The organism is Brevundimonas diminuta (genome assembly GCF_039673845.1).
Lineage (GTDB): Bacteria > Pseudomonadota > Alphaproteobacteria > Caulobacterales > Caulobacteraceae > Brevundimonas > Brevundimonas diminuta_E.
This window is the reverse complement of record NZ_JBDJMK010000001.1, coordinates 1-57,671: the sequence shown is the minus strand read 5'-3', so window position 1 is coordinate 57,671 and position 57,671 is coordinate 1. Positions and strand designations below refer to the sequence as shown.

Below are 57,671 nucleotides of genomic sequence, written 5' to 3'. Positions count from 1 at the left end.
GATCTGGGCGGATCTTCCAGAAGGCATGGTTCTTCTGGATCAGGCCCACCAGCCCCATCGGGTTCGGGAAGGTGTTGTTGCGCAGGGTCAGCACCGCGCCCTTGGGCCCGATGTCGATCTTCTCGATCATCGCCGTGCGGCAGTTGGCCTTGATGCCGACGATCCGCAGAAGCTGCTGCGCCTCATCTGGCAGTGGGCCGAACCGGTCGATCAGTTCGGCCGCCATGGCCTCGCGGTCCTCCATCTTTTCGGCGTCGGACAGGCGACGATACAGGTTCAGACGGACATTCAGGTCCGGAACATATTCCTCTGGAATCAATACAGCCGCGCCGACGTTGATCGACGGCGACCAGCCGCGATCCGGGGCCGCCTCGCCCTGCTCACGCAGTTCGGCGACGGCGTCCTCCAGCATCTGCTGATACAGTTCGACGCCGACCTCGCGGATGTGACCCGACTGTTCGTCGCCCAACAGGTTGCCGCCGCCGCGCTGGTCCAGATCGTGGCTGGCCAACTGGAAACCCGCGCCCAGATTGTCCAGGGACTGCAGCACCTGCAGACGCCGCTCCGCCGACAGGCTCAGCGGCTTGGTCGGGTCGGTCGTCAGATAGGCGAAGGCCCGCGCCTTCGACCGACCGATGCGGCCTCTGATCTGGTGCAACTGGGCCAGGCCGAACATATCTGCGCGATGCACGACAAGGGTGTTGGCCGTCGGAATGTCGATGCCGCTTTCGACGATGGTGGTCGAGACCAGAACGTCATATTCACCATCATAGAAAGCGCTCATGACGGCTTCCAACTGGGTCGGGCTCATCTGGCCGTGGCCGACGACGAACTTCACCTCGGGAACCTGTTCGCGCAGGAACCGCTCGATGTCGGGCAGGTCCTTCAGGCGCGGCGCGACGTAGTAGGCTTGGCCGCCGCGATATTTCTCGCGCAGCAGGGCCTCGCGCACCAGCACCGGATCCCACGGCGTGACATAGGTCCGCACCGCCAGACGATCGACCGGCGGGGTGGCGATGATCGACATCTCGCGGATGCCCGACAGGGCCATCTGTAGCGTGCGCGGAATGGGCGTGGCCGTCAGGGTCAGCAGGTGAACATCGGCCCGCAGGGACTTCAGCTTCTCCTTGTGCTTGACGCCGAAATGCTGCTCCTCGTCGACGATGACGAGGCCCAGATCCTTGAAGCCGACCTGATCGGCCAGCACCGCATGGGTGCCGACCACGATCTCGAAACTGCCGTCCTTCAGGCCTGCGCGCGTCTCGTTCGCGTCCTTGGCCGTGACCATGCGCGACAGGTGGCGCACCTTGATCGGCCAGCCGGCGAAGCGTTCGCTGAAGGTCTTGAAGTGCTGACGCGCCAGCAGGGTCGTCGGGCAGACGATGGCGACCTGTTGGCCGGTCATGGCCACCACGAAGGCGGCGCGCAGAGCCACTTCAGTCTTGCCGAAGCCGACGTCGCCGCAGATCAGACGATCCATCGGCGTGCCCTTGCCCAGATCTTCCAGCACGTCGCCGATGGCGTTCAGCTGATCGTCCGTTTCCTCATAAGGGAAGCGGGCGCAGAACTCGTCGAACAGGCCGGCGGGCGGCACAATGGCGTCGGACACCCTCAGCGCCCGCTTGGCGGCCAGTGCGATCAGCCCCTCGGCCATGGCGCGCAGGCGCTCCTTGGCCTTGGCCTTACGCGCCTGCCAGCCCGCGCCGCCCAGACGGTCGAGTTGAACTCCCTCGGCGTCCGTGCCGTAGCGGGTCAGAAGATCAATGTTTTCAACCGGCAGGTAGAGCTTGCTCTCACCGGCATAGAGGAGTTCGAGGCAGTCGTGCGGCGCTTCCTGGATCTCCAGCGTCCGCAGGCCCTCATAACGGCCGATACCATGATCCAGATGGACGACCAGATCACCCGCCGTCAGGGCCGACGCTTCCGCCAGGAAGTTGGACGCACGCCGCTTTCGCTTGGGCCGCGCCAGACGGTCGCCCAGAATGTCTGTCTCGGAAATGACGGCCAGATCGTCGGTGGCGAAGCCATGCTCGACCGGCAGCACCGCGCGCAGATAGATCCCGTCCGGCGCGCCTTGCACATCGTCCCAGTCGCGCACCGCCACGACGTGCGTCAGGCCGTGATCGCCCAGCATGGCGGCAAGACGTTCCGCCGAACCTTCGGACCATGAGGCGAACAGGACGCGCTTGCCCTGCGCCTTCAGCGCCTCGGCGTGCTGGGCCACAGCGGCGAACAGGTTGACGCTGTCCTGCGAGCGTTCGGCGGCGAAGCTGCGCCCCAGTCGACCGCCCGCATCCTCGCCCGAACCAGCGGCCAGCGGCGACAGGCGACGCACGGCGCGACCGGCCAAGGCGCTGTTCCAGTCGCCGTCATCCAGATAGAGCCGTGCTGGCGGCAGGGCGCGATAGGCCGCTCCGCCCTTGCCGCGCGCCGCCTCCTTGCGCGCCTCATAGGCATCGACGGTCAGGCTCCAGCGCTCTGCGCGCGCCTGCTCCGTCTGACTGTCGAGAAAGACCGGCGCCGCATCCGGCAGATAGTCGAACAGCGTATCCAGCCGGTCGTAGAACAGCGGCAGCCAGTGCTCGACGCCCTGACGGCGCGCGCCCTCGCTGACGGCGGCGTACATCGGCTCGTCGCCCGGCGCGCCGAACAGGTTCAGATAGCCGCTGCGGAACCGCGAAATGGCGTCCGCGTCCAGCAGGACTTCCGACACTGGCGACAGCGAAACCGCCTTCAGTTGGCGCGTCGAGCGCTGTGTCTCGGGATCGAAGGCGCGGATCGATTCCAGTTCAGACCCGAACATGTCCAGGCGCACCGGCTCATCAAACCCCGGCGGGAAGACGTCGATCACCCCGCCGCGAATGGCGTATTCGCCGCGCTCCGACACGGTGGAAGCGCGCACATAGCCGTTGGCTGTGACGTAGCGTTCCAGAGCCGCCGTATCGAGATCGGCGCCGACCTTGGCCGCGAACCCGGCGCCGGTCACGGCGCTGCGCGGCGGCGTGCGCTGGGCGGCGGCGGCCACGGTGGCGACCACCAACAAGGGCGTCCTGTCCGCCGGATCACGCGTCGCCAGTCGCGTCAGGGTCGCCATGCGCTGCGCCGCGACCGAAGCCGTCGGGCTCAGCCGATCATAGGGCAGGCAGTCCCACGATGGATATTCAAGAACTTCAACATCCTTGGCGAAGAAGCGGAACGCCTGAATGAAATTGCCAGAGCGCTGATAATCGCGCGCCACGAACAGGGCGACGCCGCCCTGCGCCTTGATGCGATCGGCGACGATCAGGGCGTCCAGCCCCTCCGGCGCGCCGCCCAGCTCCATGTCGGTCCGCGCCAGCGCTCCGTCCATCAGCCGATGCCCTTGGCCACTTCGGCGGCGACATGGGCGCGCATGAAGGCGCGGATGCGGGCCATCATCGGGCCTTCAAACTCGGGCGGGGTCGGTTCGCGCTCGATGATCCAGGCGTAGAGATACTGGTCCTCTTCATCCAGCAGGCGCTCGAACTCGGTCAGTTCAGCATCGTCCAGCGTCGGCGCGACCTGATCGGCGAACGGCCCCAGCACCATGTCGGCCTCGCGAAAGCCACGGCGCCAGGCGCGAAAGGCGATGCGCCCCAGGCGCGTCTTGCGGTCGTCAGGGTTCTGGGCGTCCTCGGGACGTGCGTCGATATCGGCCACGCTGTTTCCTTGCCTGTCCGTTCACTTCGGTAAGAGGCGGATCAGATAGCGTTCCAGACGCCGCTGCGCCAGCTATGCTGCATCATCATGAGGCCCGAGATTCTCTTTCCCCTGTTCGCGGACATCACCACGCTGAAAGGCGTGGGACCGCGCAGCGCGCCGCTGGTGCAGAAGGTGGCGGGTCCGCTGGTGCGCGACGTGCTGTTCCTGTCGCCCAGCGGCGTGATCCAGCGGCGCCGCACCACAGCGATGGAGGCCGTCGACGGCGAGATCGGCGTCTTCGATGTGACGATCGACCGCCTGATTCCGCCGCACAAGCATGGCGCGCCGATCAAGGTGCGCGCCATCGACGAGACGGGCTTCATCCACCTGATCTGGTTCGCCGGATCGCCGCGCCATATCGAGAGTCTGGCTCCGCGCGGGTCGCGGCGGCTGGTGACCGGCAAGGTCGAACGCTTCAACAGCGAAGTCCAGATCGCCCACCCCGACTACATCCTGCCGGTCGAAAAGGCGGATGAGATTCCGCTGTCGGAACCCGTCTATCCGGCGACGCAGGGGCTGACCTCACGCCAGATCCGCAAGCTGGCGCAGGGTGCGCTGGCCCTCGCGCCCGAGTTGCCGGAGTGGCAGGAACCGAACTGGCTGACGGCGCGGCGCTGGGTCGGCTGGCGCGCGGCGCTGGAGGTCCTGCACGCACCGACGAACGAGGCCGAGCTGATGCCGGACGCCCCGGTGCGCCAGCGTCTGGCCTATGACGAACTGTTCGCGCACCAGCTGGCCTTGGCGCGCCGTCGCCGCGCCCGCCAGATCACGCCCGCCGCCCGCATTGCGCCGGGCGAGGCGTCCGCCCGCCTGCTGGCCGCCCTGCCATTCGCCCTGACCGGCGCGCAGGAACAGGCCGTCGCCGAAATCCGCGCCGATCTGGCTTCCGGCGAGCAGATGGGGCGGCTGCTGCAGGGCGATGTGGGATCAGGCAAGACAGCCGTCGCGGCTCTGGCTCTGGCCGATGCCGCCAGCAGCGGCTTTCAGGCCGCCCTGATGGCGCCGACCGAGATTCTGGCGCGCCAGCACCATGACAAGCTGTCGCCGATGCTGGATCAGGCGGGCGTGTCCAGCCTGCTGCTGACCGGGCGCGACACGGCGGCGGAACGGCGCGGCAAGCTGGCGGCTCTGGCGTCGGGCGAGGCGCAGGTCGCCATCGGCACCCACGCCCTGTTCCAGGACGCCGTGCATTTCCATCGACTGGCGCTGGCCGTCATCGACGAGCAGCATCGGTTCGGCGTGCGCGAGCGTCAGCGTTTGCAGGCCAAGGGCGATCCGGCCCTGGGCGGCGTTCACCTGCTGACCATGTCGGCGACGCCGATCCCGCGCACGCTGGAACTGACGCAATATGGCGAACTGGAAGTCAGCCGCCTGATGGAAAAGCCGCCGGGCCGCACGCCCGTCACGACGGCCGTCCTGCCGCTGGCGCGCATCGGCGAGGTGGCCAAACGGCTGAAGGCAGCCGTCGAGGCGGGCGCCCAGGCCTATTGGATCTGTCCTCTGGTCGCCGAATCTGAAGCCATCGACCTGGCCGCCGCCGAGGATCGGGCCGAAGATCTGCGCAAACTGCTGGGAACTGAGGTCGGTCTCGCCCACGGCCAGATGCCGGGCGCCGAGCGCGAGGCGGTGATGGCCGAGTTTGCGGCCGGTCGCCTGCCCGTTCTGGTCGCCACGACCGTGGTCGAAGTCGGTGTGGACGTGCCGAACGCCTCCATCATGGTGATCGAACACGCCGACCGCTTCGGTCTGGCTCAGCTTCACCAGTTGCGCGGGCGCGTGGGACGCGGCGCCAAGGCCAGTTCCTGCATCCTGCTGTATGGCGGCGAGGACGGCGCCTTGGGCGAAACGGCGAAAGAACGGCTGGAAACCCTGCGTCGCACCGAGGACGGCTTCGTCATCGCCGAAGAGGACTTCCGTCTGCGCGGCGGCGGCGACCCGCTGGGCCTGAAGCAGAGCGGCTTCCCGGCCTATCGCTTCGCCGACCCGATCCGGCATCGGTCGCTGCTGCTGGCGGCGGCGGACGATGCGCGTCTGCTGCTGGGCCGCGACCCCGATCTGACCAGCGAGCGCGGTCAGGCCGTGCGCCTGCTGGAAGCCCTGTTCGACTGGAAAAACGAACGCCCCTCAGCGGACTGAGGGGCGTTGTAAAATTCTGCGAAGTTTTAAGCGATCAGCCTGCGTTGCGGGCGATGCGTTCGACTTCCTTGCGAACCTGGGCCTCAACGATGGCGGGCAGGTTGGCGTCCAGCCAGTCCTTCAGCATCGGACGCAGCATTTCGCGGACCATGGCCTCGACCGTGTTGCCGCTCATGAAGTTCATATCGGCGGCCGAAGCGACCGGCGCAGGCTCGGGCTTCTGGAAGCTGGCGGCCAGTCCGGCGAAGGCCGAGGCGGCGCTGGCGGCGGCGCTTTCGCCAACCAGAGCGTCCGTCACAGGCGCGGCGGCGACAGGCTGGGGCTCCGGCTCGGGTGCGGCTTCCGTCGGGAAGGGCGCGGCGTCCGCCACGTCCAGATCGCCGATAGCTTCGGCCGCAGGTGCCTCATAAGGCTCAGTTAATTCAAGCACTTCTTCTTCGACCGGGGCCGGTGCAGGCTCCGGCTCAGAGGCGACCGGCTCAGGCGCCGCCTCGGCTGCCGGGGCCGTTTCGGCCGGGGCGTCGTCTTCAGAGATGATCCGGCGAATCGACGCCAGAATCTCTTCCATCGTCGGTTCCTGGGCGGCTTGTTCGGTCATGTCGGGGCCTCAACCTGGGCGCTTGGTCGAAAAAGGTCGCACGCCGATACGGACAAGGCGGACGACTCCGGGGGGCGCGGGTACAAGACTCGCCTCCCCCTTTCCCTACTGTCGTCGCATCAACGCCCGCCGGAATCAACGGACGTTTTGCGCCCGGCCTGTCAGCCGCGCGGCGCAGTGCGGACGACTTCGCCCTTCAGCTGGCGGTCGACCGGCGCATCCTCGACATCGGTCGCGGGCGTCGTGGCCGGGGCGGCGACGCGGTCGATCGCCTCGATCACGCCATCCCACGGCAGGGCGCCGCGGTTGCGCACGGCGCGATAGTTCTCGGCCGGGTCATAGGCGTCGATCGCCGGGTCGAGGTTCGGCCCGCCCAGACGCCCCATGGCCGCCAGAAGCTGGGCCTGAGCCACATATTCATTGCGACGGGCGCTGGTCAGGGAGACCTCGGCGTTCCGCAGTTCCAGTTCCTGGTTCAGCACGTCCAGCGTGGTGCGCAGGCCCACCTGGGCTTCCTGACGCACGCCCTCTGCGGCGACCGACGCGGCGCGCACAGCCTGTTCGCCCGCCTGGACGCTGGAGCGGGCCGAGGTGCTTTGCGCATAGGCCGAGCTAACCGATTGCAGAACCGTGCGGCGCTGTCCCTCGACGTTGATCTGGGCGGCGTTGGCGCGCTCCAGCGCCTGAGCGACACGCGAACGGTTCAGACCGCCCGTGAACAGCGGCACGGAAACGGTGGCGCCCGCCGTGAAGCTGGTGCGGTCGCCAAGGTCCAGACCCGACAGGTCATTGGACGTGCCGCCGTAAGAGGCGCTCAGACGCGCAGAAGGCAGATATTCCGCCCGCGCCGCCGCCACATTGGCCTCAGCCGCGCGGTGGGCGTGAACAGCCGACAGCACGCCGGGGTTCTCAGCCAGGCCGACATCCATGGCGCTGTCGAAATCACCCGGCAGCCCCGGCAGAACCGGCATGGCCTGCAGGTTGGACGGCGCCTGGCCGACCACGGCGGCATAGGTCGCACGCGACACCGACAGTTGCGCCTGCGCGCCCGCCAGATCGGATTCGGACTGGGCCAGACGGGATTCGGACTGGGCGACGTCGGTGCGGGTGATCTCGCCCACTTCAAAGCGAGCATTCGATTCGTCCAGCTGGCGGCGCAGGACGGCCAGATTTTCCTGACGGATGCGCAGGATCTCCAGATCGCGCGTCACATCGGCATAGGCCTGAATGACCGAGGCCATCACCTGCTGTTCGACCTGACGCAGGTTCTCGCGCCCCGCCATCACATTGGCTTCGGCCGCAGAGATGCCGTGCGTCACCCGCCCGGCGGTCCAGATGTTCTGGCTCAGGCTGATGCTGGCGGTGGCGTTGTCGGTCTCGTCCTTTCCGCCCGTGACGGTGGTGCGGGCCGGCAGAACGCCTGTCGCATCCGGCACGCCGTCGCCATTGGTGTCGATGGGGAAGCTCTGCGCCGGGGTGGTCGTGGTCACGCGATCCGTGCGGGTATGGCTGTAGTTGACGCCCGCCGAGGCGTTCACCGTCGGCCGCAGACCGGCGCGGGCCTGAACGATGCTTTCATCCAGCGCCCGCTGATTCGCCCGTTGCGCCAGCAGCGTCGGGTTGGTGCGATAGGCCAGCGCGATGGCTTCCTGCAGCGACTCGGCCAGAACCGGCGTCGCCCCCATCGTCAATGCGACCAGTGCGACCGAAGCGAGCGCGCGCGAGCGTTTCAACATGAACCTGTCCCTGCCTGACGCCCCCATCCGGCGCGCCTGTAGTGCCTTGTACCGGCGTAGTTGGGGGCTATGAACGCCCGACGCCAGTTAAGTTTTTTTCACGCGGCGCGACACCCCTTCCGTCGCGCCGCCACACGCCTTTTTTAAAGCGCGAACGTCAGTCTCAAAGTGCGAACGCCGGGGCCGGAACCATTTCCGACAGCAGGTCCGGGGCGGCGTCGAACAGTTCACGGCGCGACACGCCCTCACGGCCGCGCACATACAGCACCGCTGCGCCGCTGGCGCCGTCGCGCTCCACCACGGCCAGACGGCCGCCCGGGCGCAGGGCGGCGATCCAGGCGTCAGGCCGCTCGACCACACCGCCCTCGCTGACGATCAGATCATAGCCTTCGCCCTGCGGCTGGCTCAGGGGCGCCGTTACGGTTTCAACACCGGCCTCCGCCAGTGCGGCGCCGACCACCTCGAACACGGCCGCGTCCGATTCCTGTGCCGTCACGCTCAGGCCCATGTGCGCCAGAACCGCAGCCGCATAGGGCGCTGCGATCGCCAGCGCCTTCTCGCCCGTGCGGGCGTCCAGCCCCTGCAACAGCTTGGCCACATCGCGCGGCAGCATCAAACGGCGGTCGCCCGCGATTTCGGGCTCGACATCGGCATAGGCCGAGAAGGTCCGGTCGGCGGCGCAGAATCGCTCGCGCTGCACAGCGCCGATGGCGGCGTGCAGTTGGCGGTCGGTGACGTCGTTCACGCGGACCTGCGAGTCCAGCATCACCTTGCGGGCGGCGGCGAAATCCATAATCCGAAGTCCTTACAGGTCGGCTCAGGCCAAGAAATGTGACGCGCTTATAGGTCCGTGCGTTGCAGCGGACAATCCGATCTGATAGCTGACGGCCCTCGCGATGGCGGGGCCCCTGAAAAATGGGGTCACGGCCTGATGGCGGAGTGGTGACGCAGAGGACTGCAAATCCTTGCACCCGGGTTCGATTCCCGGTCAGGCCTCCATCGCGATGAACATCGGCAAAGCCGCCCTTCGGGGCGGCTTTCCTGTTTCCGGCCCTATCTTTGATCCGCCGTCGACAGATGGTGCAGGGCCACGGCGCTGGTCGCCGCCACGTTCAGCGAATCAAAGCCGCCCACCATACGGATGCCGACAGGACGACAGCGCGCGATGATCTCGCGCGGCAGCCCCGGCCCTTCGCTGCCCAACAGCAGCGCCGTGCGCCTGCCCGGCCTGAACGCCGCCAGCGCCTGTTCCGCCGAGGGCGTCAGCGCCAAAACCTCGAACCCCCTGCCCTGCAGCAGATCGATCATGGCGCCCGCCTCCAGCGCGGTCGCCATCGGCGTCCTCAGAACCGCCCCCACAGAAACGCGGATCGCCTTACGGTAAAAAGGATCACAGCAGGTCTGATCCAACAGCACCGCGCCGGCGCCGAACGCCGACGCATTGCGGAACAGGCCGCCCATATTGTCGTGATTGCCGATTCCGCACGCCACGACGACGACAGCCTGCTCCGGCAAACTGTCCAGCAAGTCGCCCGGCTCTACCGGCTGCGGCTTACGGCCCAGCGCCAATATGCCCCGGTGCAGGTCAAAACCCGCCACGGCGTTCAGCACCGACTGGGACGCCACATAAAGCGGCGCATCGCCCGGCAGGCGCTCCAGCACCTCCCCCAGCGCCTCCAGCCGCTTTTCAGCGATCAGAACCGCCACAGGCGCGCACCGTGACGCTTCGGACGCGAGAACGCGCAGCACGACCTCTCCCTCGGCGATGAACAGGCCCTGCCGACCTGTCAGATCGCGTTCCTTCACATCGCGAAAGGCGGCGATGCGCGGGTCATCCGGGTCGTTCACAGGGATTGGCGTCATGCGGAGCCTTGTAGCGCAGGGCTTTACGAAAAAATTTGGCGATTTCTGCCTTTTACCCGTTGCATGAATCGAAAAGGCGCTGCTATACGCCGGCCTCCCCCGAGGGGATGTTCCGCGGTAGCTCAGTGGTAGAGCAGCCGACTGTTAATCGGCTGGTCGTAGGTTCGAATCCTACCCGCGGAGCCATTTCTCATTTTCGGGCAAATCGCCCGTTTCCCCCTTCTTTGGGAGGGTGGCTTGGGCGATGGTTTCCGACAACAAATCAAACGGTTGACGGAACTTTGCCGTAAGCTCTCCATGGGCCCACGAGCAGTTCGAAAGTACGAGATTCAGCACCCTTCGCTTCTCTGAAGCGGAGGCCCGCTCGAAGAGATCGTGTGCTTCCCGTCCGAGACGGATCAGCGCAATCCCGTTATCGATATACTCGTCATCAGTGCTATGGTGCCGCTCAATGTCCTTCAGGCAACGATCCCGCTCCTCGCGCCATACGATTTGCATCCGGCGATAGAAGTCGTCGGAGATCACCCCGTCGAGTTTGTCTTCGTACATTCGCTCGATGCGAGCCTGTAGCCGATCGGCCTCGCCGCGGAGCCGCTCAATCGCCGCCCTACGCTCGCGGGTTTCATCCTGGAGACTTTCGCGCAAGGCGCGTTGGATCAGTTCAAAAGCAGCATCATCGAATCGCAGTTGCCGCAACAGTCCGGCGAATCGCTGCTCCAGCACCTCCTCGCGGACATACGGCTCGCCGCATTTTCCTTTGAAGCCCGTGCAGTGGTAATAAATGTATCGCTGCTTTTTGATCTCAGCGACCATCGCGCAACCACAATGACCGCACGTCATCATGCCGGTGAACGGAAAGTCGTTTACGCTGGCGCGAATGTTGGCCGCCTTGCGCCCATCTAGGACATCCTGGACCGCGCCCCAAAGGTCCTCGGAAACCAACGGCGCGTGGGAGCCCTGATAGACCTTGTCCAGCCATTCGAAGGCGCCGGTATAAATTCGGTTCCGCAGGATCGTATGGACCGTGCTTACGCCTATGGGAGCGCCACTCTTCCGGTAGGTCAGGCCAGCCTGCCGAGCCTTCTTGGAAACGTCCTTTAGCGAGTATTGGCCCGTAGAATACCACTCATATAGGCGCTGAACGAGCGGACCGAGCGCCGGATCGATGGTGATGATCTTCTTACCGTTCGGACCTTCGACGTTCAGGTAGCCGATCGGTGCGACTGTCGGCCACAGGCCCTGTTCGGCCTTCTCCAACATGCCCTTTCGGGTTTCTTCCGACAGATTGTCGATATAGTTTTTCGCCATCAGCACCTTGATGCCGTGCATGAACTTTTCTGAAGAGCGGGAGTCCTGCGAGAGGACGACGCCCTCTTTTACGAAATGAATTTCGATGTCGAGGTCGTCGACCGTCACCCAATCCTTGAGATTGCGATAGAGTCGGTCGGTCTTTTCGACCAGAAGCGTCCGAACTGTAGGGTGCCGGCGAACGTATTGCAGCATTTCGTTGAAGCTGGTGCGCCCGCTCTTCTTGGCGGTTTCAACGTCGACAAATTCCCGCGCCACCTGAATATCGTTGGCATCGGCGTAGTCTTTCATCAGCTTGGTTTGAGCCGGGATGGAAAATCCTTCCCGATCCTGCTCCTTCGATGAAACACGAGCATACATAACAGCCCGTCTTATCTCGATAACTGGTGCAGAACGCGCGACTTTCCGACTGGCCATATCTGTCTCCCGCTAAGGTCGCCGAGCAAAGGCGATAACGGCGCGGCAACGGCTCAATCCAGAAAAGAGCATCAACAACGCCGGACGCAGAATCCTAGCGACCCAGCAGAACCAATCAAGCAAATAACTCGCAAACCTAAGAATGTTGCTATATATTTCAATTACATACGAAAATTTACTGCAACGCGACACCAGGGCGTGATCCGTCTCATCACTCCTTCTTGCGTGACTTTGGAATAGACCGTCCAGGCTTTGCTCTACGCTTCGAATCCCATTCGATCAGGATACGAAAGAAGTCCGTCAGATCGGCGAGCATCGCCCGCGCCTCGACTTCTGAAACTTCCCCTATCGACTGCTTCTGGAAGTGCGCTTGCGCGTCACGCGCGAGATCCGCGGAAAAGTGGCCGCCGCGCCGCGACGGACGAACGTCTTTCTTCGGGATGGGCGACACAGAGCGGCGGTCAGGGTTCATCGTCCCAATCCCGCATCCGGTGCTGGCGGCTCCAGACCAGCTCGGCGGTGGCGCCGTCCGGCGCTGGAAACAGGGTCGCACGCTTCGGCTCCGACCAGGGGTCGTTCAACCGAACGCGGAGATAGTCTCGCGGATTCTCTCCCCGCGACGTCGCTTTCCAGGCCTCGCCGACGCGCGACCAGCCGAGCATGACGACATAGTCCGGCGAGTTGTCGTTTCGACGGTCGTCGTTCGGAACGAACCTGATTTTCCGGTCGATGAGGAGGGTTTCGATGCGGCCTTCCCAGCCGCCCTGCTTGGTCGGCTTGAACTTTCCGATGACGCCCATCTCAGCCTCCCTTCGCCTTCAGCGCCTTGGCGAACTCCCTGTCGCCGGCGAGGAAGACTTCGAGCATCGCCGGGATAAGGTCCGCGGTTTCGGCTTTGTCGCCGTATGCCTCGCGATAAACGGCGGCGTAGTCGGCCAGCGACCGATGAAGGTCCGGCGTCACGGTGATGGTGAGCTTGATCGGCGTCCGATCAGGCAGTTTGCCGAGCTTCAGCATTGGGTCTCTCCTCTCAGCGGGCCCACGGACGCAGCACGAGATCCTTGTGGACGATCACGCGCAGTGGAAATCCGGGGCGGATGGTGATGGTGGGTTGGACGTCGAGATTCCGGGTGACGATCTGTTGCCCGGCCTGACTGCTGGACTGCTGGGTCGACTCGCGGATGGCCCGGACGAGGTCGCTCTCGCCGTCGATGGTCAGCTCCGTTCCGACCCCGAGCAGGGTGGAAAGCGCGACGCCCTTGAGGAGTCGCCATGTATGGAAATCCACCTTGTCGGCGAGCCCGGCGTAGCCCGCGGCATCCGTCGCAGGGAAGTTGTCGAGCTGAATCGAAGCGCCGTCAGGCAGGATGATGCGCTGCCAGACCAGAAGCGCCCGGCTCTGACCGAAGGCCACGACGCTGTCATAGGCGCCGATCAGCCGCGCGCCTTGTGGGATAAGCAGGATGCGGCCTGACGCGGTGTCATAGACGTTCTCCGTGACCTGGGCGGTGACGAAGCCAGGGAGATCGGAGCGCAGACCCGTGACAAGACTGGCCGCGATGACGCTGCCGGCCATGATCTGATAGGGCGAAGCCGGCTCCTGAATGCGATGCGGGTTGATCGTCGAGGACGGCCCTTGCGCCACGAAATCGATCTTGCGCTGCTGGCCGTTCGGATCGCGTTGGGGATCGATGCCAGGCTGTCCCTCCCCTGCCCCGACGGGCGCGACCGCCGTGACCGCCCCCATCTGGGCGGCTTCTGCCGTGGCGGGAGCCTGACGCGCGAGTTGCACCATCACGCCGGACTCGCGCGCCTGGCCCGCCTGCGCCGCCTGACGCTGACGCCCCGCCTCCAGCGCCTGTTCCTCCGCCGATAGCGGCGGCGCTTCCTCATCGGGGGACGCGCGGCCTCCCACGCGCTCGTCATCAAGGATCGCCCGTCCGAGGTCGCCCGGAAGCGGCGGCCCGAGTTGCGGTATGGAGCCGTAGTCGCCTGGGAGGTCCGCGACGGCGTCGGCGGTTGCGCGGCGATCCGTCACGACCGGCTCGTCAACGGGCTCTGCGACCCGAAGCGTCGCTGGCCCCAGCGCGAGCCAGGCGACGCCGGCGATCACCGCCGCCCCGGCCGCGGCGCCGCCGATTACGACGCTGCGTTTGAACCGGACGATGCGGCGCGGCGCGGCGCGCAAGGTAAAGGCGTCGGGTGACGACTTGGGCGCACCTTCACGAGGCGGGGTCGCCCGGGGCGTGTCGTGCTCGTCGATCATCGCGACGCCCTCCGGCCACGCCGCTGATCGCCATCGGTTCGGGTAATCCGCACGACCTCCTGCGGCGCTTCGCCCATGCGCAGTTCCGCCGCAGCGAACAGCCGGTCGACGATGTAATGGTGTCCGCTTACCCGGTAATTCACGAGTTGGGCGTCGCCGAGCGGGCCGACTACGAACAGCGGCGGCGCCTCGCCCTGATCGAGTCGGGCCGGAAATTCGATATAAACCTTCGCCCCGTCGTCCCAGGCGCGGAGCGGCCGCCACGGCGGCGCATCGCCAGTGATTGCATAGCGGAAGCGCAGGTTCTCGACGGCGACGGCGGGCGCGACGGTCTGCGCCGCCGCAGCCGCATCATTTCGCCTTTGCAGCGCCAGCAACCGGTCTTGCGGATAGGTCCACGAGATGGCCGCCATCGCGGTCGCATCCGTGCTTTCGAGCGCGAGGTGATAGGCGCGACGCGTCGTGGTGATGACCATATTGGTGTGCAGCCCTGCCGCGAAGGGCTTGACCAGGACATGCACCCGCCGATGGTCGCCGGCCCCGCTCACCGTATCGCCGATGACCCAGCGCACAGTGTCGCCGGCGGAGACCGCGATCAGTTCCTCGCCGGGTTGAAGCGCAATGTCGCTGACTCGTTCCGGCGCGGCGTAGAGCCGGTAGAGCGCCCCCTCGGTCCAAGGGTAGACTTGCACGGCGTTGACGTAGCCCGCGCGTGACGGCTCCTGCGTCGCGGCGTGGTTTGCGGCCTCGACGCGGGCCGTGGGCGAGCCGGTCTCGCGGCGCGCGGCAGGCGGAGGCTGGAGTTGGCCCGGCAGCGGCAACGGAATCGGGGTCTCAACGATTTCGACCGGGGTCGGCGGTTCCGCCGCGACGACGGCGAGGTGAAAATCGACGGGGTCATATGCGATGGCAGGCGGAGGGGTCTTCCCCGCGCACGCGGCGAGCGCCAGGGCGGAAACCCCGGCAAGCAGCAAACGGATCACGGCGTATCTCCTTCAGGGGCGGCGATGGGAGGGTTCGGATGCGGCGCCGCTCCGGTCGGCGGCTCCAAGGCCGCGGCGGGCCGAGTTGGCGGCGTCCCACGCGGAAGCATGGATTGAGGCTGCACCGGCGCGCTCGTGTCGAGTTCGCGGGACCAGTCGATCGCGTTGACGAACAGACCAAGAGGGTTTTTGCGAAGCGCGTCCGCCGTTTTCGGCGTGCGAAAGACCGTCGTCAGGATCGCCGTCCAGCGCTCGGTCCTGGCGAGGCTGCCTCGTTCATAGGTCTGCTCGACCCATTTCACCTGGAACGACGAATCCGAGGCGCGCACGACGCTGGTGACCTGCACCGATACGCTGCGCTCGCCGATCATGGCGAACGGGTCGTTGGTGCGGGCGTACTCATTGAGAAACCGCGCTCCGCGGTCCGTGGCGAAGTCGTACGCCTCCAGCCAGTTCTGCTTGACCAACACAGGGTCGGTCGAGACGGAACGGACATTGGCGACGAAGCGCGCGAGGTGCCAGATGATCTGGCCGTCGGTCGGGCGATAGTTCTGGATGGCCGGCGCGACCGACCGCGCCTCGCCGAGCCGATCGACCTCGACCACATAGGGCGCCACGCGGCTCTGGGTCGACTGCCAGACGTTGCCGGTCGCGAGCCCGCCGCTGATGATGAGGCAGCCGAAGGCCATCAGCCGCCAATTGCGGGCCTGAACGCGGGCGGAGCCGATCCGGTCGTCCCACATCTGACCGGCCCGCTGATAGGGCGTTTCCGGCTGCGGCGTCCGGCCATAGCGTTGGATGGGTCGCTTGAATTTCATGCTAGTCGTCCTTCTGACTGAGGTCGGGATTGGCGGGCGCGCCCGGACGGTCGCCGTCCTTCACGGTCTGAGCGGCCATGTGCATTCGGTGGCGGGACGTCTGTTCGCCGCGCATCCGCTGGGCCCACGCCGGGGCGGCCGCCGCGCCGGGACGCGCGCCAGGTGCGGACGGCGGCGCACCGTTCACGGCGTTCCAGGCGGCGTCCCGTCCCTTCTGGGCGCTCTCGCGAAACGGCTGCGAAAGGCGCGAGCTGGCCGACTGCGCGCTCTGCCGCATCGCTCCGCCTGCGGCGCGCGCCATGCCCGCGGCACCCGCGCCCACCGTGGATTTGCCGGCCGCTTCCTGACCAAGCTGATAGGACGCCCGCGCGGCGGACCCCATCGCCGTTCCCGCGCGCAAGCTCGCCATTCCGCCGGATGCGACCGCGCCCAAGGCGCGCGCGCCGATCGCTGCGCCTCCTGCACCGAGGATGGCGGGGCCCGCGACCGTGCCGACCGCCGCGCCCGCCCCGAGTTGCGGCGCGCCGGACACGAGGCCGGAGGCGACGCCGGGACCAAAGATGGCGAGACCGAGCAGGGAAAGGGACGCGAGGACCAGCGTCATCGCGGCGGCCGTATCCGGCTCGCCAGAACCCGCCGCGAGAAACATCTCGAAGAAGCCGGCGCCGATGCCGACGATGACGGCGAGCACCATGACCTTCAGGCCCGACGAGACGACGTTGCCCAGCACCCGTTCGGCGAGGAAGCTCGTCTTGTTGAACAGGGCGAAAGGGACGAGCACGAAGCCCGCCAGCGTCGTCAGCTTGAACTCGACGACCGTCAGGAAGATCTGGATCGCAAGGATGAAGAAGGCGAGCACCACGATCAGCCAGGCGACAAACAGCACGAGGATCGACAGGGCGTTGCCGAACACCTCGGGGAAGCCGACCATGTCCTCGATCGCCGTCAGCATCGGCTTGGCTGCGTCGAACCCGACGGAGGCCAGCTTGCCCGGCTTCAGCAAGTCGTCAGGGCCGATCGTGCCGCCGCCCGCGGTGAGGCCGAGTCCGGCGAAACTGCGAAAGACGATGTCGCTGAGGTGCTGGAAGTTGCCGAGAATGAAGGCGAAGATTCCGACGTAGAGAACCTTTTTCAGGAACCGGCCCAGGACGTCCTTGTCCGCGTCCATCGCCCACCACAGGCCGGCCAGCGTGATGTCTAGCCCGATCAGGATGGTGGTGAGAAACGCGACGTCGCCGCCGAGCAGGCCGAACCCGCTGTCGATGTATTGCGAGAAGGCCGCCAGAAAGCGGTCGATGATGTTGAGGTTCGGGGCCGGGTCCATCATGCGCGGCCTATTGCGGCGTATAGGTGGGGCGAGTCCCGATGAACCGCCGGGTCCGCTCGTGAGCCGCTTCCATGACCTGTCGCTGGCGCGCCTGTTCGATGGCGTCGGCGCGATACTGCGCCGCCATCATCGACTGAAGCTGAAGCTGCTGACGGGCGACGAGCGCCATCAGTTGATTGCCGGCCTGCTGCGCCTGCAAGCCGCCGGTCGCGGCCTGGCTTTGCGCGACGAGATCGGTGAGCAAGGCGCCGTCTGCCCGGACGTTCTCGACGACCTGGGCCTGAACGCGCATCGTCTGGCGATAGCCCTGCAAGGATGACTGGAGCCGGGCGCGCGCCTGCTGGACGATCTGGTCGGTGCTGAGGCTTCGATCGAATGTCTGCGGAAACTGTTCGCGCAGCGCCGCGTCAGTTGCGGCGACGTCGAAGGCGATGCCTTCGGCGCGAGCCATCAGGCCGTCGATGCGCTCGATGGAGCGCGTGAGCTGGTCCAGCGAAGAGAAGTCCAGACGCTGGAGCTGGCGCGCCTGATTCTGCAACATGGTCGCCTGGTTCTGAAGCGCCGTGATCTGGTTGTTGATCTGCTGGAGGGTGCGCGCGGCCGTCAGCACGTTCTGGCTGTAGTTGGTGACGTCAAAAACCTTGAGCTGGGCGTGGGCCGGCGAAACGGGCGCGAGCGCGCCGGCGGCCACGGTCGAGGCCAGAATGGCGGCGATGAGGATGCGGGAATTCATGAGGTCGGCTCCTTCTGCTGGTTGAATGGCTCGGCTGAAGCCGCGCCGGGAAAATCGCTGAGGAGGTCGGCGGCCCAGGCAAGGCCGCGCTCGCGCAGGAAGGCCACGCGGAAAGCCTCGGCCCCCGGTGCTTTCAGAAGGTCGTCGATCCAGGCCTGCGTCGCGGGGTCGGACGCGCCGCAAAGCGCGAGCGCAACCGGGCCGAGAGCGAGTTCGAACAGTCGGTTTCCGCCGCGCGACTGGAGATAATAGTGCCGCTTGGGCGTCGCCCGGGCGATGAGTTCGACCTGACGCTCGTTCAGGCCGAAGCGTTCATAGGCTGCGCGGGACTGCGGCTCGACGGCCCGGTCGTTCGCAAGGAAGATGCGTTGCGGGCAGCTTTCGATGATGGCCGGCGCAATGCTGCTGTCGGCGATGTCGGCCAGCGACTGCGTCGCGAAGACGACGCTGACGTTCTTCTTTCGGAGCGTCTTGAGCCATTCGCGGATGCGTTGGGCGAAGGTCGGATTATCGAGATAGACCCAGGCTTCGTCGAGGATGAGCAGGGTCGGACGACCGTCGAACCGGGATTCCAGGCGATGGAAGAGATAGCTCAGCACCGGCAGCACAAGGCTGGGCGTGTCCATCAGGGTTTCGGTCTCGAAACACAGGACGTCGGCGAGGGTCAGCCGGTTTTCGGCGGCGTCCAGCAGTCGTCCGAACGGCCCTTCCAGCGTCCACGGCGCGAGCGCGGATTTCAACGCCTGGGATTGCAGCAGGATGGACAAGCCGGTCAGGGTGCGCTCTTCGGGCGGCGCGCTGGAAAGGCTTGCCAACGCCGACCAGAGCATCTCCTTCAGCTCGGGCGTCACGATCAGCTTCTCATGGCTGAGAAGTTCGGCGATCCAGTCGGCGGCCCACGCGCGTTCGGCGTTGTCGTCGATGTCGCGGAGCGGCTGGAACGCCAGCGCGTCCCCCTCCCCGAGCGCGATATGGTCGCCGCCCATCGCCAAGGTCGCCGCCCGCGCCGACAGCCCCTTGTCGAAGATATAGACCTGCGATCCGGCGTAGCGGCGAAACTGTAGGGCGAGCAACGCCAACAGCACCGACTTGCCCGCCCCGGTCGGCCCGACGATGAGCATGTGGCCGACGTCGCCGACATGGGTCGACAGCCTGAACGGCGTCGCTCCGCTGGTCTCCGCATAGAGAAGCGGCGGACCGTCGAGGTGGGCGTTTCGAACGGGCCCGGCCCAGACCGCGGACAACGGCATGAGGTGGGCGAGGTTCAGCGTGTGGACGAGCGGCTGACGGACGTTGGCGTAGACATGGCCGGGGAGGCTTCCGAGCCAAGCTTCGACCGCATTGACGGACTCGCGGATGCAGGTGAAGCCGAGCCCGTTGACGATCCGCTCGACGACGCGGACCTTTTCTTCGGCCGCGGCTCGATCGACATCGGACACGGTGACGGTCGTGGTCAGATAGCCGAAGGCGACATGGTCGCCGCCGAGCGCCTGCAGGGCTAGGTCCGCATCGACCACCTTATTGTCGGCATCGGTGTCGGTCAGCGGGACCGGCTCATTGGTCATCACCTCGCGCATCAACTGCGCGATCGACTTGCGCTTGTTGAACCATTGGCGCCGGATTTTGGTCAGCGCCTTGTTCGCCTCGGTCTTGTCGAGACAGATGAAGCGGGTCGCCCAGCGATAGGCGAAGTTCTGATGATTGAGCGCGTCGAGCAGACCGGGACCGGTCGTGTTTGGAAAGCCCAGGATTGTGACGGTCCGCAGATGCTCGTCGCCCAGCATCGGCTCGATGCCGCCCGACAGCGGGGTGTCGACGATAAGGCCGTCCAGATGCATCGGCGTCGACGGCGCGGCGACCGGATGGCGGCGCGTCGAAATCGCGGAATGAAGAAATGACAGCGTCTCCGCATCATCCAGGCCGTGCACCAGGGGCATGAAACCGGAGAGGAGATCGAGGACGCGATCAGTCTCGGCGACGAACGCCCGCAGTTCGTGACGCCAGTCACGACCGACGTCCGGGGTGTCCCGCTCCAGAAGTGCGCGCTCCGCGCGATTGACCTGATCGGCGGGCGGCAGGTAGCAGAACGTAAGGTGATAGCGGCTCTCGAAATGCTGCCCGCGCCGTCCGTCGAAATGCGCCCGCCGCTCCTCGTCCACCAGCCAGGATGCCGCATCGGGAAAGGCGCTGTCGGGATAGCCGAGCGCTTCAGCGCGGACCGCGTCGAAGAACAGCGCCCAGCCTGAGCCGAGACGGCGCAACGCGTTGTTCGCCCGCGCGCAGACCGAAACCAGTTCGGCCTCCGTCGCGGATTCGAGATCGGGACCTCGAAAGCGCAAGGTGCGCTGGAACGCCCCATCCTTGTTGAGGACCACGCCGGGCGCGACCAGGGCCGCCCAGGGCAGATGATCGGCGAGAAGGTCGGCGGTGCGGCGGTATTCTCCCAGGTTCAGCATGACCACCACCCCTTCTGCCGGAGGTGGCGGACGCCGACGGCGGCGAAGTCCGGGTCCCGCTTGGCGGCGAAGACCGCGAGGCTGTGTCCGACGAGCCAGATGATGAGGCCGGCGATCCACTGCTGGAGACCGAGCCCTATCGCGGCGGCGAGCGTCCCGTTGAGGATCGCCACGCCGCGCGGCGCGCCGCCGAGCAGGATCGGCTCGGTCAGCGCGCGATGCAGCGGAACCTCGAAGCCTTCGACACTCATGCGATGAGCGCTCCGCCGCCGAAGGAGAAGAAGGACAGGAAGAAGCTCGAGGCGGCGAAGGCGATCGACAGGCCGAACACGATCTGGATCAGCTTGCGAAAGCCGCCCGAGGTTTCTCCGAACGCCAGGGCGAGCCCGGTCGTGATGATGATGAGGACCGCGACGATCTTGGCGACCGGCCCCTGAACCGACTCCAGCACCTTCTGGAGCGGTTCTTCCCAGGGCATGCCGGAGCCTGCCGCCAGCGCGACCGCCGGAATGAGAAGGACGCTGACCGCGGCGAGGGACAGGGTGGAGCCGGGCGTCTTCGGGGCGACCAGGCGGGCATTCGAGGAACGCGTCATGGGAGTTCTCCTCTGAGAAGGGCCTTGAGCTGAGGGGGATTGAGGTCGGTGACGGCGTAGGCGCCGTCGCTGTCGAGGCCCGTCACCTCGGCGACGGTCTCGATCCGCCGCCCGACGCCCCGACCGCGGATGAAGACGACGAGATCGATGGCCTCGGCGATCAGGCGGCGCGGCACGGTGACGACGCCTTCGGCGACGAGTTGTTCGAGCCGGTAGAGCGCGGCGTGCGCCGAGTTGGCGTGTAGCGTGGCGATCCCGCCCGGATGGCCGGTGTTCCAGGCCTTGAGCATGTCGAGCGCTTCGGCCCCCCGCACCTCCCCGACCACGATCCGATCGGGCCGAAGGCGAAGGGTCGAGCGCACGAGTTCGGCCATGCCGGCGACGCCGGGCCGCGTACGCAGCGGGACGGTGTCCGCCGCCGCGCATTGCAGCTCGCGGGTGTCCTCAATGAGGATGATCCGTTCGTCGAGCCCGGCCATCTCGGCGAGCAGCGCATTTGCGAAAGTCGTCTTCCCGGACGAGGTGCCGCCGGCGATCAGGATGTTCTTGCGATCCACGACCGCACGCCGAAGGACGTCGGCCTGAACCGGCGCGAGCATCCCGTCCGCGATATAGTCGATAAGGCGATGGACCTTCACGGCGGGCTTACGGATCGCGAAACAGGGCGCAGTGGCGATCGGAGGGAGAAGGCCTTCGAACCGTTCGCCGCCGCTCCCGCCGGGCGACGTCGGAAGTTCAGCCGAGACGATGGGCGCGTTAGGATGGACTTCCGCACGGACGTGATCGGCGACGAGACGGACAATCCGTTCAACGTCATGCGGCGTCATCCTCACGCCGGTGTCGATGCGGCCTTCGCCGAGCCGATCCAGCCGCAACGCGCCGTCCGGATTGACCATGATCTCGATGACCACAGGATCGGCCAGTGCTTCGGCGATCGCGGGCCCCATCGCCGTACGCAGCATGGCGCGGCGTCGACCGAAGGTGACGGGGTTGGCGCCGGTCACGCCGCGTCCTCCTGGACGGTCGGCATGTCGCTCGCCTCAGTCCCGGCGATGCGTCGCCCGACCTGATCGATGAATTTCTGGAAGCGTTCGCGCCCGACCGCGCGGGCGGCCGCATCAGGCTCGGGAATCTGCGCGGTGAGGCTGAACTGGAAGCTGAGGAAGAGCGAGACGCTTTCCAGCAGCACGTTCATGTCGCGGGCGAGACGCCGCTGATCCGCCGAGATGCGGTCGAGACGCGGCATCAGCAGGTCGTCGACCTCGCGCATTCCACGGCGACGGAGATGCTCGCGCAGCGCGCCCGCAACGATCGCCGATTTCGACGTCCCCGGTCCACGCGCGAGCCGATCGAGCTCGGCGGTGAGTTCGTCGTCGAGATAAACGTGGTGGCGCGGCTTCATGCCCGTTCCACCGGGGCAGGAAACCGGCTGACTTGGGCGCCTTTGGCACGATTGTTCATGAGTCTCATCCGTCGGCCGTCGCGACGCGCGACGGGTCGACAGCGAAGATCAGGCGAGGCGGCTTAGGCCGTTACCCCTGTTATTCTCACGCAAATGCACGGACGCAGTCGATGACGGCGCTTGTCATCATCCGCATTACTCAACCCTGGCAGCCGCCTGCTGCGACTTCAGCTTTAAGGGCGGATTTCAGGATCGCCTTCGATCGCCTCTGGCCATAGCCTCGGTCATGGGCGGAGGACGTGACCGCTGTCACGAGACGACAGGACGGGACGACGTAGATCTTGTTACCGTCGTTCCTAGATGCGAACGAAACGGCAATGTCGGTATCGGCGAGGCGCATCGCCAAGCGTGGTGCATCTCGTCGTCCCCTTGGGATCGGAGTACGCCAGGAATGCACGACCTAGAAATCGGGCAGCAGATCGTCTCCCTTGCCTGTCGCCTCATTCATCGCGTGAGCGCGCGCGACATTGCTCAGCGCCGTCATCGCGCGCCGATCCAGCGCCGGATCGCCATCGTCCTCGCCGGGCGCAGCCGCGTCGTGAACTTCGGGCTCGCGCATCGCGTCGGCGCCTTCCTCGGCAAGCCCCGGATGTCTTTGCTGTTGAAGACCGCCCTCCTCTGCGATCGCCGCGATCAGGCCGTCCTCATCCGGCGCGGCGAGCGCGACATGCGGTTCGCGCACCTGACCGCCCCAATCGTCGGAACGCGCAGCGGGGCGGTCGGCATAGCCATCGTCCGCGAGTGCGGGAGGGCGCAGAACCCGTGACTTGAAGTTCCGGTCCTCATAGTAGCGCAGCTTCTTCGCCCGGATCGGCGCGAGGCCGGACACCATCACCAACTCGTCGGAAGGCGGAAGCTGCATGATCTCGCCGGGCGTCAACAGCGGGCGCGCCGTCTCCTGCCGGCTGACCATGACATGGCTGAGCCAGGGTGCGAGGCGGTGGCCGGCGTAATTGCGCTGGGCGCGCAGCTCCGTGGCGGTGCCGAGCGCGTCGGATATCCGCTTGGCGGTCCGCTCGTCGTTCGAACTGAAGGCGATGCGTACGTGGCAGTTGTCGAGGATGGCGTTATTTTCGCCATAGGCCTTCGAAATCTGGTTGAGGCTCTGCGCAATCAGATAGGCGCGAATGCCGTAGCCGGCCATGAAGGCGAGCGCCGTCTCGAAGAAGTCCAGCCGGCCGAGGGCGGGAAACTCATCGAGCATCATCAGCAGGTCGTGCCGCCGGCTCTTCTTCGGATCGCCCTCCAGCCGTTCGGTCAGGCGCCGTCCGATCTGGTTGAGGATCAGGCGGACAAGGGGCTTGGTGCGGCTGATGTCGGACGGCGGAATGACGAGGTAGAGCGAGACCGGCGCCGCAGCATCCACGAGGTCGGCGATGCGCCAATCGCAGGCCGAGGTCGTCTCCGCCACAACCGGATCTCGGTAGAGGCCGAGGAACGACATCGCCGTGGACAGAACGCCGGACCGCTCGTTCTCCGACTTGTTCAGCACCTCCCGCGCCGCTGACGCAACGACCGGATGAACGATCGGATTTTCAGGGACGCCGAGATGGTTGGTCTCCATCATCCGGCGCAGGGTATGGGCGAAGCTGCGCTGAGGATCGGACAGGAAGCTGGCGACACGCGCGAGTGTCTTCTCCTCCTCCGCATAGAGGACGTGGAGGATCGCGCCGACCAGAAGGGAGTGGCTGGTTTTCTCCCAGTGGCTGCGCCGTTCGAGCGCCCCTTCCGGATCGACCAGGATGTCGGCGATATTCTGCACATCGCGCACCTCATCGGGGCCTTTACGGACCTCCAGCAGAGGATTGTAGCGCGCGGAGCGGGGATCGGTCGGGTTGAACATCAGGCAATGCGAGAAGCGGGCCCGCCACCCCGCCGTCAGCGTCCAGTTCTCGCCCTTGATGTCATGAATGACCGCCGAACCCGTCCACGACAGAAGGGTGGGCACGACCAGGCCGACGCCCTTGCCCGAGCGGGTGGGCGCGAAGGCCATCACATGCTCAGGACCATCGTGGCGCAGATAGTCGCCGTCCTTGACGCCGAGGAAGACCCCGGACGGCCGCATCAATCCGGCGCGCGCGATCTCGCTGTGCGTGGCCCAGCGCGAGGAGCCGTAGGTCGTCACCTTGCGGTTCTGCCGTGCGCGCAAGAGCGACCCCGCAATAGCGGCGGCGCAGGCCATGAAGCCCGAGCCGCCCGCCAGCAACCCCGCCTTGTTGAAGACATTGGGCGCATAGGCCTCGTAGTGGAACCACCACCCGACCAAAGCCCAGGGCCGATAGATCGGAACGTCGAAAACGACGAACAGCGGGCCGCCGAGTTGCGCCTGATAGCCGAGCATGGCTGCGGCCCACTGCGTCGCGCCCCAAACGCCGAGGATCACGATAGCGAAGCAAATGAAAATCTGACCGAGGAGAAGCTTGGTCGGCGTCATGGCTCGTCTCCGGCGTACACGGAAGCACGCTGATGGGCCAAGCGTCGCGAAAGGGCCCGGAGGCCGTTAGAGCTTTTATCTGCACCCAGGCGCACCGAAGCGTCGGAAACGGCGCGCCGTCATGACCGGAGTGTTCAATCGCGCGCCGTGCCGCTTTGGGAATCAAGGCGCTCGTTCCCCATGAAGGCCAGGCCTTCGGGGAATGGCGTGACCCGAAAGTCCGCGAACCGCGTCTTGAACTTGTCCGAGACGAAGATGTTGTCGACCGCATAGCGCGGCAGCAGTTCCGCAGCGTCGCGCACGCGCGCGCTGAACAGTCCCGCCAGTTGCAATTGCCAGCGCCTAAGCACCCGGTATCGAGGCTCGACGCCGAACTGCTCGGCGGCGAGCTGGACGAATTCGCGATAGGTCGGGCGATGATCATCACTGGGAAGATGCCACGTCTGGCCGTAGGCGTCCGACGTGTTGCCCAGCAGCGCCATAGCCCGGCTCGCGTCGGGCGTATAGATCAGGCTGCGCAAAGTGTCATCGCGCAGGAAGATCCGCGCGGCCTCACCGTGTCTCAAGGGCTCGATGATAGCGCTATTGGTGATGCTCTGCGTCTTCCCCGGTCCATAGAACTCGGGCGCCCGGCAGATCAGGGCGGTCAGCCGCTGTTGCGAAATCGCTTCGAGCAGCGCCTCTGCGATCGCGGCGCGGACGCGACCCTTTTCGCCGTTGGGACGGAATTGGGCGTCCTCTGTCTGCGGCTCGGCGGTCTGCGGATACATGTAGGTGTTGTCGAAGAAGACCAGTCGCGCTTCATGCGCAGCGCAGGCGTCGATGACGTTCTTCATAATGACCGGCCATTGCTCGACCCAGAGCCTGGTGTCCATCGGAAGGCCGGCGGTGAGATAGACGATGTCGGAGCCTTCGACCGCCTGCAGCGTTTCCCCGGCGTCGAGCAAGTTCGCTCGATGGAGTCGATCGGTATCATTGACCTTTTTCGGGTTTCGGCTGACGAGCCGAATGGCGTCGGTGAAGTCGCGTTTGAGACTCCTCGCCAGTTCGTGTCCGATCTGTCCCGAGGCGCCAAGAATGGTTTGCATATCGGTTCCTTAGGCTGCGAGACGTACTGAGGTGACCATGTAACGAACGGCGCTCGCGCAAGTTTGCAACGCAGATTGTCCGACAGAAAAGGAGCGCGCCGATACCATGCTCTTCTCCTTCCCTCATAGCCACGCTTTCCGGGGAGGTCACGTCACGATCGAGGATGACGGCAAATCGGGGTCAGAATGCCTGATCGAATTCGCCGACGGCGTGACCGTCGTCGGGCAGTGGCGGGCCGAGGGCGACGCCATCCGTCTGTCCGTCCCCGACTATCTCACGGCGAAGGGTACACTCGTTCACGCGCGGACCTGGCGCCTTACCCAAGGCGAGGATGATCTCTGGCGCTCGGAACGGGTGTCCTGATCTGAACTTTGGTCGAACTGTTACGTTCGCTCATCCTGCTGGGGGCATTGCGCTTGATCAGGCGTCACCCAATCCTGATCAATCACCTGGCGGGCGACATGCCAGGCTCGGTCGCGCTGGACGCCGATCTCGCTCACCAACGGCGGAACCTCACATTGCGCAGGCACGCCGCGGTGCGCAGGCAAGCCAAGCCAATTGAAACGGAACTGAAGCAAGGGCACGTGCAGGCGTACGCCGCTGTTGGGCAGCGTCAGGTCCCAGCTGTACCCGCTGGTATTCCCCTCGTGGGCGCCGCCGACCTCCTCGCCCACGAAAACTCCTCGCCCGACGTGGTGCAGCATGGAGGCCAGCTCGGCCCCGCCGGAGAAGGTGTAGCCGCCTGCCAGAATGACAAGGCGTCCGTCGAATACGGGCTCGGAAGGCTCCCAATGACTCATCAGCCCCTCGGGAGGGACATTCAGGCGTCGCAGTCGACCACCAGGCAAGACATCCTGCCGGTCGATTTCGTCATCATCGAAGACGGGCCGGGAGAAAACGGCGCCGGTCAGGCTCGTCACCGTCACCTCGCGCGCCCTCGCCTCGACCGCCGCATATTTGTGCAGCGGCTGAGCCACCAGATAGGAAAAAAGAACGCTCTCGTTGGGCTCGGAGCCGCCCCCGTTTTCTCGAAGATCGAGGATCAGGCGCGTGGCCCCTCCGCGTTTTATCTCGGCGAATAGGGTCTGGATCGTCCCGCGGAACGTCTTGCCGGCCTCGCGATAGACGCGGTTCGAGAACGTCGGAACCGAGAGATAGGCGAGCCCTGGTTCAATCCAGTCCAGCGTGGCCACGCGGCTCTCCTCCACCGAGACGCGCTCGCGCCGGGAGAAGGGCGACGCCGCCACGGTCCGTTCGACCACGACGCCGTCCGCCGTCTGATAGGTCACCCGGAAAACTGCCTCATCGCCGCGTCGACGGTTTCGCAACAAGGCATACCGGTCGCCGCCGCCTTCGCGCATCGGCCCCGTGCGAATGTGGCCGTCATGCGGGATCATCGATGTCAGTTCGTCGAGAAGCCTTTCATACCCCTCGCCGTTGATCGCCAACAGGCGCGCCCCGACGGGCAGGTCGGCCGCCTCGCCGTAAGCGCGGCTGATGAAAATCCCGTCGGTGCTCCAGTGGAGATCGAGCGGCAAGCCCCGACCATGCTGTCTTTGCTTCAAGATCGCGTCCTGTGGCGGCGCGACCGAGAGGTGCCCTTCGCCTATATGCCCCATCAGGGGCGCCAGAACGGCGTAGACGCCCATGGCGTCATCGACATGATCGACCTCCGCCAAAGCCGTCGCCTTCGCACGAGCCCAGGTTTCCGGCGTCTGATGCCAATAGATATCGGGCAGCGCAGATTCCACCGCGTCTATGGCCAATTGCACATCTTCTCGCGCATGAGGCGGCGAGAGCGAAGAGATTGGCCGCTCCAAGCCCAGAGCCTGGTGAGCCGACATGAGAGCCGCCGCGACGACAGCGCAACGATAAAGGATTGGCGACATTGAGCCACCCGCTTAGAAGCAAAATACTGCCTGTTTCGTGGAGGCAATATTTTGCCGAGTCAAGTCACCCCCCCCTTCATGACCTTCGTCGCGGAGAACGTCCGCACCCGTCGCGCGAGGGCCGGATTGAACCAGAAGGCGCTGGCGCAGGCGTCAGGCGTGAGTTTGCGGATGATCGGAGCCATCGAGGCGGGCGCCACGAGCGCCAGCACCGCGACCCTTGACCGGATCGGCATCGCGCTCGGCGCAACGCTTTCAGACCTTGTCCGAGATCCGAACACCAGACCCATGATGGAAATCGATCGCTTGGGATGGACGGGCGACCATGGCGGCGAGGGCTTCCTGCGTTGGAGCGTGCCGGTCAGCAAGGAGGTCGAAACCTGGGAATGGCGGCTCGAGCCCGGCGATCGCTATCAAGCCGCCCCCGATCCGGAAGGCTGGCGCGTCATGCTGTTCGTGCTGGAAGGCCGTCTTACGCTCGAACTCGGCGACGATCTGCTTGTGCTGGAACACGCAGGGCACCTCTTTGACAGCGCCCAACGCCATGCCTTCCGGAACGATGGGCAACAAACGGTGCGTTTCTTTCGATGCACAACCTGGTGATCCTGCATCAAGACACCGACGGCCCGCCGCGCCCGCGCCCGATCGTCCAGTTGACGCCGTCGCCCTTCATCACGCCCGACACCATGCGGCCGACATGGCGGTCGAGAACCGGCCGCCAGGGCACGAGGGTGAATTCGCGGGACTTCTCGATCAGCGCGACACGCCCCGAAGCCAGGTCGACCGGACGGCGATAGACGCCCTCGATCCGATCGCCAGACCCGCTCGCGACATAGCCGAGACCGAGTTCGTCCGAGAGGGCCCCGGCGACGCGGCTCATCTCGCGCTGACTGAGCTGGGCGAGCATGTCCCGGCGATAGACGATCTTGCCCTGATCCTCCTCGGCCAACTGTTGACCGACGAGCCAACGCATCCGGCGGGCCTTCGCCGCTGCGATCTCCTGCCCGAACCCCGCGTCGCACGTCGCCTCGGGGGTGGACGAAACCAGTTCGCGGTCGAGCCAGGTCGCGCCGTCGAAACCGGCCTGTTGTTCGAGCGGGATTCTGGAAAGCGTATCGACGACCACCGGCGCCGCCTTGGCGCGCTCGGCCTCGAACGCCGCCGCCCGCGCGACATGGTCGGGCGCGATCGACCAGCGGCCGTCGGGTTCGCGCTCGACCCCGGCGCCGGCCTTGCGCATGGCTTCGAGCCGGCGAACATGGGTCTCGGCGAAACCCTGCATCGCGGACGCGTCGTGACGGAGATGAAGGTCAACGCTGTAGCGGCCTCCGTTCGCGGCTGCGATCTCGGCGACGGTGCGGTCAGCGGCGCGGGCGTCCGTGGGCGTCGCTCGGATGCGCACGACCGCGCCCGGTGGAAGCGTCTCTGTCGTCTCGCCCCGTCCGATGTCGACATAGTGGATGCGGCCGTCGGCAGCGTCGACGATCAGGTAGTGACGATCATTGAGTTCGTCGGACAGGCCGCGCTCGATCACCCGTCCGACGATAGGCCGCATCGAGGACGGATCGGCGATCACGGTGCCCAGGCCCGGACGTTCGACGCCATGGGCGGTGAAGGCGCGCTGCATCGTGCGGATGATGTCGCCGCGTTCGCCCATGCGCCGCAAGGTCTCCTCGATGTCGGTCGCGAGCGTCCAGCGCCCTGCCCCCAGCTCACGCGCCAGGCCGAGGCGGCCGAGCGTCTGCAATCGGCCCGCCCGCAAGGTCTGCTGGAACGGATCGCGCTCGAAAGCGGCGACCACGCCGTTTGCATCCATATCCCGAACCAGGCGTCGGTCGATGCTCGTCAGCCGCTCCTGCGACACCTCCGTACGAAGCCGGTCGCCGATCTCGATGTCGCTGCGCGGACCCAGGTCGAGCGAAACGAGTTCGGCGGCGCGCTCTCGCATCCCCTGCGAGAGATAGTCGCGCGCGATGACGAGGTCCTTCCCGCTATCGTCCTTCCCGCGCACGATGATGTGGGTGTGCGGATGGCCGGTGTTGAAGTGATCGACCGCGACCCAATCGAGCTTCGTCCCGAGATCCATTTCGACCTGCGCCATCAGACGGCGCGTCAGGGATTTGAGATCGTTGTAGGACGCGCCGTCCTCGGGCGAGACGATGAAGCGCATGTGGTGGCGGTCGCCGTCCTGACGGTCGAGGAAGGGCCGGCGGTCGACACTGTCCGCGTCCGCCGAATAGAGTCGGCCCGGTCCTCCGTCGCGCGTCGTTCCGTCGCGTTCGACGTAGCGCAGGTGCGCGAGCGCCGGAGCGAGCCCCCTGGGACCGTCGAGGCGCACGATGCGCGACTTGATGATCACCCGGCGCTGACGCAGCGCCGAGAAGCGGTCGCGCGAGGCGAGAACGCGGCCGACGCCTGCGCCGCGGCCGATCTGCGCCCCGGAGAAACCGCGCCTGCTCTGCCCTGACGCTGCGCCGCCGCGCGCCAGGTTCGCCGCCTTCACGACGCGGCCGACATAGCTTCGCGCCCGCGTCTTCCCGAGCGAGCGGATGCGGCCGAGGCGCGGCTCAAGATCGTCGTCGTCCGACATGGCGGCTCCTTTCGGCGGGCGCGAAACCTCGCCCGCAACCCCGACATGGCGCGGCCGAACGCCCTTGCCTATTGGCGCCATCGCAAAGCCCGGAATTGCGGGCTTTCAGCGCCCTATGGCACCATCGCGCCGGGCATGGCGCTATTGGATCTTAGAAAAAACGATGTGCAGACAATCACTTGCAGCGCCATCCCGGAAAGATGGCGCTGTTGTTTTATCTTGCCCTGCACGCCTTGATGCACCCCGCGGAGATGAATACCGATGCCCCGCCTCCGAAATTCTGGGCGATTCCGCCCGCTTGCCCGAATCCGGCCTTCGCCCCTACGAGGGTTGCAGCATCCTAGGAGGGCAGGACATTTTTACGCGACGCGAGACATCCTTTGGGCTCCTGGCGACGGGTATCGCTTCACTGGCCTGGCCTGCATCAGCTCACGACGGCGGAGTGGCGTCGCGGCTTGCGGAAGCCGCCCTGCCCTTCGATGCGGCCCAAGATCTCGGGCAGGATGCGAAGCTTGTAGAGGCTCTCGCTGCGGTCATCGGGGATCGCGATATCGTCATGCTGGGGGAGCCAAGCCATGGCGACGGCAGTTCAATCCGGCTGCGGGGCCGTCTGGTTGAGCTCCTGCATCGTCGCTTCGGCTTCGACGTCCTCGCATTCGAGGCCGACTTCTGGTCGCTCACCCGCGGCTGGGAAGCGATAAGCGAGCCGGCGCAAATCCGGCCGTTCGCGGACGGCAACCTCTACGACTTCTGGGGCCTCGCCCCGGCCGTCGACGGCCTTTGGACCTATGTGGAAGCCGTATTCGCCAAGGGAGGCCGCCTCGATGTGTGCGGTTTCGACTGCCGCTTGAAAGGCGAAATGGCACGCGAAAACCTGACGGTGACTCTCCGTTCCACCGTCGGGGCGAACCTCTCCGACGAACAGTTCAAGGCCTTTGCCGACGGCTACGCGGCGCTGCAAACCGCCGAGTTCGCCGTCCCTCCGCCAAAGGAATTGCAGGAGGGCTATTTCGCCTCGATCGATCAGATGATCGCTGCGCTTCAGCAGGAAAACGTCTCGACCGATGCGGTTGAACAGGCCCAAGCCGAGCTGCTCAGTCTGGCGGCCTGGGCCCGGGTGGCTTGGGAGGGCCGCTCGAGAGACGAGGCGATGGCCGCCAACCTGGAATGGCTGGTCACGCAGAAATTCCCCGGCCGCAAGGTCATTGTCTGGGCGCACAACAACCACATCCTCAAGAACCCCACGGTCTACCTGGACATTCGCGACCCCGGCCCCGCTCAACAGATCGCGGCGATGAGCGAAGCGCAGAAGGCCGCCCTTTCCTATGTCGGCAGCGTCTCTTCCCGAACCTTTCCCGGCAGGGTCTGCGCCATCGCCACGACCCTGGGACGAGGTGAAACCAGCGCCCTGTTCTACAAGGCGCTGGACGGCTCGCAGATCGATTTCACCGTGACTCGCCACGTGCCCGCCCATGCGTCGGATTCGATAGAGGCTCTGCTTTTGGAAAAGAACGCGGAGGCGGCCCTCCTCGACCTGTGCGACCTGTCGCACGCAGACTTCTTCCGATCGCGCCTGATCGATCTGAGCTATCCCGCCGACGCGCCATTGGGGCGCGGCTATGACGCTGCCATCTATCTGAGAGATGGGCGCGGGCTCGCCTGACCGGCCATTTCCACGACCGGGGATCGCGCCGGTCGTCGGCGCGGTCGTAGCGGCTCATCCCCCCTGCTCCAGAAGCTCGAGCGACGCCGTTTCGAGCATCGCCCGCTGGGCTTCGGCGGCCTCCAGTTCGGCTGCGATCTGACGCAGTTCGCGCGGATCGAGGACGCCCCGAAGCTCGGCGCGCAGTTCTTCGATATGCTGTTCCAAGGTCATTTGAGTCTCCTGTCGAGTGAAAGACAGGGGTCGTTTCCGGCGCGGGGCGGGCCGGGTCAGGGACCGCGAAGCGGCCGCGCAGCGGCGATGGGGGAAACGATTTTTCCCGGCGCGCCCGGCGTTCGATCGGGAGGGCCGTCGTCTGTCCGCCGGAAAAAATGGTGGGGCCCCGTCGTCCTTGAGGCGGCCCGCCCCGCGCCGGATGATGGGGGAGTCTGAGCAGACATCCCCCTCTCCAGCACGGGCGCCGCCGCCCTGCTTTATGCGCCGCGCCGAACCACTGCGGCCGTCGAGCCATCCAGCAGCGCGAGGTTCTCGTAGCCGAGCCGCTGACAATGCGGCAGGAGTAGTTCGAAGACGGCGAGCGCCTTCTCGAAGGCGCCGGTGCAGCACCACATCATCACCTCCCCCGGCTCATCGATGACGGTTGAAAGCACCTCGAAACGATCGCCCGGCCCCTCTTCGTCGGCATAGAAATATTCTTCAGACTTCGGCATCTCCGTCTCCCTTCGCCGATTGACGGATGCAGCGACCGGAGCGGAAGGGCCGGGTCAGGGACCGCGCAGCGGCCGCGAAGCGGCGATGGGGGAAACGATTTTTTCCGGCGCGCTCCGCGCTCTACGGATGCGCGCCGACGCCTGCCCGCCGGGAAAAATGGTGGGGCCCCGTCGTCCTTGAGGCGGCTCGCCCCGCGCCGGAGGCTGCATCCCATTGTCGACAACCCGATAGCGACGAGGCGCGCCGACCGACGCGAATGGCGTCGCAGTTAAATTCGCGCGCCACCGCGACCCTCCCCTTACGGATGGTCGCCTAGCGGCCGTCGCACCGCGAACAGACTGTCGGACGCCGTCGCCTCCGGCGGGGCGGAGGTCGACGCCTCAGGCCGGACGAGCGCGAAGAACAGGCTCTCGCCGGACAGAACGGCGGGCGGCATCTCGCGTGTCGCAGGCGCGCGGGCGAGCTGGACGATATAGGCGCGCGTCTCGCCGGGAAGCGGCCGCCCCGTGGCCAGATGCTCGGCGTAGCGGCCAGGACCGGCGTTGTAGGCGGCGAACAGACCGGGATAGCCGAAGCGGTCGTGCATCAGCTTCAGATAGGCGGTCCCCGCCATGATGTTGTCGCGCGGATCGTGCGGATCGGACCCGAGACCGTAGCGTCGGCGCATGGCGGCGTAGGTGCCGGGCATCACCTGCATCAGGCCCATCGCGCCCGCGCGCGAGACGATCGGCCGCCCGTCGAGATGGGTCCGGCCGCCGCTTTCGGCGCGCATCACAGCGGCGATCCACGCCTCGGGGACGCCGAACCGGCGCGAGGCTTCGCGGATCAGCGGCGTCCAGCGCGCGACGGCGGGCGACATCACGACAACCGCGTCCGGGACGGCGGGCGCAGGGTCGGCGACGGCGGTCGCGCCCGTCATTCCGAGCGCGACCGCGAGCGCGGCGAGCCTCAGCGCAGCCACAGCGGGGTCGCCTTTCCGATCACGGCGGCGCGCGGGACGGGTCCGAAATATCGGCCGTCGAAGGAGCCCGGCGCGTCCATCAGCAGGAGGACCGCGCCGTTCTTGAGGCGGCGACATCCGCGCCACCAGGGCAGCGGGCGGCCGAGCCGGTCCGCCTCGCGGCGGGTCGCGACGAGGCGGGCGTTGACGTAGATCCACGGCCCGAGCGCGCAGACGAGGTCGCCGTCGGCGGCGACCACGCGCTTGAGCAGCGGCACGTTCGTCGGCAGGTAGCGGCGCTCGGCGGCGAGGCGGCGGACGCTCGCGGGCGTCGCCGCCAGCACCATGTCGCCGACGCCGTAGGCGGCGTGCGGATCGATGCGCCATAAGCCGATCGGCGCGCTGGCCGACGCGTTCCAGACGAGGCGGGGCGCGGGGCGGACGCCGAAGTCGAGCGCGGCGGCGACGCCGATGAGCGTCGCCCCGGCGGCGGCCGCGCCGAGCCAACGGCGCGCACGGCGGTCCGCGGCGCGGCTTCGCGCCAGCCAGCGGACGAACGGGAGCGGGGCGCGATCAGACATCGAACCGCCCCCGCACCTTGCTGCGGTTGGTCAGCGACCAGTCGTCGAGATCGTCGATGTGATAGCGGACATAACGTCCGTGGCGGCGGGGGCGCGGCCCCTCGCCGCGCCCGCGCATATTGTCGAGGGTGCGGCTGTCGAGGCCGAGATACCAGGCCGCCTGCGCGGTCGAGAGAAAGGGGCTGCCCTTGCGGGCGCGCGCAGCGCGCGCCACGGCGTCGTCGTCATCCTTGTCGATCATGTCTGTCTCCTTTCGCGGGCCGGACCGGCTCAAGGCGGGTCCGGCTGCGCGCGAATGGAGACGGGACCGACGCCCTGCGGCAGGCCCGTTCTGGCGGACCCGCCGAAACGTCCGGGGTGCAGACCGAACGTGAAAAGAGACCCCCGCGCCGGTGAGGCGCGGGGGCTGCGACCTTCAGACGACGCTGTTGGGGATGATGGCGAAGACGTCCTCGTCATCCTGCCCGGCGGCCTTGCCGAGGGTGGCGTAGATGGGCTGGTCGCCGATCTGCGGGTGGAAGATGCGGACCGAGACATAGGGGCGTTTCGATTCGCGCCCTTCCCTCACCCACGCCCCGCCGAGTTCGCTGGGGCCGGACCAGATGCGGTAGTCCGGCTGGTTCTCGCGCTTCTTCTCCTCGTTGGGAACGATGGCGATGGGAAGCGGCTGGCGGCGGCCCAGGAGGGCGAGTCCGCCGGCGTAGCTGTTGGTTTCCGGGTTCAAGACGACGGTTCCGAGCGACATGATGCGGTTCCTTTCCGATCGTGCGGCGGGGCCGATCCCCGACGACAGGCGAACCGTTTCGGACGGGCGGGGCCGCACGAACCCCTTGGGCCGGAGCGAAGCGGCGGACCGGAGGCGCGGGCCTGTTTTGGAGCGAAGCGGCCGCGAGGAGGCGGCGCAGCCGCCGGGGAAAAGAGGCCCGAGCCCCGGTTTCGGGCGGCACGGCGCGGACGTAGGTTCAAGCCCAAGTCGGATGGATCGGCTCGCCGCGCATGGTCGGGGCTACCGCCATCGCGCCGGATGACGACGCATGACACGCCCCGTCAACGCTTCACGGCGCGCACATCGCCGGGCCGGCGCACCTTCACTCCATGACAGGCTTCCCCCGAGGGGCGACGCGGCGTTCCGGTCAGCCGCTCGTCTTGGCCCCGCGCGGCTTGCGGCCGGGTTTGGCGGGCGCCGTCGACGCGACCGTCTTCGCCGGCCGGCCCGCGCGCTTCGGCGTTTGGCCGGACTTGCCGCCGAGGCCGATGGCCATGGCGGCGACGCGACGCTTCTCCGAATAGCCCGGCGCGACCATCGGATAGTCGGCGGCGAGGCCGTAGCGGGCGCGGTAGTCGTCCGGCGTCAGATTGTGGGCGCGAAGGTGGCGCTTGAGGCTGGCGTAGGGCTTGCCGTCGATCATCGAGAGGATGCGGTCGGGGTTCGCAAGAGACTTGCGGACCGTGACGGCGCGGACCGGCGCGGGCGCGTCGGCGACCGTTTCATCCGGCGCGGCGGCCCCGGCGAGCGCGTCGTGAACCGAGGCGATCAGGCGCGGCAGTTCGGCGGCGGCGACCGTGTTGTTGGCGACATAGGCGGCGACGACATCGGCCGTCAGGTCGATGAGGCTGGCGCTCGGGGCAGCGTCGTCGGTCATGAACAATTCCCCTTCCCGGCTTTCGGAAGGGCGGACGCTAGACGAACGACGCGAGGGATCAAACAGAATCCCGACGACGCCGGGCGCCTCCCGCCGTGGCGAGGGAACCCGACCCCGCGCCTGAACGCTTAGCGGCTGCAATTCCGCGCTCGGAAATGCATTGCGGCCCGGCGTGTCATCTCGCACCCCCTGCGGCGCACCGGGCCGCTTCCCCATGGACCTCGTGAGGATTCCCGCTAGGCTCGGCGCGCCGCTGTTCCGGTACCGCGGCCGGCGGCTCGGGGCGTTCCTCGTGGGACCCGCTCTCCGAGCCGCCACCAGCGGCGCCTTCTATTCCGCCGCGCTACACTCGTTTGCAGTTTTCTGGCGCATCCTGACCTAGGGTCATGGCGAGCGGGGAAGCATCGACGTGACGGAAACCTCGGATTTTGAAATGATCGCGGCGGCGTGGCTGGAGCGGTTCGGGTCGCCCATGCCGGTCGCGGGCGAGATCGAACTGGCCTGGCGCATCCTCAAAGAGAGCGGCGTCGACCTGCCTCCCCCTGCGCCCCCGCCGCCTCCCCGTCCGACGAGCGACGAAGACGATTCGGCCGACGAAAACGCGCCCACGTCCGACGATTGACCAAAAGAATCGCCGCCCGTCGTCCCGGAGGGGCGCGGGCGGCGCGCGATTTTCGGGCCGCTGAGACGGGCGGCGGAGGCCGCCGCCCGTCCCGTTGCTATTCCGCCGCGATGGCGTAGGGCGCAGGTTCGAGCGCCTGCGGGGGCGGCAGCCGCCGCATGGCGGTCCTGACCGCGCCCCACCGATCGACCGGGGCGTAAATCCGGTCGGTGTAGCGGGCGGGCGGAAAGGCCATCCATTTCGGCGTCCAGCCGTCCACCTTGGCCCGTCCGCCCGTCCCGGCGAGGAAGTCACGCAGGATGATTTTCTGCGTCTTCACATTCTCGGCGACATTGGCGTCCGCGATCCGCTTGCCGCCGACGTCGCGCAAGAGAGCGTTGGCGACGGCGCGGTCGCGCAGCAGGCCGAAGAAGGCGTCGTCGGGGGTCCACCAATCGGCCATATCGACCTTGAGATAGGCCCCGACCGCCTCGACCAGCGGGCCGCCGACCGCCAGCGTCTCGCCCATGACCACGGCGGCGACCGCCAACACCTCGTCATCGGACAGCTTCACCAGCCGCGCGAACAGTTCGACGACCGGCATCTCGCGCGCCTGCGAGCGGGCGACGGTTTCGTCCTCGGCGTCGAAACCGAGCAGGGCGAGGATGGCGCGGCGCCTGGCGTCGAAGACGGTTTCGGCGCTCGCGGTCTCGACGCTGTCGGCCATGGCCTCGTTGCGGACCTTGCGGTCCGCCGTGCGGACGGTCCACAGCGACGACCCGGCGACGGCGTGGGCGACGAGCAGGCGGAAGGCGACGGCGGGATGGTCCGCCAGCACCGCGCGCACGGCGGCGTGACGGTGCAGGTCGATATAGTCCTGCATGACGCCGGTCGTCTCGGGCTTGCCCGCGCCGGGCGGCAAGCCTTGCGCCTGCGCTTCGGCCTTGGCGGCGGCGGCGCGGGCGCGACGGGCCTCCTTGCCCGAGAGATAGCCTTCATGGACGGTCACGTCGCCGCGCCCGCTGACCGCAATGATCACCTTGCCGCCCTTGTCCTTGGGCGTCTTCTCATGGTCGTAGCTGTAGAAATGCTCGCCCGTATCCATGATCTCGACGGCGGACCAGCCGTCTTCAAGGTAGCGGTCACGCAGCGCCGCCACCGCCTCGTTCTGCATCGTCCAGAACAGGTCGGCGTCCTCGAAAATGCCGTCCTCCCCGAACAGGTCAGCCTTGATCCGGCCCGGATAGGCGTCGAGGTCGAAGAGGGCGACCTTGGTCGGGATCGACTGGCCGCCGAACAGCCACGCCTTCAACGACTGACCGGTCGGCGCATATTGCTCGGGGTCGTCGTAGAGGGCGAGCCAGTCCTTCTGCTGACTGCGGCTGGCGAGCGTCAGGTGACGAACGGTGGCCGCGTCGATCTTGTCGGCGGCGTAGAGGGCGCGGATGCGCGGCAGGAGATTGCCGAGCGCGAGAATGCGCCGCACGTGGAGCAGGGTCAGGCCGAAGGTCTGGCCGATCTGTTCGGGGGTGCGTCCCTTTCGGATCAGTCCGGCGAAGGTCTCCCACTGGTTGACCTCGTCGGGATCGAGGCGGGCGATGTTCTCGATCAGCGAGGCTTCGAGCGCGGCGGCGTCGTCGCCGGGCTCCATGATGGCGCACGGCAGGGGTTCGACCTCGCCGCCCTCCTCAAGGACGGTGCGCGCCGCGAAGTAGCGGCGACGGCCCGCGACGATCTCGAAAGTCTCGCCTTCGCCGGAGGGTCGCACGAGCAGCGGCACGAGGACGCCGCGCGCGCGGACGGTCGGCAGGATGTCCGACACGTCGGGCGGGGCCTTGCCGTGGCGCATATTCTGCTTGGACACGCTGAGCTTGCCAAGGTCGATGTTTGCGAGTTGCATGACAGTCTCTCCTTCGGGAGTGACCGGCTCCGTCCGTTCGATCTTTCCGACGGACGACGGGCGGGGCCGGGATACGCGGGAAGAGCCGCGCGCTCATCCTTGGCCGGGGTCGGCGCTCGGATCAGGGGACGCGCCGGGCGGGCTGGCGCGGCGCGCCCAGGCGGACCAGACCGACAGCCGGAAATGGGTCGAGAAATGCAGGTCGCGCTCGATGGCGAGCCCGAACGGCAGGCGGACGCTCTCGATCTCGGCAAGGCTGAACGATCTGAGTTCGGGGGTTCCGAAGCCGAGGTCGGCCAACCCGAACAGGGTGTCGCCGTCTCCGTCCAGTTCGGTCGCGAGCCATGTCGCCGCGCCGACCGGGTTGAAGAATTTGACGACGGGCACGGGGTCGGGCTCGGGCGTTTCGGCGACGAGCGCGGCGAGTCGAGCCTCGGCGTTGGCGCGCAGGCGGTCGCGAAGATCGGGGGTCAGGAGGATCATGCCGCCGCCCTCCCCGCTTCGAGGGCTGCGTTCGCAGCGGCCTCGCCCGCCTCGGGCGCGTCGAAGGCCAGCAGGTAATCGGCCGCCTTGGACGCCTGCCCTGCGGCGCGGAAGATGGCGCGATTGTCGGAGCGCAGGACGGTCAGCCAACTGGCCAGATAGTCGGCGTGCCGCACGGTCGGGGCGACGCCGAGCGCGGCGCACAGGAAGGCGGAGCCGAGTTCGGCGGCCAGGTCCTCGCGGGCGTAGGCGGGCGTTCCGAAGCCGCCCGACTGGTCGCGGCGGAGCCGGGTCGGATGGCCGGTCCAGTGGGTCAGTTCGTGCAGCGCCGTGCGGTAGTAGTTGATCTGATCGAAGAAGGCGGGCTGCGGCGGGATGCGGATATAGTCCTCGCCGGGGTGGTAATAGGCGCGCTCGCCGCCGATGCGGACATCGGCCCCGCTGGCGGAAATCAGGGCTTCGGCGCGCGGGACGATCTCGCGCTCGGGAAGCGGCGCAGGTTCGGGGGCGAGCCGGTCCAGTCCTTCGCACTGGTCGAGATTGAAGACGGTGAAGCGCTTGAGGAAGGGCACGACGCGGGCGTCCTCGCCGGTTTCGCAGGCGCGCTCCTTCTCGGCCTCGGGGGTGAAGCGGTCGGCGTAGACGACGGTCGTCCCGCGCTCGCCCTTGCGGACGCTCCCGCCCGCCCCGAGGGCCTGACGGAAGGTCAGCCAGTTCTGCGAGGCGTAGCCTTCGGAAAAGCCGGCGCCCCACAGGAGCAGGACATTGACGCCCGAATAGCGGCGGCCAGTGGCGGCGTTGCGCGGCAGGCCGGGAGGGCCCGCCCCGGCGCGGCCCCATGGCCGGACCCATGGGAAGGTCCCGGCTTCCAGTTCGGCGATGATCTTGGCCGTCACCTCGTCATAGAGGTTGGCGCGCGGTTCGGCGGCGGGCGAAGCCCGCCCCTTCCCTTTCCTAAGCCCGTTCGGGCGGCGCTGCGGCTGGCTGTCCTTACGCATGGCGATCCTCCTTCCCGCCCCAAACCCCACAGCCTCTCCCGGAAGCGGGGGGTGGACGGCGAAGGCGTCCTGTCGGACGCGCCCTGCAAGGCGGGCGTCACCCACGGGGCCGAAGCGAAGCGGAGGAGCGGCCAGGGGCCGCTGGGCGCGCGCCGGGGCGCGTCCAGAAGGGCGCGTCGGCCACCTCCCGCTTCAGGGAGAGGCCCAAACAAAGCCGCCGCGCGAACGCGCGGCGACCATCAATGGGGGGCGTTGCGGGGGGCGAAGCCCTCCTGCTCGAAGGGGTAGCGGGAGACCGTGCGCGGGCTCCCGCTCAGGGGAAGGCCTTCCCCTTATGGTGACTTGCCTTCCAAAGAGCCGGCAGGCCCGGTCATGTGCTCGCCTTGAACTTCAAGGGTATGGGCCTATAAACGGCCGTGGGGGCGGCATGGCTATAAGGTTCAAGGCGCGAGTCGCGTCTGCTGTATTCAGCACCACTTGCTTCGTATCGCGTGCCGCCCCTCTCGGCGCGCGCCGTCCATGACGTTTCCCGCCGATTTTCGACGCGTCACGACCCGCGAAGCGCTGATCACGGCGATCGGAACCGACGAGGCGACATTCGAGGCCATCCTCGCCTTCGATCCTCCCAGGACCCGTGAAGAGCAGATCGAAGCCCTCCAGCGAGCCGCCGACGCCGCTTCAATCGAGGACATTCCGGTCTTCCTTCGCCACGACATTCCAAAGCGGAATCGCAGGCGCGGCCATCGAACGGTGTGGGAGCCGCTGCTGGGCAAGCCCGGATATCGGACGCTGGCGCGCCGGCTCGAGACCTTCTTCCGCATCGCCCTGCCCGGCTATCCGCATGACGCCGTCTACGGCTATCGCCCCGGCCGCAACATCCGGGAGAACGCTTCGGCTCACGCGGGGCGCTCGGCGCTGCTGAACGCCGACCTGGAGAATTTCTTCCCCTCGATCACGACGGATCGCGTGGCCGCCCTGTTCACTAGGCTAAGTTTAGTTCCCGACGTGGCCGAGTTGCTCGCGCGATTCGTCACGATCGGCGGCGGCCTGCCGCTGGGCCTGCCCACCAGCCCGGTGATCTCGAACGCCGTGGCGCTTCCTCTCGATCTCGCCTGCGCGGCCTTGGCGAGCGGAGCGAATGCGACCTACACGCGGTACGCCGACGATCTCACCTTCTCGGGGGATGACCAGCTCCCCGCCATCGATGCGCTGCGGTCGGTTGTCGAGGCGCAAGGCTTCGTGCTGGCGGAGGACAAGACGCGCCGGTCCAAGATCGGCCAGGCGCACTATGTGACCGGGCTGAGCATCAGCGACCCGGCGCAGCCTCACGTTCCGCGCGAACGAAAGCGCCGGCTGCGGCAGGAACTCTACTACGCCGGGAAATTCGGCATCGCCGACCATTTCCGGCATCGCGGCGTCAACGACGCGCGCGTCATCCAGCAGGAGGTCAACCGCGTCGACGGCTTGGTTCGGTTCGTCGCCCACCACGAGCCCGCGATGGCGCCCCGCCTGAGGACGCAGTGGCGCAAGGCGTTGCAGGATGAAGGCATGAAGCCGAGCTTCGCGCCGCGCGGTCAGCACCGGGCGCCCTTCTTCATCTTCGTGGACGAGGCGGAATTCGACCGCGGCGGACAAAAGGTCCTGGCGATCGGCATGGCGGTGAGCCAGCACGGCCCCCGCATGACGATCGAGGCCGGCCAGGTTCTCGAAGCCGCGCTGGCGGACATGTATCTGGACGGAGACCCGGCGGCCCTGCGCAAGCGCGGCCTGCATTTCGTCGACGCCACCGAGGACCTTCGCATCGCCTATGTCAGGCGGCTCGAGGGGATGCGGTTCGAGGGCTATGTCGCCTTCGCCGACTGTGACGACCCCGGGCGTTACGAGGAGACCTATCTGCGGCTGCTGGGCTCGATGATCGAGCGACGCCTGAAAGCTGCGGAAAGTCAGCTCGCATCCATTTACATCGAGCAGAACGAGAAGGTTTCGGCGCACAGGGTCAAAGGGCTGATCCAGGACGCGTTCAACCGCCTCAAGGCGCGCGACGACCGCCGCCCAGCGGCGTTCGCCGTCCAGTTCGTGTCGAAGCCGCACTTGGGGATCAGCGCGCCGGATTCTCTGCTCGCCGTTCTCGGTCGATATCTGAAGTCGAGACCGGCGAAACCGGGCAAGCCGGAGCCGCGCGAGCGGCTGATGTTTGAACGCCTGCGCGACAAGTATCGCCTGATCCTCGACGTCACGACATGGACTGAATATTCGCGACGACGCCCTATCCTTCCCTGGGCGGACCAAGCTCCGCCGCTCGACGACTGCACGTGAGCCGCGGCCTTCAGGCGCCGCCCATGGCAGGCTAGGCGCTGGAAGAGTTCGGATGGTCGCTCGCGCGGGGGGGGGGGGATTTTCTTCAGCGCGCCCCTGAGTCTGTGGCCTTCGCCTGGCAGCACCCGTCGCTATTCGACGGCTATTTTCTCTATCCGAGCCGGCACCAGAATATCCCGGCTTTCAAGATCCTCGTCGAAGCGCTTCGATATGGGCAGTGACAGCGGCGTCGCCCTGCGGCCTCTGGGTATGGAGCATTTCGAAAGTGAAACATGTTTCGTTCTCGCAAGATCGAACGGACATTGCGCCCCCATGGGCCTCAGCAATTTCGTTCACGATAAAAAGGCCGAGCCCGAGACCCTGACTATCGCCCCCTTTCGGGTTTCTGACGAAAGGCTGAAACAAGCGATCACGAACGGACTCTGGTATCGGTTCCCCTTGGTTGCACACGGACAATCGGAAGCGGCCGCCCGCAAGGACAGCTTCGACATTTATGGGCGTACCCGGCGCGCCATGAGCAACGGCGTTAGCGACAAGATTTGAAGCAAGTTGCGCCAACCGCCCGGCATCGCAGTATAGGGGCTGGTCAACGGCGATGTTGCAGTAGATCAGGTGCTGCTGCGCGATCGTCCGGATTTCAGCAATCACTTGTTCGAGAAGAGGCGAGACCTCTACAGGCCTGAAGTTCAGGTGCAGACCGCTCCCGAGCCTCCCCCGAGCAAAATCCAGAACGTCATCGATAAGCGTCGCTGCGCGGGCGACGCTAGCCCCCATCTCTGTGGCGACCAGACGACCGTGCTCGCTCAGCCCATCTCGCTCCAGCAACCGCAGGCCGGACGCAACCGCTGCGAGCGGGTTTCGCAGATCATGGCCCAGAACAGCGATGAACTGCTCACGCAGAGATGCCGTTTCAAGCTCGGCAGCCGCCAATGCCTCGGCCTTGCTCTTCGCTGTTACTAGATCCTGTTCGTAACGGCGCCGATCGACTGCCTTGAACATCGTCAGCCGCGTCACGAGATGTTCGCCACCCGGCCCACGACGTTCCGCCGCATTGGCTATGACCGGAAGCTTGACGCCGCCCGAGCCCATGACATCAAGCGCCAGTTCATTCACGAAGCCTTGCAGACGCAGCAGCGGCGCCATGTGAGTTTCAAAGGCGATACGCCCCCCGAAACTAAGGACCGTGTGGAATGGCTTTCCGACAAGCTCCTCCGCTGGCAAGCCGAGCCAACTGGCCAAGGTCAGGTTGAGCTTCAAAATACGCGCGTCGGGCGACAGGGAGAGGTAGCCGCAGGGCGCATGTTCATAGAGGTCTGCGAGATCTTCCTCCACGCCGCCGTCAGACAAAAGCGCGTATCGCCGCCGTCACTTCGTCCGGCGCGCTGAGATTGGGGCAGTGACCCGTGGCGTTCAGGAGCACATAAGCACTCTGCGGGACCTGCCTGTGGACATACTCGCCGACGCAAGGCGGAGCGATAATGTCTTCCCTGCATTGCAGGACCAGCGTGCGCGCGGTGATAAGGGGCAAGTCCGCCCGGTTATCGGAAAAGAAGGTCGTTTTGGCGAACTGTCTGGCGATATCCGGGTCGGTCGCGCAAAAACTGTTGGCAAGCGTCTCTCCAAGCTCGGGACGGTCCGGATTGCCCATGATCGCCGGGCCCATCGCCGCAGACCAGCCCAAATGGTTAGCCTCCAGAAACTCCAACAACTCTTCTACTTGGGGGCGAGTAAAACCGCCGACGTAATCATCCTCATCGATGTAACAAGGAGAGGGACCAACCATGACAAGATCAGAGAAGAGGTCCGGGGCCTTCAAGCTGGCGAGCGCGCCGATCATGGCGCTGACGGAGTGGCCGACGAAAACGGCGTTCTTCACCCCAAGCCCGCGGCCCATCTCCACAATATCGGCTGCGTATCCGTCGAGGTCTGCATATTTACTTGGGTCATATGCGGCAAGATCAGATCTGCCGCACCCGACGTGATCGAACAAGATCACGCGAAAATCATTCTCGAATTCGCGTGCTACAGCGGACCACATACTCTGATCACAACCAAACCCATGGGCGAACAACATGGGTCGCGTTCCGTCGCCGGTAACATTCACATTGTTTCTGCGCAGAACCATGAACCCCATCTCACGTGGATTGGCTATCAACTCGAATACGCTACCCGATAAATATTAAATATTTGGCCTAGCTTTCACCAGGCGTTTAATTGGCCCACGCTTGGATCCCTCGTTCTAAAGCCCCGCAGATCTCGTTGCCCAGTTATCCAGGCGCTCGCAGAGAAGCCGGCTGCTGAGACGCAATTTGAGCGCACTGACGCCGACGCCAAACCGTCTCCGAGACCAGATCTTGCTGACCGAAAACGATCTTGTACTGACAGATGAGATAGTTGTCGGACTGCGGCATCTTGAGTTTGACGTCATAATCCCACTCGTCGCGCACCCCGTTTTTACGAAGCGGCTCTCCGAGAACCGCCGTGACTTCGGAGCCCGAAAGTCCCGCTTTGATCGATGCCAGGCGTTGCGGCTCGACGACCAGGCCATGCCGCACGAACGGTGGATTCATCTCCCGCGGACTGACCTCGACATCGGTATAATCAAGCGCATTCGGATTGCTGACGCGATCGACAGGATTGGACTGCGCCCATACCGGCTCCGCGGTCAGACTCAGTCCGAGCAGCATGGCGCTGATAACAGCTGACAGCTTGTACATGGCAGTATCCTTTCAGTTTCTCTCAGCGCTCACGCAAGGCTTCGCGCGTCTTGTTCAGGGGCTTGGTCAAATAATCCCAAACGGTCTTGCGCCCGGTTCGGATGTCCGCAGTGGTCACCATGCCCGGGGTGATCGGCAATCGGCGTCCCGCCTTATCCGTCAGCGCGTCGGCTTCTGTCCGTACTAAAACTCGATAATAGACGATCTCGGGCTTCACCTCGTCCCGAAGCGTATCGGGGGCGATAGTCTCGACCTTCCCTTCCAGTCCGCCATAGATTGAGTAGTCATAGGCGGTCACTTTCACCAGGGCGCTCTGGCCGGGATGAATGAAGGCGATATCTCGCGGCGAGATACGGGTTTCCACCAGCAATTGGTCGCCGATCGGCACCAGTGTCATAACCGATCCGCCCGGAGCGACAACGCCTCCGATGGTCGTGACATCGAGGCTTTTCACGATCCCGCGCACGGGAGAGCTTAGGGTCGTACGATCAAGCATATCCGCTCGGCCTCGCACGACCGATTGCAGCGACTTGACGTCGGCGTCGGCCTTGGAAAGCTCCTCGCGGCTTCGAACCAGGTACTGAAGACGCGCTTCGCCCAGCTTCAATTCGAGATCGGCGACCTGCCGCTGCAAGCGGATGACTTCGATGTTGCTCGCGGCGCCGGTGGCGATCAGCGACTGGGTGATCCCAAGCTCACGCCGCGCGAGGCCCAGAGCCTGGTTAAGGCCCCGCACCGTCTCTTCAAGGCTGGCTCGCCGCGACTGAAACAGCGCTGTCTCAGCGGCTTTGAGGTCTGGCCAATCGGCGAGTTCCTTGGGCCAGACGATGACCGATCGCCCACTGACCTCCGCCTGCAGCCTGGCGCTTGCGGCCAAGGCTGCGCGATAGCGGGCAGCGGTCTCTTCCACACTCGTTTCACCTCGGGTTGGATCGAGTTGAGCCAACACCGCGCCCTTTTCAACGATCTGCCCTTCGCGGACATGCAACTTGGACAGGATTCCGCCTTCGAGCGTCTGGATCACCTGATCGCGTGAGCTGGGAATGACTTTGCCGCCGCCGCTGGAGACTTCATCGATCTCAAAGAACAAAGCCCACAGGAAGAAGGCGGCGATAAACAAGGCCACCAGCCAGACGATACGGGTGGAACGGCTCGCGCGCGTTTCATCGAGATCAGCGAGATTCGGCAAGCTCTGCTCTCGCTCGCGCATGTTCGCGCCGTCGGCGTTTTTCAGCACGGGCCCGATCAAGACGTTTTTCCTTCATCGACGCGCGCTCGAGGCCGCACGACAAGCCGCGTTTTTGCAGCGGAGGCGGGCCGCATCGGTGCCGCAGGTTCGTTTTCTCGCAGCCGCGCCAGAACTGCGCTTTTGGGGCCGTCCATGACGATTGCTCCGCCGTCGACGACGATTACGCGGTCTACGGCGTCCAAGGCGGCCAATCGGTGGGTTGCGATGACAAGCGTGTGCTCGCCAGGCAGCTGTCGCAAGTTGGCGATGACATGGCGTTCGGTTGTTTCGTCCATGGCGGTGGTCGGCTCGTCCAGAAGAAGAACGCGCGGCTCGCGTACCAACAAGCGCGCGAGAAGCAGGCCTTGGCGTTGACCGCCAGACAGCCCCAGACCGCCTTCCTGGAGAGCATGATCGAGGCCCAGCGGCAACCGCTGCACATAGCTCAGGGCGCCGACCGAACGGAGCGCTGAGAGGACCCGTTCATCGTCTGCAAGCGGAGCGCCGAGCTTAAGATTTTCCCGAAGCGATCCATGAAACAGTCGAGCGTTTTGGCTCAACAAGCCTATATCCCGGCGGATGTCCGACGGATCAATATGGCTCATTTCCACATGATCGAGCAGCACCGATCCCCCGCTCGGCTGCATAAGTCCCGAAAGCGCCTGCAACAGTGTCGATTTTCCCGCGCCGTTCCGGCCGAGCACGGCGATTCTCTCGCCGGGTTCAATATGCAGCGATGAGATTCTGAGTGCGGGCGTCTCGCCGTCATAGCTGAAGGCGGCCTCGTTCATCACATAATGACCTTGAACCGCGGAGCGATGGACGCGAACGGTTTCCTGCGGATTATCTACAGGGAGCTTCATCAGCTGATCGAGGGACTGGGCCGCGATCTTCGCTTGTTGCCATCGGTTGAGCACCGTGGTGATCGAAGACAGGGGCGCCAGCATGCGGCTGACCAGTATGCTCGCCGCGACCAGCACGCCGGTGCTCATCTGGCCCGCCATCACATGCGGGACGCCGAAGAAGATCACGACGGCAAAGGCCGCCCCCTGCACCGTCTGCATCCAGTTGTTGAGCCGATTGAGGAGGTCGCGGAGCTTCAGGCCCGAATCGGCGTTAACGGCGTTGTAGTGGTTCCACTGATTCTGGAAACGTTGTTCGGCCTGCAGGACCTTGATGTCCTCAATCCCCTGGACCGCTTCAACAAGCATGGCGTTTCTAAGGGCGCTCTCACGCATGCCGGTCTGTGCGAGATCGCGCAGCCGCCGCTGCGCGAGGAGGCCGGGAATGATCAGCAGGAGAAACGCTACGATCGGCACCGCCACGAGCCAGCCGGCGATCATCCAGAAGATGAGGCAGAACAGCAGGAAGAACGGCAGGTCAGCCGCCGCGGCGATGGTGGTGGAGGTCAGCATGTCGCGAACCGGTTCCAGTTCCCGGATTTGCGAAATGAACGTCCCGGTCGATTTGGGCCGTGCGCTGTTCCTGACGCGCAGGGCGTGGCCGAAGACGCGATCGGAAATACGCAGGTCAGCTCGTTTGCCGAGCACGTCGGTGATCCGCATGCGCGCATCCCGCATGACCCATGCAAAGATCAGCGACAGAAGCACGCCTGCCGACAACACGTAAAGCGTCGGCATGGACTGAGCCGGAACGACGCGGTCATAGACCTGCATCGAAAATATAACGCCCGCGAGCGCCATCAGATTGGTGATGAGCGACGCGACAAGGATGTGTCCGTAGGGACGCCAGTCGACGAGTACGAGATTACGCAGCCAATTCTTTTCGACCGGCGCGATATAATCATCCACCCGAAGATCCCGGGCGGCCTGGAGCGGGCGAAGCACCGCCATGAACTGAACATGAGGCTGCAAGGACGCAGCGCTATGCGTGACCTCGGAGCGCCCATCGCCGCTCATGATGAGCGTCAGCCCATCGGTTCCCATGGACGTCACTACGGCGACCTCTCCACCGTCGAGCTGAATAGCCACGGGCAGACGCCAAGCGTTGAGGTCCGAAAGTTTGGGACGCACCTTCTGAAAAGAGAGGCCGGCTTGCCGAGCCATCTCCCTGACGCGCGCCTCTATAGAAGAGGCCTCGCTCCAGTCCGACGCGAGCCGGACATGCTCCGAAGAGGCGTTCAGCTGGAAGTGCGCCGCCGTGACAAGGATCGCCTCCCGCCACGCGGCGCGCAGCCCGTCGTCCGCGACGGGACCCGCGAGGCTGGCATGCGCGGTGACGCCGGCGTTCATAGCTTCTTCCCGATCAGGCCTTTCGGTCATCGAATTGCGCCGATTTCAGTTATGGCCGACTCGGACGAGCCGGCATCTTCCAAACCGAAAGCGCTGCGCAGCTGGTCGCGATGGTACAGGCATTGCACGGCGAGACGATATTGCAAGTAGACGCCCTGAATCTGGTCGACTCGAGCGCCATGATACTCCTGCTCGGCGTTGAGAAGATCGAGTAGCGAGCGGCTGCCGAGTTGTAGATATTGCTGCCTATAAAGATCTCTCGTCGCGTCGATGCTGCGTACACGCGTATCGAGAACGGGAGCCCTGCCGGCCCAGCCGTCAAGCTGAGCGCGCGCATCGGCGAGACCCTGACGCGCTTCCAGTCGGGCCTGATGAACCGCGTCCTCGAATGACCGGAGCTGATAATAGGCCCCGCGTTCACGCGCGCCCGTCGATCCGCCCTGATAAAGCGGCATGGCGAAATTGACCCCCACCTGGGCGCTGGATCGATGCTCCCCATAAAGACGCGAGCCATCGGTCAACGCATAACCGACGCTTCCGTCCAACGTGACGGTCGGTAAGCGCTCAGCGCGGGCGATATCGAGCTGGGCGCGGGCGTCGTCTCGTCGCGCCTCAGCCATGCGCACGCCGGGCGTGCTGTCATTCACGCCAGACTGACACGCTTCAGTCCGTAGGATTGTCGGAATATCTCCACGAATCCGTACCGGCTCGGCGCGGCCCGTGAGGTGCATAAGCGCGAGACTCGCACGCTGCGCTTCGGCTTCGGCGCCCAATAGCTGGGAACGCAATGCCTCGACGCGGGAATTCGCCTGTTCCAGGTCCGATCGGGACGTCGCACCCTTGGCGACGCGCTCGCCGACCAGCGACGCAATCGCCATGACCGCATCGAGTTGCTCTCGTGCGAGAGCGACGAGAGCCTGCTGCAGGTGGGCGTCCACCCAGGCCTGAGCGGTGTTCATCGCGATCTCGTCGGTGGCCCATTCCACCTGGGCCTCGCTGGCGCGCACTCCCGCCCGCGCCTGACGCGCGGCTCCGGCGACCTTGCCGAAATCATAAAGCATCTGCGAGGCGTTGACGGTAGCGGTGTAAACGTGCCGGGAGTCGTAGCTGCTGTTCCGATAGCTGTTGGTCCGCCCTTCTATCCCGCCAGTGATCTGAGGCCTATATCCGGCTCGCGCGGCTTCGACGCCTTCGTCAGCCTGCCGCACCTGCTCTCGCGCGCCCCTGATGCTGGGATGGGTGCGGACGGCCGCGCGAACCGCCTCCGCCATTCCCACGCCGTCTCCCACAGGATTCTGAGCGCGAGAAGATGTCGCCCCAAGAGAAACGCACAACGCGGAAAGGCCGATCACTGCTAGAGGCGCGCCCCAGCGTCGGCCATTCGTATCGGCCCCTCCCCGACGGACCGGATTGAGCCGATCCGTCGGGAAATATGCGGCTCGTGACCTATGCGCATCCGGGTCAAGCCGCATAGGAGACATTGACGTCCTCATCGATCGCCACCGACACGCCCGACGACGTGCTGGTGTAGATGATATAGCCGTCCTGCGCCTGACCATCGGTGCTCCACTCGTCCGTGTTGGACAGAGAGACATCATCATCATCGTCGCCATGGATCGTGAGGCGACCGCTGCTAGACCCGGTGATGCTCAACACATCGGAAATCGACAACCCGCCGGTAATCCGGTTCGCACCGGGCGCCGACAGGTCGAGAGCCTCGACATTTCGCAAATAGGTCGCGAGATCCGAACGGCTGAGGTTCTCGCCAAGACGCAGCGCAACTGTATCGACGCCGGCGCGTCCGTTGATCGCCTCGCCGTCCCAGATGAAACGATCGTCTCCTGTAGTCCCCTGCGCCGACGAAAGCGCGATCGTGAGCGTCTTGGGGACAGGGAGCGGCGCCGTCTGCGCGTCGTTGCCGCTTTCCACCGTGAAGGCGTTTACCGTCACCTGCACGCCCGGCGTGTCCGTATCCATATCGGTCAGGGCCGACGCCGCCTGCACGAAGCCCAGATCGTCGAGATCGTCCTGGCTCAGGCCGGTGATGACGTAGGTGTCGGTCAAAGGATCATAGGTGAACGCATCGTAGAGCGTGTCGCCGACGTAGAAGGCGGCATATTGACCGAGTCCGGTGATCTGCAGCGTCGTGGTCTCGATGCTTCCATCCGCAACCGCCGCGTTTGCGGCCGCTGCATCAGCCATGGACGCGTTGAGATTGAGGCTGATGATCCGGCCCTCTGCGCCGAACGACAGGGTAGGATCAAAGACCACACCGTTGGCGACTGCTTCGACAGTGAGCGTTTCAAGCGGCACCGTGTCGACGCGCGTTTCTTCCAGCGAGGCCTCGCCGGACTCGACCACCAGCGCCAGGTTGTCCAGCGTCCCGCTCCAGTAGGGCGCGGGCAGGATCGCGACATAGGCCGGCATCGAGCCGTCCGCCGACAGCACCCAGGTGTTGGTGACGCCGTCGCCTCCGGCGTTGGAGGCCTGAGCGGCCAGCGTCGCGTCGCCGGCGCTGTCTCCCACATAGAGAAGGAATCCGACCGGTACGCCAGCCAACAGGATCGACTGGATGGATTCGGACCCGTCCCCATCATTGAGCGCAACGGAAAGCCCGGTCAGCTCAATCGCTTGGCTCTTGTCCGCAGATGCGGGCTCGGCCCCGGTCACGGCCTGGTTGCTCACGGTAACGCCATTGTTGACGATCTCGATCACGGCCGACCCGGCGGCTGTGGCGGAGGCGACATTGGCCGCGCCCGTTTCCTGGGTCTGAGCATAGGCGGTGAACGTCACCGCGCCCGGCTGGAGGGTCACTCCGTCCGGCGCGGTGTAGATCAGGTCGACCGACCCGCCTGCAGTTCCGACGTCAATGACGTAATAATCGCCGTCCGGCACCCCGGCCACGCCGCTGACAGTGCTCAGGGGAACGGTTGCGCCGACGCCGTCGGTCACTGTGCCGCCATCGTTATTCGCGGTCGACACCTGCACATAAAGCTTGCCGTCGACGACCTGGCCATCGGCGCCGTCAGCAGGATCGGAGACGACGATCGTCGCGTTCACACTGTTCTCGCTTTCATCCACATCGAAGGCGGTCACAGCAATCACGGCCTCGTCGGTCACGGGCGTGACCGGCATGTCCGCGCGCTCGTCGGCCTCGATGCTCGGGCCGCCGACGACCGAACCCATCAGGCGCGCATCGAAGGCGAAGCTGGCATTATTATCATTGCTGTCGGGCGGCGGCGTAATGCTGATGCTCGCCAGCAGCGAGTCCAGCGCCGCCTGGCTGTCGCCGCCAGCCGGCACCGTCACGGTCGCGGTCCAGGTCGGCACGCCGCCGACGTTGGTGAGGATCATCCCGCTGACCTGGGCACCGGGCGGAAGATCGGTGACGGTGACCGTGTAGCTGTAGGCCAGGTCGGGATCGCCGACGGAAACGGCCGCATCCATGACGCCCCCCAGCACGAAGGCCGCATCCTCGGTCCCTGCCGCGCCATTATATTCCCACTGCTCGATGACGGGAGGCAGGAACACTCCTCCGTCGGTCAGCGCGACATCCAGCGTCCAGACAACGCTATCGGTGACAACGCTCGCAGGCGTGGTTGGCGACTGCCCCTGGTCCTGAACCTGAGCCGTCATGGAGATCGTCGAGAGACCGTTGCCTGCCCCGATGCCGACGATGAATTCCACGGGCACGTCGATGCCGCCGCCGCCGATCGAGCGGGCGTCGCCGGCTTCGTAGATCAGAAGCCAGCTATCCGCGCCGATCTGCGAGGCGCCTGTCACGGTCACGCCATCGGGCACCCCCGTGATGAGGATGCGCACGAGGTGCTCGCTGCCGTCGCTGTCCTGCGAATCCACATGCATCCTCACCGTCAGCGCGCCTTCGGCGGTTACGGTAGCGGTGTCAGGGGCAGCGTCATCGCCCGCATTATTATCCGCCACGCTTCCGGCCGCCGAGGTCATGGTGATATCGTTGATCGACACATCCACCGGGTCGGTCACCGGCGTCGCGCTCAAGGCGAGCGCGCCCGGCTTGATTTCAGTCACGGCGGGAAGCGAGCCGTCGCTGGACGGATCGACGACTTCGTAGAGGAAGTCGAGCGACCCCAGGTCGCCGTCGAGATCGGAAGCTCCCTGGGCGCCCAGGTCGGCGACCTGCTCGGCTTCAATGACGAAATAGGTCACGCCGCCGAACACGATGGTGTTCAGACCCGCTGCGTCGAGCGCGACCGAACCAAGGAAGAGGGTATAGTCCGCGCCGGAAGCGTAATCCTGCGAGATGAAGATGCGGCCCAGAGCCTCATCCTCGTCTCCGTTCTGCAGCACGATCCCCATATTGAGGGACGTGACCTCGTCCTCCACCAGGGTCGCACCGGTCGTGATCGTGGCCTCCGGCGAAGGCGTTACGGCAAAGCTGATGTCAACCAGGTTACCCGTGCGCGAGTCTCCGTCATTTTCTGTAGTGACCGGAGCCACCTTGAAGTTGACCGTGCCGCTGTAATTCGGCGGAGTGACGATCGAGACATTGGCGAGATTATCGGCTGAAACCACCCAAACGCGATCACCGCCTGTCCCCATCGTCACCATCGTTGCCCCGAAGACCGAGAATTCGGCCGGCAATCCCGTGATCCGCAAGGTGACGGCTTCCGAGCCGTCAGCGTCCGGCGATGCGACGCTTTCGACGAGATCGGCCAGCGACACGCGGTTGTTGCCGCCGTCAAGCGTGGCCTCGGCGACGGTGTATTCGGTCGCAGGCAGGGTCACGGTCGCAACGTCCGCGACGCCGGTCACCGAAACATCGATCGTCCGCGAGACCGGAGCGGATTGCGCGCTGCCGTCCACCGAAACCGCGCTCACCGTCAGCGGGAAGTCGCCATTGCTGTGCAGCGGCGGGGTGATCGTCACCGGGACGCTGTTGCTGAAATTCGGAATCTCGAAACTCGTATCGCCCGGCGTCGCGGTGAAGCTCGTCGCGCCCGCGCCGACGCCGTAAGTGACCGTCGCCCCGAGAGGGATGCCCGAGATGGTGACAGTGAACGTCTCGGACGGGTCCGAGCTCGTCGTCCGGATCGATAGCGGTATCGCCGAATCCTCCAGGCCCGTGGCGCGTCCATTGAGCGCCATCGTCACAGCATCGGCCACAGGATCAAACCGGATCAGGGAAAGCGTCGCTGATCCCGAAATATCGACGCTGACGCCGTCGCCGCTCACCTTCGGCGGATCGAGCGGAAGCATAAGGACCTCCGCATTGTCGTCATAGTCCACCGTACCGGCCTGGACGCCTATCGTCAGCGTACCCGACACATCCGGCGGCAATTTGACCTGCAAGGTGTCCAGATACTGCTGAGGAACCCAAAGCGGTTCGCCGACATAGGTCTGGGTGATCCATGTCGCGCCCCCGTCGGTGGAGTAGCGGAACTGGGCGCCGATTTCCGTCTCGCCCGGCGTGTCCGGCGCGAGCGTCGGCGTCAGCACCGCATAAACAAACTCGTCGGCGTCCGCGTTCGACCAGCCCTGCAGCAGGTTGAACCCTCCCGTGGTGTTGGAAGCGCCGGCATAGGTCGTGCCAAGCGCGAACCACGCGTCTTCCGCACCTGCGACCGCATAGGTGCGATCCGGCATGATCGTGACATCATTTCCGCCCAGACCGTCGCTGTCCGTATCTGTGCGCTCCGCCACCGGCTCGACGGTTATGGTCACGTTGCGGGTGACAGGGGCCGGAGCGCTTTCGACCTCGCTGCCGTTGACTGAACTGCTGTCCACGGAGGTAATCGAAAGCGCTATGGTCGCGTTCAGGCTGCTGTGCGCAGGGGGCGTGATCGTAAAGTCATCGAGAATGGCCTCGCGCTCGGCCCGGGTCAGGCTGGCATCGAAGACGATTTCGGCGGCATCGCCATTGATGATGTAATTCCACCCAGCCGAGACGGGCGGCGCCGTCACGACCCAGCCGGTCGGCACGGTGAACGCGACAGAGGTGATCACTTCGCCGCCGAGCGTATCCGGGTCCGTGTCCGTGTCCGTGACTCTGACGCCCGCCAGGAAGGCGACAGGCGTATCCTCTTGCGTCGTAACATCGCTCGCGGCGACATCGCCCGCCACGGGGGCGACGTAGAGATTGAGCGTGACGGAACTCGTCTCAGTGGTGATTGGGCCAGAGGAATCCGTGTCTGTGTCCCGCGAGTTGAGGGTAATTGTCACCCCTTCGATGTCGCCGCTGAAATTGGCAGGCGGCTGTATGGTGATCACGGGCGGCGCGGCTGACGCCCTTTCCCCCGACGACGCGCTTGCGACAGCAGCGCTGATGGTGGTTTCGACACCGTCGATGGTGACGACCGTTCCGGCCGGCAGGCCCGTCACGACATATTCGAAGCGTTCGCTGCCGTCCGCATCTGGGCCGGCGTTACCGTCCATATCAACCAACGTCGCAGCCAGTCCGCCGATGCTGATCGGCTGATCCTCCGAACCGGTCAGACTCGCGCTGCTCGCGCCGGCGATCGTGAGGGTCGCGCCATCGGTGACGGCCTGCACATCAACGGTGATGAGCTGGGTGTTGGTCGCACCTGGCACCGGATCTCCCTCCCCGTCCAGCACGACCGCCCCGCCGGCGTCTACCTCATAGCTCGTCACCTCGACCGTGACGGTGAAGTTGTCGCCGCTCTCGGCCGGCGGGACGACCTGAAGGGCCTCATACTGGGCAGAGGTCAGGTGATAGATGCCGTTCGCGACGTCTTCCGCAGGGACATTCGAAACATGATCGATATCGGTCAGCACGATGGTGATCACTCCGCCAACCGGCGTCAGATCCGTGGCGCCCGTTACGAAGGTGACGCCTGCTGCACCGGCGCCGCCGACGCTAAGCGTGATCGCGCCCAGGCGCTCCGGATAATCCCCATTCGCCACGCCTGCGCCGAGATCGGTTATGACCGGCTTCGTCAGATCAAGGGGTTGAGCCGTATCCTCAAGTACGGACACCGTCTTGGGACCGTCGAGTTCGGGCGTATCCGCCACGGGCGTGACTTCAAAGGTGATCGTCTGCGTCACCGGCTCAGCGCCGCCGCCGCTGGTTTCGGCCATGGTGTAGGTAATGGTCGGCACCACGCCCGAATAGTTCGGCTCAGGCGTGAACTCATATGATCCGTCCAACTCGATAGAGAGCGTTCCTCGCGGAATGCCGTCGCCATCGGTCAACGGAATGGGCGTTCCCCAAACATAGGTGCCCTCCGTGTAGGTTTCCGGCGTCCCGTCGCCATCAGCGTCGATCTGGAAACTCGTCACCTCGATGATGTCGTCGACATCGTCGACGTAATCCTGCAGCGTGCCGGTCGCAGTTCCGTCCTCGGGCAGTTCCACGGTAGCGGCAGGGGTCGTTCCGACGAGGTCGTCATTGGAGCCGGCGACATTGATCGTGATGATTTGCTCGCGATAGGCGCCATGCTCGTCGGTCACGATGGCGGTGAACCGATCAATCCCATTCTCGCCATCGTTCAGCGCCTGCGTCGCCGCCCTGCTGTTGTCGAGCGTGTAGGTCCAGGCGCCCGTCGCGGGATCGATGACGATCGTGCCAAAATCGCCATCCGCATCCACAATCGTCCAAGTCTGCGTCGCCTCGGCGTCGACGTCGGATGCGGTCAATTGCCCACTGGCGATGTCCGACCCGGTCTCGTTGGTTCCCACTTCCACCACAGAGCCTGTTGCGGCTGCCGTATCGGACGTGATGACCGGTCGGTCGTTTGTCCCCGTAACGGTGATGGTCAGGGTGCTGGTGTGCGTGGCCCCGTTCACGTCCGTCACGATGTAGGTGAAACTGTCGGTCGCCGTCTGACCCTGCCCCAGCGCCTGCGTATCGGCATCTTCATTGTCGAGCGTGTAGACATAGGCACCATCGGCGCCCAGCACCAAAGAACCATAGGTCCCGGTCAGGGCCGACCCGACGATCCCAACCGAAGCGCCAAAGCTGACGCCCGAAACCTGCAGCGTATCGGTTTCTCCAGCATCGACATCGCTGTCATTGTCGAGCACGTTGCCCTCGGCCGTCGCAACGCCATTGGTGACGTCGTTACCGCCGTCCAGGACTCCCGCTTCCGTCACAACATCGACGTCGGCGACGGCGACAGGCGCATCGTTGGCGCCGTTGATGGTGATGACGACTTCGCGTGTCGCTATTCCGCCCCGGCCATCGCTGACCTGAACACGATAGGTGAGCGGAATGGAGTCGCCTTCCTTCAGCGCCTGCGTTGCAGCGAGCGAATTATCCAGCGCATAGGTCCATGCGCCCGTCGCAGAATCAATGCTGAACGCGCCATAGGTGGCGTCCGGCGTGCCGATCACGCTCCAGACCAGCGGATCGTTTTCAATATCCGTCGCGCTGAAAATGCCGGACGCGCCGGGCGTGCCTGCGGTCGGCGTGCCATCGTCCAGATTCCCGGCCTCCACGACCGTCGCCAACTGATCGCCCCCGCTGATGATCGGCGCATCGTTCACCGGGTTGACGGTGATGACGAGATCGGCCTCGTCGCTGCCGCCCTCCCCGTCGCTGATCGTGTAGGTGACGGTGGGAACGACGCCGTTCCAGTTCGCCGCCGGGGTGAAGCTGTAGCCGCCGTCCGCCGCCAGCGTGAAGACGCCCGCGCCGGGGATCGTCACCGTGTCGCCCGCGTCATGCACGCCGGGAACGCCAACGATGGTGAAGCTCACGACGCTCAGCGTGTCGCCGTCCGGGTCGGTGTCGGCGGCGTCGTTCGCCCCCGCTCCCGTCAGCACATTGCCGCTCACCGGCGTGTCCTCGTCGGTCGTCGCCGCATCGTCGTTCGCCGTCGGCGACGGATTGGTCACCTTCCACTCGAACGTCTGGTCGACCGTCCCGCCGTTGCCGTCGCTCGCCGTGATCGTCACGCTGTGCACGCCGCCCGCGAAGGCCTGGCTCGCCGACGGATCGATCGTACCGCTGATCACCCCCGTCGCCGGATCGATGCTCAGACCCTGCGGCAAGCCGCTCGCGCTGAACGTCAGCGCATCGCCGTCGACGTCAGCGAAGAAGCCGCTCACGTCCAGCGACGTGATCGTCTCCGCATCCGCATCCTCCTGATCGCCGATCACGCCTTCCGGCGTCGGCGCATCGTTCACCGGGTTGACGGTGATGACGAGATCGGCCTCGTCGCTGCCGCCCTCCCCGTCGCTGATCGTGTAGGTGACGGTGGGAACGACGCCGTTCCAGTTCG

The 57,671-nt window shown here is 65.8% G+C and carries 47 protein-coding genes and 2 tRNA genes (1 of these 49 running past the window's edge); 8 read left to right on the top strand and 41 right to left on the bottom strand.

Going from position 1 to position 57,671, the window contains the following annotated elements; genetic code table 11:
* Positions 1-3,349 carry the 5' portion of a transcription-repair coupling factor gene (mfd, locus tag ABE454_RS00245; protein ID WP_346527836.1) on the bottom strand. Its footprint begins 101 nt before the window's first position, so the window shows 3,349 of its 3,450 coding nt (coding positions 1-3,349); the start codon lies at positions 3,347-3,349; its stop codon lies off the left edge, out of view.
* Positions 3,349-3,678 carry a succinate dehydrogenase assembly factor 2 gene (locus ABE454_RS00240; RefSeq protein WP_346527834.1) on the bottom strand — a complete coding sequence of 110 codons (330 nt, stop codon included), beginning with the start codon at positions 3,676-3,678 and terminating at the stop codon, positions 3,349-3,351. The genes mfd and ABE454_RS00240 overlap by 1 nt, the downstream gene beginning before the upstream one ends.
* 87 nt (positions 3,679-3,765) lie before the next feature.
* Between ABE454_RS00240 and recG the strand changes: the two genes are divergently transcribed.
* Positions 3,766-5,856 (top strand): ATP-dependent DNA helicase RecG, encoded by a 2,091-nt coding sequence (gene recG, locus ABE454_RS00235; RefSeq protein ID WP_346527832.1) that lies wholly within the window; start codon positions 3,766-3,768, stop codon positions 5,854-5,856.
* Positions 5,857-5,890: 34 nt separating this feature from the next.
* Here the strand turns inward: recG and ABE454_RS00230 are convergent, their stop codons facing one another.
* From ABE454_RS00230 to ABE454_RS00220, 3 genes are all read right to left on the bottom strand, one after another.
* A complete protein-coding gene (locus ABE454_RS00230) occupies positions 5,891-6,454 on the bottom strand; it encodes a DUF2497 domain-containing protein (protein ID WP_346527829.1) in 564 nt (187 codons plus the stop codon).
* A gap of 161 nt (positions 6,455-6,615) precedes the next feature.
* Positions 6,616-8,190 (bottom strand): TolC family outer membrane protein, encoded by a 1,575-nt coding sequence (locus ABE454_RS00225; RefSeq protein WP_346527826.1) that lies wholly within the window; start codon positions 8,188-8,190, stop codon positions 6,616-6,618.
* A gap of 163 nt (positions 8,191-8,353) precedes the next feature.
* A complete protein-coding gene (locus ABE454_RS00220) occupies positions 8,354-8,983 on the bottom strand; it encodes a protein-L-isoaspartate O-methyltransferase family protein (RefSeq protein ID WP_346527824.1) in 630 nt (209 codons plus the stop codon).
* A gap of 132 nt (positions 8,984-9,115) precedes the next feature.
* On the opposite strand from ABE454_RS00220, the gene ABE454_RS00215 reads away from it, so the two are divergent.
* Positions 9,116-9,189 (top strand) — tRNA-Cys (locus ABE454_RS00215).
* A 54-nt stretch (positions 9,190-9,243) separates the two neighbouring features.
* Here ABE454_RS00215 and ABE454_RS00210 read toward each other — a convergent pair.
* Positions 9,244-10,053, bottom strand: coding sequence for a TrmH family RNA methyltransferase (locus tag ABE454_RS00210; protein ID WP_346527823.1), 810 nt, complete (start codon positions 10,051-10,053; stop codon positions 9,244-9,246).
* Between the two features lie 111 nt (positions 10,054-10,164).
* Here ABE454_RS00210 and ABE454_RS00205 point away from each other — a divergent pair.
* A tRNA-Asn gene (locus ABE454_RS00205) sits at positions 10,165-10,239 on the top strand.
* On the opposite strand, the gene ABE454_RS00200 is transcribed toward ABE454_RS00205, so the two are convergent.
* The 16 genes from ABE454_RS00200 to ABE454_RS00125 form a co-directional block, all read right to left on the bottom strand.
* The gene (locus ABE454_RS00200) at positions 10,225-11,778 is read right to left on the bottom strand and encodes a recombinase family protein (RefSeq protein WP_346508383.1); all 1,554 of its coding nucleotides are present in this window, start codon (positions 11,776-11,778) and stop codon (positions 10,225-10,227) included. The two genes, ABE454_RS00205 and ABE454_RS00200, sit on opposite strands and share 15 nt — an antisense overlap.
* Positions 11,779-11,989: 211 nt before the next feature.
* Positions 11,990-12,250 carry a hypothetical protein gene (locus tag ABE454_RS00195; RefSeq protein WP_346527821.1) on the bottom strand — a complete coding sequence of 87 codons (261 nt, stop codon included), beginning with the start codon at positions 12,248-12,250 and terminating at the stop codon, positions 11,990-11,992.
* Positions 12,240-12,578, bottom strand: coding sequence for a DUF736 domain-containing protein (locus ABE454_RS00190; protein ID WP_200165114.1), 339 nt, complete (start codon positions 12,576-12,578; stop codon positions 12,240-12,242). The genes ABE454_RS00195 and ABE454_RS00190 overlap by 11 nt, the downstream gene beginning before the upstream one ends.
* 1 nt (position 12,579) lies before the next feature.
* Positions 12,580-12,795, bottom strand: a complete 216-nt coding sequence (locus ABE454_RS00185) for a DUF2274 domain-containing protein (RefSeq protein WP_200165115.1) — start codon at positions 12,793-12,795, stop codon at positions 12,580-12,582.
* 13 nt (positions 12,796-12,808) lie between these two features.
* Entirely contained in the window at positions 12,809-14,044 is a 1,236-nt protein-coding gene (locus tag ABE454_RS00180) for a TrbI/VirB10 family protein (RefSeq protein WP_346527819.1), read from the bottom strand.
* Positions 14,041-15,027 carry a P-type conjugative transfer protein TrbG gene (gene trbG, locus ABE454_RS00175; protein ID WP_346508379.1) on the bottom strand — a complete coding sequence of 329 codons (987 nt, stop codon included), beginning with the start codon at positions 15,025-15,027 and terminating at the stop codon, positions 14,041-14,043. Before trbG ends, ABE454_RS00180 begins: the two co-directional genes overlap by 4 nt.
* Positions 15,024-15,845, bottom strand: coding sequence for a conjugal transfer protein TrbF (gene trbF / locus ABE454_RS00170; protein WP_430825280.1), 822 nt, complete (start codon positions 15,843-15,845; stop codon positions 15,024-15,026). Before trbF ends, trbG begins: the two co-directional genes overlap by 4 nt.
* A gap of 1 nt (position 15,846) precedes the next feature.
* A complete protein-coding gene (gene trbL, locus ABE454_RS00165) occupies positions 15,847-17,172 on the bottom strand; it encodes a P-type conjugative transfer protein TrbL (protein WP_430825278.1) in 1,326 nt (441 codons plus the stop codon).
* A 7-nt stretch (positions 17,173-17,179) separates the two neighbouring features.
* Positions 17,180-17,905 carry a P-type conjugative transfer protein TrbJ gene (gene trbJ, locus ABE454_RS00160; protein WP_346527817.1) on the bottom strand — a complete coding sequence of 242 codons (726 nt, stop codon included), beginning with the start codon at positions 17,903-17,905 and terminating at the stop codon, positions 17,180-17,182.
* Positions 17,902-20,361, bottom strand: coding sequence for a conjugal transfer protein TrbE (gene trbE / locus ABE454_RS00155; protein WP_346527814.1), 2,460 nt, complete (start codon positions 20,359-20,361; stop codon positions 17,902-17,904). The genes trbJ and trbE overlap by 4 nt, the downstream gene beginning before the upstream one ends.
* The gene (locus tag ABE454_RS00150; RefSeq protein ID WP_253107885.1) at positions 20,355-20,612 is read right to left on the bottom strand and encodes a VirB3 family type IV secretion system protein; all 258 of its coding nucleotides are present in this window, start codon (positions 20,610-20,612) and stop codon (positions 20,355-20,357) included. Before ABE454_RS00150 ends, trbE begins: the two co-directional genes overlap by 7 nt.
* Positions 20,609-20,956, bottom strand: a complete 348-nt coding sequence (locus tag ABE454_RS00145) for a TrbC/VirB2 family protein (RefSeq protein ID WP_346527812.1) — start codon at positions 20,954-20,956, stop codon at positions 20,609-20,611. Before ABE454_RS00145 ends, ABE454_RS00150 begins: the two co-directional genes overlap by 4 nt.
* A complete protein-coding gene (gene trbB, locus ABE454_RS00140) occupies positions 20,953-21,918 on the bottom strand; it encodes a P-type conjugative transfer ATPase TrbB (protein ID WP_346508748.1) in 966 nt (321 codons plus the stop codon). Before trbB ends, ABE454_RS00145 begins: the two co-directional genes overlap by 4 nt.
* A 38-nt stretch (positions 21,919-21,956) precedes the next feature.
* On the bottom strand, positions 21,957-22,358 hold the full coding sequence (locus tag ABE454_RS00135; RefSeq protein WP_346527809.1) for a CopG family transcriptional regulator: 402 nt from the start codon (positions 22,356-22,358) through the stop codon (positions 21,957-21,959).
* 460 nt (positions 22,359-22,818) lie between these two features.
* Entirely contained in the window at positions 22,819-24,852 is a 2,034-nt protein-coding gene (locus ABE454_RS00130) for a conjugal transfer protein TraG (protein WP_346527807.1), read from the bottom strand.
* 134 nt (positions 24,853-24,986) lie between these two features.
* Entirely contained in the window at positions 24,987-25,940 is a 954-nt protein-coding gene (locus tag ABE454_RS00125) for an NAD-dependent epimerase/dehydratase family protein (RefSeq protein ID WP_346527806.1), read from the bottom strand.
* Between the two features lie 106 nt (positions 25,941-26,046).
* On the opposite strand from ABE454_RS00125, the gene ABE454_RS00120 reads away from it, so the two are divergent.
* Positions 26,047-26,304: a hypothetical protein gene (locus ABE454_RS00120; RefSeq protein WP_346527804.1), complete on the top strand. Its 258-nt coding sequence runs from the start codon at positions 26,047-26,049 to the stop codon at positions 26,302-26,304.
* 20 nt (positions 26,305-26,324) lie between these two features.
* Here the strand turns inward: ABE454_RS00120 and ABE454_RS00115 are convergent, their stop codons facing one another.
* The gene (locus tag ABE454_RS00115; protein WP_346508370.1) at positions 26,325-27,707 is read right to left on the bottom strand and encodes a S41 family peptidase; all 1,383 of its coding nucleotides are present in this window, start codon (positions 27,705-27,707) and stop codon (positions 26,325-26,327) included.
* 201 nt (positions 27,708-27,908) lie between these two features.
* On the opposite strand from ABE454_RS00115, the gene ABE454_RS00110 reads away from it, so the two are divergent.
* Entirely contained in the window at positions 27,909-28,433 is a 525-nt protein-coding gene (locus ABE454_RS00110) for a helix-turn-helix domain-containing protein (RefSeq protein WP_346508369.1), read from the top strand.
* Positions 28,434-28,440: 7 nt separating this feature from the next.
* Here ABE454_RS00110 and rlxS read toward each other — a convergent pair whose 3' ends face one another.
* Positions 28,441-30,420 carry a relaxase/mobilization nuclease RlxS gene (gene rlxS / locus ABE454_RS00105; RefSeq protein ID WP_346527803.1) on the bottom strand — a complete coding sequence of 660 codons (1,980 nt, stop codon included), beginning with the start codon at positions 30,418-30,420 and terminating at the stop codon, positions 28,441-28,443.
* Positions 30,421-30,862: 442 nt separating this feature from the next.
* On the opposite strand from rlxS, the gene ABE454_RS00100 reads away from it, so the two are divergent.
* Positions 30,863-32,083 (top strand): erythromycin esterase family protein, encoded by a 1,221-nt coding sequence (locus tag ABE454_RS00100; RefSeq protein WP_346527801.1) that lies wholly within the window; start codon positions 30,863-30,865, stop codon positions 32,081-32,083.
* 54 nt (positions 32,084-32,137) lie between these two features.
* Here ABE454_RS00100 and ABE454_RS00095 read toward each other — a convergent pair whose 3' ends face one another.
* The 7 genes from ABE454_RS00095 to ABE454_RS00065 form a co-directional block, all read right to left on the bottom strand.
* Positions 32,138-32,296 carry a hypothetical protein gene (locus ABE454_RS00095; RefSeq protein ID WP_312220863.1) on the bottom strand — a complete coding sequence of 53 codons (159 nt, stop codon included), beginning with the start codon at positions 32,294-32,296 and terminating at the stop codon, positions 32,138-32,140.
* A gap of 260 nt (positions 32,297-32,556) precedes the next feature.
* Entirely contained in the window at positions 32,557-32,793 is a 237-nt protein-coding gene (locus tag ABE454_RS00090) for a hypothetical protein (protein ID WP_253107896.1), read from the bottom strand.
* A gap of 299 nt (positions 32,794-33,092) precedes the next feature.
* Positions 33,093-33,713, bottom strand: coding sequence for a lytic transglycosylase domain-containing protein (locus tag ABE454_RS00085; protein ID WP_430825273.1), 621 nt, complete (start codon positions 33,711-33,713; stop codon positions 33,093-33,095).
* Between the two features lie 29 nt (positions 33,714-33,742).
* On the bottom strand, positions 33,743-34,315 hold the full coding sequence (locus tag ABE454_RS00080) for a S26 family signal peptidase (protein WP_253107898.1): 573 nt from the start codon (positions 34,313-34,315) through the stop codon (positions 33,743-33,745).
* Entirely contained in the window at positions 34,308-34,556 is a 249-nt protein-coding gene (locus ABE454_RS00075) for a helix-turn-helix transcriptional regulator (protein WP_253107899.1), read from the bottom strand. Before ABE454_RS00075 ends, ABE454_RS00080 begins: the two co-directional genes overlap by 8 nt.
* Before the next feature lie 174 nt (positions 34,557-34,730).
* The gene (locus tag ABE454_RS00070) at positions 34,731-35,060 is read right to left on the bottom strand and encodes a DUF736 domain-containing protein (RefSeq protein WP_200165134.1); all 330 of its coding nucleotides are present in this window, start codon (positions 35,058-35,060) and stop codon (positions 34,731-34,733) included.
* A 388-nt stretch (positions 35,061-35,448) separates the two neighbouring features.
* A complete protein-coding gene (locus tag ABE454_RS00065; protein ID WP_346527800.1) occupies positions 35,449-35,958 on the bottom strand; it encodes a MucR family transcriptional regulator in 510 nt (169 codons plus the stop codon).
* A 409-nt stretch (positions 35,959-36,367) separates the two neighbouring features.
* Between ABE454_RS00065 and ABE454_RS00060 the strand changes: the two genes are divergently transcribed.
* A complete protein-coding gene (locus ABE454_RS00060; protein ID WP_346508364.1) occupies positions 36,368-36,580 on the top strand; it encodes a hypothetical protein in 213 nt (70 codons plus the stop codon).
* A gap of 97 nt (positions 36,581-36,677) precedes the next feature.
* Here ABE454_RS00060 and ABE454_RS00055 read toward each other — a convergent pair whose 3' ends face one another.
* From ABE454_RS00055 to ABE454_RS00045, 3 genes are all read right to left on the bottom strand, one after another.
* Entirely contained in the window at positions 36,678-38,459 is a 1,782-nt protein-coding gene (locus ABE454_RS00055) for a ParB/RepB/Spo0J family partition protein (protein WP_346527798.1), read from the bottom strand.
* A 93-nt stretch (positions 38,460-38,552) separates the two neighbouring features.
* Positions 38,553-38,942 carry a DUF2958 domain-containing protein gene (locus ABE454_RS00050; protein ID WP_346527797.1) on the bottom strand — a complete coding sequence of 130 codons (390 nt, stop codon included), beginning with the start codon at positions 38,940-38,942 and terminating at the stop codon, positions 38,553-38,555.
* A complete protein-coding gene (locus ABE454_RS00045) occupies positions 38,939-39,940 on the bottom strand; it encodes an ArdC family protein (RefSeq protein WP_346527795.1) in 1,002 nt (333 codons plus the stop codon). Before ABE454_RS00045 ends, ABE454_RS00050 begins: the two co-directional genes overlap by 4 nt.
* 519 nt (positions 39,941-40,459) lie before the next feature.
* On the opposite strand from ABE454_RS00045, the gene ABE454_RS00040 reads away from it, so the two are divergent.
* Positions 40,460-42,256, top strand: coding sequence for a reverse transcriptase family protein (locus tag ABE454_RS00040; RefSeq protein ID WP_346527793.1), 1,797 nt, complete (start codon positions 40,460-40,462; stop codon positions 42,254-42,256).
* 183 nt (positions 42,257-42,439) lie between these two features.
* Here the strand turns inward: ABE454_RS00040 and ABE454_RS00035 are convergent, their stop codons facing one another.
* The 7 genes from ABE454_RS00035 to ABE454_RS00005 all read right to left on the bottom strand — a co-directional run bounded on the left by ABE454_RS00035 (position 42,440) and on the right by ABE454_RS00005 (position 57,576).
* Positions 42,440-43,588: a PAS domain-containing sensor histidine kinase gene (locus ABE454_RS00035; protein WP_346527791.1), complete on the bottom strand. Its 1,149-nt coding sequence runs from the start codon at positions 43,586-43,588 to the stop codon at positions 42,440-42,442.
* 7 nt (positions 43,589-43,595) lie between these two features.
* Positions 43,596-44,330 carry an alpha/beta fold hydrolase gene (locus ABE454_RS00030; RefSeq protein ID WP_346527789.1) on the bottom strand — a complete coding sequence of 245 codons (735 nt, stop codon included), beginning with the start codon at positions 44,328-44,330 and terminating at the stop codon, positions 43,596-43,598.
* 193 nt (positions 44,331-44,523) lie between these two features.
* A complete protein-coding gene (bamE, locus tag ABE454_RS00025; protein ID WP_346527787.1) occupies positions 44,524-44,973 on the bottom strand; it encodes an outer membrane protein assembly factor BamE domain-containing protein in 450 nt (149 codons plus the stop codon).
* Between the two features lie 22 nt (positions 44,974-44,995).
* Entirely contained in the window at positions 44,996-46,222 is a 1,227-nt protein-coding gene (locus ABE454_RS00020; protein WP_346527785.1) for an HlyD family efflux transporter periplasmic adaptor subunit, read from the bottom strand.
* A complete protein-coding gene (locus ABE454_RS00015) occupies positions 46,219-48,453 on the bottom strand; it encodes a type I secretion system permease/ATPase (protein WP_346527783.1) in 2,235 nt (744 codons plus the stop codon). Before ABE454_RS00015 ends, ABE454_RS00020 begins: the two co-directional genes overlap by 4 nt.
* Before the next feature lie 26 nt (positions 48,454-48,479).
* Positions 48,480-49,724: a TolC family outer membrane protein gene (locus ABE454_RS00010; protein ID WP_346527781.1), complete on the bottom strand. Its 1,245-nt coding sequence runs from the start codon at positions 49,722-49,724 to the stop codon at positions 48,480-48,482.
* Between the two features lie 190 nt (positions 49,725-49,914).
* The gene (locus ABE454_RS00005) at positions 49,915-57,576 is read right to left on the bottom strand and encodes a VCBS domain-containing protein (protein ID WP_346527779.1); all 7,662 of its coding nucleotides are present in this window, start codon (positions 57,574-57,576) and stop codon (positions 49,915-49,917) included.
* Between the last annotated feature and the right edge of the window lie 95 nt (positions 57,577-57,671).

Coding starts and splice junctions, on each gene's coding strand:
- ABE454_RS00225 (WP_346527826.1), bottom strand. CDS start 8,190: ATGTTGAAACGCTCGCGCGCGCTCGCTTCGGTCGCACTGGTCGCATTG.
- trbB (WP_346508748.1), bottom strand. CDS start 21,918: ATGCTGCGTACGGCGATGGGGCCCGCGATCGCCGAAGCACTGGCCGAT.
- ABE454_RS00065 (WP_346527800.1), bottom strand. CDS start 35,958: ATGACCGACGACGCTGCCCCGAGCGCCAGCCTCATCGACCTGACGGCC.
- ABE454_RS00080 (WP_253107898.1), bottom strand. CDS start 34,315: ATGTCTGATCGCGCCCCGCTCCCGTTCGTCCGCTGGCTGGCGCGAAGC.
- ABE454_RS00040 (WP_346527793.1), top strand. CDS start 40,460: ATGACGTTTCCCGCCGATTTTCGACGCGTCACGACCCGCGAAGCGCTG.
- ABE454_RS00070 (WP_200165134.1), bottom strand. CDS start 35,060: ATGTCGCTCGGAACCGTCGTCTTGAACCCGGAAACCAACAGCTACGCC.
- ABE454_RS00150 (WP_253107885.1), bottom strand. CDS start 20,612: ATGAGTGTCGAAGGCTTCGAGGTTCCGCTGCATCGCGCGCTGACCGAG.
- trbL (WP_430825278.1), bottom strand. CDS start 17,172: ATGATGGACCCGGCCCCGAACCTCAACATCATCGACCGCTTTCTGGCG.
- ABE454_RS00030 (WP_346527789.1), bottom strand. CDS start 44,330: ATGTTGTTCGCCCATGGGTTTGGTTGTGATCAGAGTATGTGGTCCGCT.
- ABE454_RS00110 (WP_346508369.1), top strand. CDS start 27,909: ATGACCTTCGTCGCGGAGAACGTCCGCACCCGTCGCGCGAGGGCCGGA.
- ABE454_RS00075 (WP_253107899.1), bottom strand. CDS start 34,556: ATGATCGACAAGGATGACGACGACGCCGTGGCGCGCGCTGCGCGCGCC.
- ABE454_RS00055 (WP_346527798.1), bottom strand. CDS start 38,459: ATGCAACTCGCAAACATCGACCTTGGCAAGCTCAGCGTGTCCAAGCAG.
- trbF (WP_430825280.1), bottom strand. CDS start 15,845: ATGAAATTCAAGCGACCCATCCAACGCTATGGCCGGACGCCGCAGCCG.
- ABE454_RS00010 (WP_346527781.1), bottom strand. CDS start 49,724: ATGGCGGAGGCGGTTCGCGCGGCCGTCCGCACCCATCCCAGCATCAGG.
- ABE454_RS00090 (WP_253107896.1), bottom strand. CDS start 32,793: ATGCCGAAGTCTGAAGAATATTTCTATGCCGACGAAGAGGGGCCGGGC.
- ABE454_RS00180 (WP_346527819.1), bottom strand. CDS start 14,044: ATGATCGACGAGCACGACACGCCCCGGGCGACCCCGCCTCGTGAAGGT.
- ABE454_RS00190 (WP_200165114.1), bottom strand. CDS start 12,578: ATGGGCGTCATCGGAAAGTTCAAGCCGACCAAGCAGGGCGGCTGGGAA.
- ABE454_RS00185 (WP_200165115.1), bottom strand. CDS start 12,795: ATGCTGAAGCTCGGCAAACTGCCTGATCGGACGCCGATCAAGCTCACC.
- ABE454_RS00085 (WP_430825273.1), bottom strand. CDS start 33,713: ATGACGGGCGCGACCGCCGTCGCCGACCCTGCGCCCGCCGTCCCGGAC.
- ABE454_RS00145 (WP_346527812.1), bottom strand. CDS start 20,956: ATGACGCGTTCCTCGAATGCCCGCCTGGTCGCCCCGAAGACGCCCGGC.
- ABE454_RS00120 (WP_346527804.1), top strand. CDS start 26,047: ATGCTCTTCTCCTTCCCTCATAGCCACGCTTTCCGGGGAGGTCACGTC.
- trbE (WP_346527814.1), bottom strand. CDS start 20,361: ATGCTGAACCTGGGAGAATACCGCCGCACCGCCGACCTTCTCGCCGAT.
- ABE454_RS00045 (WP_346527795.1), bottom strand. CDS start 39,940: ATGCGTAAGGACAGCCAGCCGCAGCGCCGCCCGAACGGGCTTAGGAAA.
- ABE454_RS00195 (WP_346527821.1), bottom strand. CDS start 12,250: ATGAACCCTGACCGCCGCTCTGTGTCGCCCATCCCGAAGAAAGACGTT.
- ABE454_RS00015 (WP_346527783.1), bottom strand. CDS start 48,453: ATGAACGCCGGCGTCACCGCGCATGCCAGCCTCGCGGGTCCCGTCGCG.
- ABE454_RS00050 (WP_346527797.1), bottom strand. CDS start 38,942: ATGATCCTCCTGACCCCCGATCTTCGCGACCGCCTGCGCGCCAACGCC.
- trbJ (WP_346527817.1), bottom strand. CDS start 17,905: ATGAATTCCCGCATCCTCATCGCCGCCATTCTGGCCTCGACCGTGGCC.
- ABE454_RS00210 (WP_346527823.1), bottom strand. CDS start 10,053: ATGACGCCAATCCCTGTGAACGACCCGGATGACCCGCGCATCGCCGCC.
- ABE454_RS00200 (WP_346508383.1), bottom strand. CDS start 11,778: ATGGCCAGTCGGAAAGTCGCGCGTTCTGCACCAGTTATCGAGATAAGA.
- ABE454_RS00125 (WP_346527806.1), bottom strand. CDS start 25,940: ATGCAAACCATTCTTGGCGCCTCGGGACAGATCGGACACGAACTGGCG.
- rlxS (WP_346527803.1), bottom strand. CDS start 30,420: ATGTCGGACGACGACGATCTTGAGCCGCGCCTCGGCCGCATCCGCTCG.
- ABE454_RS00130 (WP_346527807.1), bottom strand. CDS start 24,852: ATGACGCCGACCAAGCTTCTCCTCGGTCAGATTTTCATTTGCTTCGCT.
- ABE454_RS00220 (WP_346527824.1), bottom strand. CDS start 8,983: ATGGATTTCGCCGCCGCCCGCAAGGTGATGCTGGACTCGCAGGTCCGC.
- bamE (WP_346527787.1), bottom strand. CDS start 44,973: ATGTACAAGCTGTCAGCTGTTATCAGCGCCATGCTGCTCGGACTGAGT.
- ABE454_RS00135 (WP_346527809.1), bottom strand. CDS start 22,358: ATGAAGCCGCGCCACCACGTTTATCTCGACGACGAACTCACCGCCGAG.
- ABE454_RS00095 (WP_312220863.1), bottom strand. CDS start 32,296: ATGACCTTGGAACAGCATATCGAAGAACTGCGCGCCGAGCTTCGGGGC.
- ABE454_RS00230 (WP_346527829.1), bottom strand. CDS start 6,454: ATGACCGAACAAGCCGCCCAGGAACCGACGATGGAAGAGATTCTGGCG.
- recG (WP_346527832.1), top strand. CDS start 3,766: ATGAGGCCCGAGATTCTCTTTCCCCTGTTCGCGGACATCACCACGCTG.